General features: G+C 63.5%; 50 protein-coding genes, 1 tRNA gene and 2 pseudogenes (2 of these 53 only partly in view). 22 read left to right on the top strand and 31 right to left on the bottom strand.

All coding sequences use genetic code 11. The features are described 5' to 3' along the window. Positions 1-155: the 5' portion of a UTP--glucose-1-phosphate uridylyltransferase GalU gene (galU, locus tag RFM98_RS15545; protein ID WP_320309686.1), read on the bottom strand. Its footprint begins 751 nt before the window's first position; the window shows 155 of its 906 coding nt (coding positions 1-155); its start codon is at positions 153-155; its stop codon lies beyond the left edge, outside the window. Between the two features lie 241 nt (positions 156-396). On the opposite strand from galU, the gene RFM98_RS15540 reads away from it, so the two are divergent. Continuing rightward, entirely contained in the window at positions 397-1,617 is a 1,221-nt protein-coding gene (locus RFM98_RS15540) for a lytic murein transglycosylase (protein WP_320309685.1), read from the top strand. Positions 1,618-1,934: 317 nt separating this feature from the next. After that, positions 1,935-3,155, top strand: a complete 1,221-nt coding sequence (locus RFM98_RS15535; protein WP_320309684.1) for an SGNH/GDSL hydrolase family protein — start codon at positions 1,935-1,937, stop codon at positions 3,153-3,155. A 56-nt stretch (positions 3,156-3,211) separates the two neighbouring features. Here RFM98_RS15535 and RFM98_RS15530 read toward each other — a convergent pair whose 3' ends face one another. Both RFM98_RS15530 and gltB read right to left on the bottom strand, forming a co-directional pair. Continuing rightward, a complete protein-coding gene (locus RFM98_RS15530; RefSeq protein ID WP_320309683.1) occupies positions 3,212-4,666 on the bottom strand; it encodes a glutamate synthase subunit beta in 1,455 nt (484 codons plus the stop codon). 142 nt (positions 4,667-4,808) lie between these two features. Then, positions 4,809-9,533 carry a glutamate synthase large subunit gene (gene gltB / locus RFM98_RS15525; RefSeq protein WP_320309682.1) on the bottom strand — a complete coding sequence of 1,575 codons (4,725 nt, stop codon included), beginning with the start codon at positions 9,531-9,533 and terminating at the stop codon, positions 4,809-4,811. A 488-nt stretch (positions 9,534-10,021) separates the two neighbouring features. On the opposite strand from gltB, the gene RFM98_RS15520 reads away from it, so the two are divergent. Both RFM98_RS15520 and RFM98_RS15515 read left to right on the top strand, forming a co-directional pair. Continuing rightward, positions 10,022-11,071, top strand: coding sequence for a threonine aldolase family protein (locus RFM98_RS15520; RefSeq protein WP_320309681.1), 1,050 nt, complete (start codon positions 10,022-10,024; stop codon positions 11,069-11,071). Positions 11,072-11,096: 25 nt separating this feature from the next. Continuing rightward, a complete protein-coding gene (locus RFM98_RS15515) occupies positions 11,097-11,990 on the top strand; it encodes an MBL fold metallo-hydrolase (protein ID WP_320309680.1) in 894 nt (297 codons plus the stop codon). Between the two features lie 12 nt (positions 11,991-12,002). Here the strand turns inward: RFM98_RS15515 and RFM98_RS15510 are convergent, their stop codons facing one another. Both RFM98_RS15510 and RFM98_RS15505 read right to left on the bottom strand, forming a co-directional pair. Continuing rightward, the gene (locus RFM98_RS15510) at positions 12,003-12,755 is read right to left on the bottom strand and encodes a sulfite exporter TauE/SafE family protein (RefSeq protein WP_320309679.1); all 753 of its coding nucleotides are present in this window, start codon (positions 12,753-12,755) and stop codon (positions 12,003-12,005) included. A gap of 141 nt (positions 12,756-12,896) precedes the next feature. Beyond that, the gene (locus RFM98_RS15505) at positions 12,897-13,364 is read right to left on the bottom strand and encodes an Hsp20 family protein (RefSeq protein WP_140642283.1); all 468 of its coding nucleotides are present in this window, start codon (positions 13,362-13,364) and stop codon (positions 12,897-12,899) included. A 517-nt stretch (positions 13,365-13,881) separates the two neighbouring features. On the opposite strand from RFM98_RS15505, the gene RFM98_RS15500 reads away from it, so the two are divergent. Beyond that, complete coding sequence (locus tag RFM98_RS15500; RefSeq protein ID WP_320309678.1) at positions 13,882-14,835, top strand: alpha/beta fold hydrolase; 954 nt, start codon at positions 13,882-13,884, stop codon at positions 14,833-14,835. A 45-nt stretch (positions 14,836-14,880) separates the two neighbouring features. On the opposite strand, the gene hisN is transcribed toward RFM98_RS15500, so the two are convergent. Both hisN and RFM98_RS15490 read right to left on the bottom strand, forming a co-directional pair. Next, on the bottom strand, positions 14,881-15,654 hold the full coding sequence (gene hisN / locus RFM98_RS15495; protein ID WP_320309677.1) for a histidinol-phosphatase: 774 nt from the start codon (positions 15,652-15,654) through the stop codon (positions 14,881-14,883). Positions 15,655-16,009: 355 nt separating this feature from the next. After that, positions 16,010-16,966 carry an N-formylglutamate amidohydrolase gene (locus RFM98_RS15490; protein WP_320309676.1) on the bottom strand — a complete coding sequence of 319 codons (957 nt, stop codon included), beginning with the start codon at positions 16,964-16,966 and terminating at the stop codon, positions 16,010-16,012. Positions 16,967-17,116: 150 nt separating this feature from the next. Here RFM98_RS15490 and cpdR point away from each other — a divergent pair, with 150 nt between their 5' ends. Together cpdR and RFM98_RS15480 are read left to right on the top strand one after the other, a co-directional pair. Beyond that, positions 17,117-17,479 (top strand): cell cycle two-component system response regulator CpdR, encoded by a 363-nt coding sequence (cpdR, locus tag RFM98_RS15485; protein WP_006199474.1) that lies wholly within the window; start codon positions 17,117-17,119, stop codon positions 17,477-17,479. A gap of 116 nt (positions 17,480-17,595) precedes the next feature. Continuing rightward, a tRNA-Val gene (locus tag RFM98_RS15480) sits at positions 17,596-17,670 on the top strand. 62 nt (positions 17,671-17,732) lie between these two features. Here the strand turns inward: RFM98_RS15480 and RFM98_RS15475 are convergent. The 3 genes and pseudogenes from RFM98_RS15475 to RFM98_RS15465 form a co-directional block, all read right to left on the bottom strand. Further along, a complete protein-coding gene (locus tag RFM98_RS15475; RefSeq protein ID WP_320309675.1) occupies positions 17,733-18,185 on the bottom strand; it encodes a DUF1330 domain-containing protein in 453 nt (150 codons plus the stop codon). After that, a pseudogene (locus RFM98_RS15470) lies at positions 18,127-18,307 on the bottom strand (GDP-mannose 4,6-dehydratase); the annotation flags it as partial. The pseudogene RFM98_RS15470 and the gene RFM98_RS15475, both read right to left, overlap by 59 nt. Positions 18,308-18,314: 7 nt before the next feature. After that, positions 18,315-19,469: a dihydrodipicolinate synthase family protein gene (locus RFM98_RS15465; protein WP_320309674.1), complete on the bottom strand. Its 1,155-nt coding sequence runs from the start codon at positions 19,467-19,469 to the stop codon at positions 18,315-18,317. Between the two features lie 27 nt (positions 19,470-19,496). Between RFM98_RS15465 and RFM98_RS15460 the strand changes: the two genes are divergently transcribed. From RFM98_RS15460 to RFM98_RS15395, 14 genes are all read left to right on the top strand, one after another. Further along, positions 19,497-19,661 carry a hypothetical protein gene (locus RFM98_RS15460; protein WP_320309673.1) on the top strand — a complete coding sequence of 55 codons (165 nt, stop codon included), beginning with the start codon at positions 19,497-19,499 and terminating at the stop codon, positions 19,659-19,661. A gap of 50 nt (positions 19,662-19,711) precedes the next feature. After that, the gene (locus RFM98_RS15455) at positions 19,712-20,758 is read left to right on the top strand and encodes a LacI family DNA-binding transcriptional regulator (protein ID WP_320309672.1); all 1,047 of its coding nucleotides are present in this window, start codon (positions 19,712-19,714) and stop codon (positions 20,756-20,758) included. Continuing rightward, entirely contained in the window at positions 20,755-21,771 is a 1,017-nt protein-coding gene (locus RFM98_RS15450; RefSeq protein WP_320309671.1) for a Gfo/Idh/MocA family protein, read from the top strand. Before RFM98_RS15455 ends, RFM98_RS15450 begins: the two co-directional genes overlap by 4 nt. Then, positions 21,768-23,369, top strand: a complete 1,602-nt coding sequence (locus RFM98_RS15445) for an acyl CoA:acetate/3-ketoacid CoA transferase (protein WP_320309670.1) — start codon at positions 21,768-21,770, stop codon at positions 23,367-23,369. The genes RFM98_RS15450 and RFM98_RS15445 overlap by 4 nt, the downstream gene beginning before the upstream one ends. After that, positions 23,362-24,138, top strand: a complete 777-nt coding sequence (locus RFM98_RS15440) for an enoyl-CoA hydratase/isomerase family protein (RefSeq protein WP_320309669.1) — start codon at positions 23,362-23,364, stop codon at positions 24,136-24,138. Before RFM98_RS15445 ends, RFM98_RS15440 begins: the two co-directional genes overlap by 8 nt. Before the next feature lie 10 nt (positions 24,139-24,148). Then, positions 24,149-25,660 carry an aldehyde dehydrogenase family protein gene (locus tag RFM98_RS15435; protein ID WP_320309668.1) on the top strand — a complete coding sequence of 504 codons (1,512 nt, stop codon included), beginning with the start codon at positions 24,149-24,151 and terminating at the stop codon, positions 25,658-25,660. Positions 25,661-25,719: 59 nt separating this feature from the next. Continuing rightward, positions 25,720-26,973: an ABC transporter substrate-binding protein gene (locus tag RFM98_RS15430; RefSeq protein ID WP_320214706.1), complete on the top strand. Its 1,254-nt coding sequence runs from the start codon at positions 25,720-25,722 to the stop codon at positions 26,971-26,973. 128 nt (positions 26,974-27,101) lie between these two features. Beyond that, positions 27,102-28,061 (top strand): carbohydrate ABC transporter permease, encoded by a 960-nt coding sequence (locus RFM98_RS15425; protein WP_320309667.1) that lies wholly within the window; start codon positions 27,102-27,104, stop codon positions 28,059-28,061. Beyond that, the gene (locus RFM98_RS15420) at positions 28,058-29,002 is read left to right on the top strand and encodes a carbohydrate ABC transporter permease (RefSeq protein ID WP_320309666.1); all 945 of its coding nucleotides are present in this window, start codon (positions 28,058-28,060) and stop codon (positions 29,000-29,002) included. Before RFM98_RS15425 ends, RFM98_RS15420 begins: the two co-directional genes overlap by 4 nt. A 23-nt stretch (positions 29,003-29,025) precedes the next feature. Continuing rightward, on the top strand, positions 29,026-30,141 hold the full coding sequence (locus tag RFM98_RS15415; RefSeq protein WP_320309665.1) for an ABC transporter ATP-binding protein: 1,116 nt from the start codon (positions 29,026-29,028) through the stop codon (positions 30,139-30,141). A gap of 5 nt (positions 30,142-30,146) precedes the next feature. Then, entirely contained in the window at positions 30,147-31,664 is a 1,518-nt protein-coding gene (locus tag RFM98_RS15410; RefSeq protein ID WP_320309664.1) for a GMC oxidoreductase, read from the top strand. Further along, entirely contained in the window at positions 31,661-32,422 is a 762-nt protein-coding gene (locus RFM98_RS15405; protein ID WP_320309663.1) for a 3-ketoacyl-ACP reductase, read from the top strand. Before RFM98_RS15410 ends, RFM98_RS15405 begins: the two co-directional genes overlap by 4 nt. 6 nt (positions 32,423-32,428) lie before the next feature. After that, positions 32,429-34,057 carry a GMC family oxidoreductase gene (locus RFM98_RS15400; RefSeq protein ID WP_320309662.1) on the top strand — a complete coding sequence of 543 codons (1,629 nt, stop codon included), beginning with the start codon at positions 32,429-32,431 and terminating at the stop codon, positions 34,055-34,057. Positions 34,058-34,064: 7 nt separating this feature from the next. Further along, on the top strand, positions 34,065-34,376 hold the full coding sequence (locus RFM98_RS15395; protein WP_430682312.1) for a Dabb family protein: 312 nt from the start codon (positions 34,065-34,067) through the stop codon (positions 34,374-34,376). A 229-nt stretch (positions 34,377-34,605) separates the two neighbouring features. Here the strand turns inward: RFM98_RS15395 and RFM98_RS15390 are convergent, their stop codons facing one another. The 15 genes from RFM98_RS15390 to RFM98_RS15320 form a co-directional block, all read right to left on the bottom strand. Then, the gene (locus RFM98_RS15390; protein WP_320309661.1) at positions 34,606-35,451 is read right to left on the bottom strand and encodes an EamA family transporter; all 846 of its coding nucleotides are present in this window, start codon (positions 35,449-35,451) and stop codon (positions 34,606-34,608) included. Positions 35,452-35,458: 7 nt separating this feature from the next. Continuing rightward, entirely contained in the window at positions 35,459-36,364 is a 906-nt protein-coding gene (locus RFM98_RS15385) for an endonuclease/exonuclease/phosphatase family protein (protein ID WP_320309660.1), read from the bottom strand. 204 nt (positions 36,365-36,568) lie between these two features. Beyond that, positions 36,569-38,122, bottom strand: a complete 1,554-nt coding sequence (locus tag RFM98_RS15380) for a cation:proton antiporter (RefSeq protein WP_320309659.1) — start codon at positions 38,120-38,122, stop codon at positions 36,569-36,571. 239 nt (positions 38,123-38,361) lie between these two features. Continuing rightward, positions 38,362-39,426 (bottom strand): ABC transporter ATP-binding protein, encoded by a 1,065-nt coding sequence (locus RFM98_RS15375; RefSeq protein WP_320214716.1) that lies wholly within the window; start codon positions 39,424-39,426, stop codon positions 38,362-38,364. A 15-nt stretch (positions 39,427-39,441) separates the two neighbouring features. Continuing rightward, entirely contained in the window at positions 39,442-40,233 is a 792-nt protein-coding gene (locus tag RFM98_RS15370; protein ID WP_320309658.1) for an ABC transporter permease, read from the bottom strand. Further along, on the bottom strand, positions 40,230-41,150 hold the full coding sequence (locus tag RFM98_RS15365) for an ABC transporter permease (RefSeq protein WP_430682311.1): 921 nt from the start codon (positions 41,148-41,150) through the stop codon (positions 40,230-40,232). Before RFM98_RS15365 ends, RFM98_RS15370 begins: the two co-directional genes overlap by 4 nt. Positions 41,151-41,214: 64 nt before the next feature. Continuing rightward, a complete protein-coding gene (locus RFM98_RS15360) occupies positions 41,215-42,321 on the bottom strand; it encodes an ABC transporter substrate-binding protein (protein WP_320309657.1) in 1,107 nt (368 codons plus the stop codon). Between the two features lie 245 nt (positions 42,322-42,566). Next, a complete protein-coding gene (locus RFM98_RS15355; protein WP_320309656.1) occupies positions 42,567-43,739 on the bottom strand; it encodes an iron-containing alcohol dehydrogenase in 1,173 nt (390 codons plus the stop codon). Positions 43,740-43,757: 18 nt separating this feature from the next. Further along, entirely contained in the window at positions 43,758-45,155 is a 1,398-nt protein-coding gene (locus tag RFM98_RS15350; RefSeq protein WP_320309655.1) for an aldehyde dehydrogenase family protein, read from the bottom strand. Continuing rightward, positions 45,156-45,575: a type II toxin-antitoxin system VapC family toxin gene (locus RFM98_RS15345; protein WP_320309654.1), complete on the bottom strand. Its 420-nt coding sequence runs from the start codon at positions 45,573-45,575 to the stop codon at positions 45,156-45,158. Continuing rightward, positions 45,572-46,003, bottom strand: coding sequence for a DUF7662 domain-containing protein (locus tag RFM98_RS15340; protein WP_320214722.1), 432 nt, complete (start codon positions 46,001-46,003; stop codon positions 45,572-45,574). The genes RFM98_RS15345 and RFM98_RS15340 overlap by 4 nt, the downstream gene beginning before the upstream one ends. Positions 46,004-46,092: 89 nt before the next feature. Beyond that, positions 46,093-47,463: a glutamine synthetase family protein gene (locus tag RFM98_RS15335; protein ID WP_320309653.1), complete on the bottom strand. Its 1,371-nt coding sequence runs from the start codon at positions 47,461-47,463 to the stop codon at positions 46,093-46,095. Between the two features lie 87 nt (positions 47,464-47,550). After that, positions 47,551-49,107: an amino acid permease gene (locus tag RFM98_RS15330; protein ID WP_320309652.1), complete on the bottom strand. Its 1,557-nt coding sequence runs from the start codon at positions 49,105-49,107 to the stop codon at positions 47,551-47,553. 88 nt (positions 49,108-49,195) lie between these two features. Beyond that, a complete protein-coding gene (locus RFM98_RS15325) occupies positions 49,196-50,737 on the bottom strand; it encodes an amino acid permease (protein WP_320309651.1) in 1,542 nt (513 codons plus the stop codon). A gap of 20 nt (positions 50,738-50,757) precedes the next feature. After that, positions 50,758-51,579 (bottom strand): N-formylglutamate amidohydrolase, encoded by an 822-nt coding sequence (locus RFM98_RS15320; RefSeq protein WP_320309650.1) that lies wholly within the window; start codon positions 51,577-51,579, stop codon positions 50,758-50,760. 143 nt (positions 51,580-51,722) lie between these two features. On the opposite strand from RFM98_RS15320, the gene RFM98_RS15315 reads away from it, so the two are divergent. Then, on the top strand, positions 51,723-52,547 hold the full coding sequence (locus RFM98_RS15315; RefSeq protein WP_320309649.1) for a MurR/RpiR family transcriptional regulator: 825 nt from the start codon (positions 51,723-51,725) through the stop codon (positions 52,545-52,547). A 29-nt stretch (positions 52,548-52,576) separates the two neighbouring features. Here the strand turns inward: RFM98_RS15315 and RFM98_RS15310 are convergent, their stop codons facing one another. From RFM98_RS15310 to RFM98_RS15285, 6 genes and pseudogenes are all read right to left on the bottom strand, one after another. Next, complete coding sequence (locus tag RFM98_RS15310) at positions 52,577-52,987, bottom strand: GtrA family protein (RefSeq protein ID WP_320309648.1); 411 nt, start codon at positions 52,985-52,987, stop codon at positions 52,577-52,579. After that, positions 52,984-53,805 (bottom strand): ChbG/HpnK family deacetylase, encoded by an 822-nt coding sequence (locus tag RFM98_RS15305; RefSeq protein WP_320309647.1) that lies wholly within the window; start codon positions 53,803-53,805, stop codon positions 52,984-52,986. The genes RFM98_RS15310 and RFM98_RS15305 overlap by 4 nt, the downstream gene beginning before the upstream one ends. Next, the gene (locus tag RFM98_RS15300) at positions 53,802-54,770 is read right to left on the bottom strand and encodes a glycosyltransferase family 2 protein (RefSeq protein WP_320309646.1); all 969 of its coding nucleotides are present in this window, start codon (positions 54,768-54,770) and stop codon (positions 53,802-53,804) included. Before RFM98_RS15300 ends, RFM98_RS15305 begins: the two co-directional genes overlap by 4 nt. Beyond that, positions 54,763-55,929 carry a glycosyltransferase family 87 protein gene (locus RFM98_RS15295; protein ID WP_320309645.1) on the bottom strand — a complete coding sequence of 389 codons (1,167 nt, stop codon included), beginning with the start codon at positions 55,927-55,929 and terminating at the stop codon, positions 54,763-54,765. The genes RFM98_RS15300 and RFM98_RS15295 overlap by 8 nt, the downstream gene beginning before the upstream one ends. 124 nt (positions 55,930-56,053) lie before the next feature. Next, positions 56,054-57,090: pseudogene (locus RFM98_RS15290) on the bottom strand (zinc-binding dehydrogenase). 5 nt (positions 57,091-57,095) lie between these two features. Then, a protein-coding gene (locus RFM98_RS15285; protein WP_320309644.1) for an acyl-CoA dehydrogenase family protein crosses the window boundary here: on the bottom strand, positions 57,096-57,671 show its 3' end. The gene runs 666 nt beyond the window's last position; the window shows 576 of its 1,242 coding nt (coding positions 667-1,242); the start codon falls outside the window, past its right edge; the stop codon is at positions 57,096-57,098.

The following is a 57,671-nucleotide window of genomic DNA, read 5'->3' as shown; positions in this document are numbered from 1 at the left end:
TGCTCGATGCCGGCTTCGCGTGCCTCGTCGACCACATATTGGATGACCGGCCGGTCGACGACGGTGAGCATTTCCTTCGGGATGGCCTTCGTGGCCGGGAGGAACCTCGTGCCGAGGCCTGCGACCGGGAAAACTGCCTTGCGAACTCGCTTCATGCTGCGCCACCCTTGCGTTTTGGCCAATTATCCGCTCGCCGGCGCGCTCCGCAATCCCCCCGGAGATTTTCACGCGGAAATCATTTTCACGCCGGAATGTTGGACTACCGAACCGCCAAGTTGAACGTGAGAGCTAAAAGCCGCCACACCTCTTTTCGTTCCCGGCGGCGCCTATGGTAAACTAAATACTAACCCGGTTCGGCGTTGAATGATCCTTCCTGATTTGACGAAGGAGGAAATGATGTCCGTTCGCAACACCGCAAGGCGCCTGACGGCATTGGCGACGGCCGCCGGCCTCACGCTGGCCTTGCTGATGCCCGCCGGCCCCGCTTTCGCCGATGCCGGATTCCGCCAGTGGGTCGCGGGCTTCCGCGCCACCGCGGTTGCGGGTGGCGTTTCGGGCGCTGTTTACGATCAGTCCATGAGAGGCATCGAGCCGGATCCGGTCGTGCTGGAAAAGGCCCGCACCCAGCCGGAATTCACCGCGCCCGCCTGGGACTATTTCGACAACCGCGTGCATGATCAGTCGGTGGCCAACGGCCAGGCGATGGCGAGGAAATGGAAGCCGTGGCTCGATCGCATCGAGGCGCGGTTCGGCGTCGACCGCAACATCCTTCTGGCGATCTGGTCGATGGAATCGAACTATGGCGAGATCCTCAAGCGCGACGACATCATGCGCAACGTCATCCGCTCGCTGGCGACGCTTGCCTATGGCGATCCGAAGCGCTCGAAATACGCCCGCACCCAGCTGGTCGCGGCGTTGAAGATCCTGCAGACCGGCGACATCGACGAGAGCCATCTGATGGGTTCCTGGGCCGGCGCCATGGGCCAGACCCAGTTCATCCCGACCAGCTATCAGCGCTACGCGGTCGACATGGACGGCAACGGCAAGCGCGATATCTGGAATTCGATTCCCGACGCGCTTGCGACCTCCGCCAACCTGCTCAAGAAGAACGGCTGGCAGGCCGGTAAGACCTGGGGCTATGAGGTCACCATACCGGCCGGCAAGCTGCCTGGCGGAGCAAAGACGATCGCCCAATGGCAGACGCTCGGCGTCGTCAGGGCCAGCGGCAAGCCGTTCAGGAACCTGACCGACAAGGCAACGCTGAAGGTGCCCGACGGCACGGGCGGCCCCGCCTTCCTGATGATCAGGAATTTCTCTGTCATCAAGGCCTACAACAACGCCGACAAATACGCTTTGGCCGTCGGCCTCCTGGCCGACGAGATCGCCGGCGGCACCGGCCTGGTGCAGGATTGGCAGCGGCCTTTCACCAAGCTCAGCTTCGAAGAGCGGCAGGAGTTGCAGAAGCGGCTTTCCGACCACGGCTATTATGACGGCAAGTTCGACGGCAAGATCGGCGATGGCTCGAAAGCCGCCATCATGGCCTATCAGGCCAAGGTCGGCTTGACCCAGGATGGCTATCCGAGCATGGAAGTGCTCAAATGGCTTCGCAAGAAGTAGAGCCGTCTAATGCATGTCGCCCAGAAGTGTACGCGGTTCTGGGACAACGACATGCATAAAAACAAGGACTTAAAGCGCGCCGCCTGAATCCGTTTCAGCGCGACGCGGTTTAGAGCAATTCCAGGAAAAGTGCGTAGCGGTTTTCCGTTCGGAATTGCGTGAATGAATACTTAGAGCGGGCTGGCTTTCTGTGAAAAGCTGAAACCGCTCCAAGGCGCCAGGCATCCTTTCAAGCAGGGCGAGGATGCTGTAGCGCTTCGGCTTGCGCATGACTTTCCCGCGTCTGCCTGGTCATGCGCCAAGGGATGGAGAGGTGTTTGGTTCCGGTTGCGCGTATCAGGCAGGGCATTCGCCGGGCGCCGATCCTGATTCTCGCCCTTGCCGTGCTTGTCGTCACCGCCGCCGGCGCCTTCCACGCCCCTGCATTCGCCCAGGAGGAAAGCCGTGGCTGGTCGCTGCGCGACCTTCTGTTCCCGCGCCGCAGCGAACGCGTCGAGCCACCGGTCGAAATCGAGAAAGCAAGGCCGAAACCGAAGAAGAAAGCCAAGCCGCGTCCGCCGGCGGAACCGGAAACACCGATCGTCGAGAAGACAAACGACGCCCGTGTCGTGCTGGTGGTCGGCGATTTTATGGCCGGCGGGCTGGCCGAGGGCCTGGACACCGCCTTTGCCGACAATCCCGCTGTCAGGATCGTCGCCCGCAGCAACGGTTCGTCCGGCTTCGTTCGAGACGATTTCTACAATTGGCCGGCCGAGATAAAATCGGTGATCGAAACCGAGAAACCGTCGGCCGTGATCGTCATGCTCGGCTCCAACGACCGCCAGCAGATGAAGGTCGGTGACGTGCGCGAGCAGCCGCGTTCGGAGAACTGGACCAAGGAATACGAGCGCCGCACCGATGCATTCGGCAAGGCCATACAGGACGCCAAGGTGCCGTTCCTGTGGGTCGGCATGCCGGCTTTCCGCGTGTCGAAGATGAACTCGGACATGCTTGCCTTCAACGACATCTTTCGCTCGGCCGCCGAAAAGCATGGCGGCGAGTTCGTCGATGTCTGGGACGGCTTCGTCGACGAAAACGGCGCTTTCGTCATCTCCGGCCCGGACATCAACGGCCAGCCGGTTCGCCTGCGTTCCGACGACGGCATCAACGTCACCAAGGCCGGCAAGCGCAAGCTCGCCTTCTACACGGAAAAGCCGTTGGCCAAGATCCTCGGCCTGGCGGCGCCGGGGAGCATCACGACCGTGTCGGCGCCGGCGGGCGCTCCGGTCGAGGCGCCGAAGCCGGCCGCCGCGCCCGTCATCGTCGATCGCACCGCGCCGATGCTGCTCGGCGACCCGTCGCTCGACGGCGGCTCGGAACTGCTCGGCGCCGCGCAGCCGGCCAGGGCCGATCCGAATCTGCCTGGCGAAAAACTGATCATCGAAGGCAAGGCGCCGGCCGCCTCGCCCGGCCGCGCCGACGATTTTTCCTGGCCGCCGAAGACACAGCCGGCGAGTGCCGCAGCTCAGCCCGGTACCACGACCGGTATCAATCAATAGGTTGGTAGCAACGAGAACGCCTGCGGCCTGCCGCAGGCGTAGGATTTCCAAACGCTCTAACGGGGCAGCACCGTCGATCCCATCAGCGCCTCGTCGATCGAGCGCGCCGCCTGGCGGCCCTCGCGGATCGCCCACACCACCAGCGACTGGCCGCGGCGCACATCGCCCGCGGCATAGAGCTTGTCGACGCTGGTCCGGTAGTCGCGGTCATTGGCCTCGACATTGTTCGAGCGGCGGCTGTCGGTGACGACCTTGATCTCGCCTTCGAGCTCTTTCATCAGACTGTCGCCCGCCGGTCCGGCAAAGCCGATGGCGATGAAAGCGAGATCGGCGCGGATGACGAACTCGGTGCCGGCGATCGGCTTGCGCCTGTCGTCGACCTCGCAGCAGCGGACGCCGGTCAGCTGGCCTTCCTCGCCGATGAATTCGAGCGTCGCCACCTGGAATTCGCGCTCGGCGCCCTCGGCCTGCGAGGACGAGGTGCGCATCTTGGTCGCCCAATAGGGCCATACCGCGAGCTTGTCTTCCTTCTCCGGCGGCTGCGGACGGATGTCGAGCTGGGTCACGCGCACCGCGCCCTGGCGGAAGGCGGTGCCGATGCAGTCGGACGCGGTGTCGCCGCCGCCGACCACGACGACATGCTGGCCGCCGGCGATGATCGGGTGCGAGGGCCAGGCCACCGACTGGATCGGCTCGCCGCCGACGCGGCGGTTCTGCTGCACCAGATAAGGCATGGCATCGTAGACGCCGCTGAGGTCGCTGCCCGGAATGCCCGCCGGACGCGGCGTTTCCGAGCCGCCGCAATAAAGCACGGCGTCGAATTCCTCGAGCAGGTCGGCCACCTTCATGTCTATGCCGACATTGACGCCGCAATGGAAGGTCACGCCCTCGCCCTGCATCTGCTCGATGCGCCGGTCGATGTAATGCTTCTCGATCTTGAAGTCCGGAATGCCGTAGCGCATCAGCCCGCCGGGGCGGCTCTCTCGCTCATAGACATGCACGTCATGACCGGCGCGGCCGAGCTGCTGCGCCGCCGCCATTCCCGCCGGGCCGGAACCGATGACGGCGACCCGCTTGCCGGTTCTCTTCTCGGGCGGATAGGGCCGGATATGGCCGGTCTCGTAAGCCTTGTCGGCGATCGCCTGCTCAACCGTCTTGATAGCGACCGGAATGTCCTCGAGGTTCAGCGTGCAGGCTTCCTCGCAAGGCGCGGGGCAGATGCGGCCGGTGAACTCCGGGAAATTGTTGGTCGAATGCAGGTTGCGGATCGCGTTGTCCCAATCGCCATTGTAGACGAGGTCGTTCCAGTCCGGGATCTGGTTGTGGATCGGGCAGCCGGTCGGTCCGTGGCAGAACGGAATGCCGCAATCCATGCAGCGTGCGGCCTGTTTTTCGACCTCCTTGTCCGACATCGGCAGCGTGAATTCGCGGAAATGCCGGATGCGGTCGGAGGCAGGCTGGTACTTGTGCACCTGCCGGTCGATCTCGAGAAAGCCTGTTACCTTGCCCATAGTCCAGTCCCTGCTGTCCGAAGGCACGCTTTTGTCGGCGCACCCGTTAACCCCATAAAGCTGCCATGGCAACCGCAGTCCGGGGTCAGGATTGTTGGTGAGGATGGCGGCCGAAGACGTGTCTTTCCGGCCTCTCCAATGCTTATTCCGCCGCCACGCTCATGCGCATGCGTTCCATCTCGATCAGCGCGCGGCGATATTCCACCGGCATGATTTTGCGGAATTTCGGCCGGAAGTTCTGCCAGTCGTCGAGGATCTCGCGGCCGCGCACCGAACCGGTGAAATGAACGTGGTTCGAGATCAGCTGGTAGAGCCGTTCCTCATCATGGCTGGTCATGTCGCCCGACACGTCGACGCGGCCCTTGTGGTCGAGGTCGCCGCCGTGATGGAGCAGTTTCTCCATCAGGTCGTCCTCTTCCGGAACCGGCTCGAGCTCGACCATCGCCATGTTGCAGCGCTCGGCGAAATCGCCCTTCTCGTCCAGCACATAGGCGACGCCGCCCGACATGCCGGCCGCGAAATTGCGCCCTGTTTTTCCGAGCACGACGACGATGCCGCCGGTCATGTATTCGCAGCCATGGTCGCCGACGCCTTCGACGACGGCGGCCACGCCCGAATTGCGCACCGCGAAACGCTCGCCCGCGACGCCGGCGAAATAGGCTTCGCCTTCGGTCGCGCCATAAAGCACCGTGTTGCCGACGATGATCGAGTCCGCCGCGACGATTCTAGATTCTTCCGGCGGGCGGATGACGATGCGGCCGCCCGACAGGCCCTTGCCGACATAGTCGTTGCCGGCACCGACCAGCTCGAACGAGACGCCGCGCGCCAGGAAGGCGCCGAAGGACTGGCCGGCCGTGCCGGTGAGCTTCACCTGGATCGTGTCCTCGCGCAGGCCCTTGTGCTTGAAACGCTTGGCGACTTCACCCGACAGCATGGCGCCGGCGGAGCGATCGACATTGCGGATCGGCAGCTCGATGGTCACGGGCTGCTTGGCTTCGAGCGCCGGCTTTGCCGCCTCGATCAGCTTGCGGTCGAGCACGTCGTCGATCGGATGCTTCTGCCGCTCGGTCCAGTGCAGCGCCTCATGCGGAGCGTCCGGCTTGAAGAACATCTTCGAGAAGTCGAGCCCGCGCGCCTTCCAGTGCTGGATGACGTCGCGCTTCTCCAGGAGGTCGCTGTCGCCGATGATCTGGTCGAGATGCGTAAAGCCCATTTCGGCAAGCAGCGCGCGCACCTCTTCTGCCACGTAGAAGAAGAAGTTGATGACGTGCTCGGGCGAGCCCTTGAAGCGCTTGCGCAGCACCGGGTCCTGCGTCGCCACGCCGACCGGACAGGTGTTGAGATGGCACTTGCGCATCATGATGCAGCCGGCCGCGATCAGCGGCGCGGTCGAGAAGCCGAACTCGTCGGCGCCGAGCAGCGCGCCGATGATGACGTCGCGCCCGGTGCGCAAGCCGCCGTCGACCTGCAGCGCCACTCTGCTGCGCAAGCCGTTGAGCACCAGCGTCTGATGCGTCTCGGCGAGGCCCATTTCCCAGGGGCTGCCGGCATGCTTGAGCGATGTCAGCGGCGAAGCGCCGGTGCCGCCGTCATAGCCCGAGATGGTGATGTGATCGGCGCGCGCCTTGGCGACGCCCGCCGCGACCGTGCCGACGCCGACTTCCGACACCAGCTTGACCGAGACATCGGCCGCCGGATTGACGTTCTTCAGGTCGTAGATCAGCTGCGCCAGATCCTCGATCGAATAGATGTCGTGATGCGGCGGCGGCGAGATCAGCCCGACGCCGGGTGTCGAGTGCCTGACCTTGGCTATGGTCGCATCGACCTTGTGTCCAGGCAGCTGACCGCCCTCGCCGGGCTTGGCGCCCTGCGCGACCTTGATCTGCATGACATCGGAATTGACCAGATATTCCGCCGTGACGCCGAACCGGCCCGAGGCGACCTGCTTGATCGCCGAGCGTTCCGGGTTCTTGCCGCCACCGGGCAGCGGCAGGTAGCGGTCGGCTTCTTCGCCGCCCTCGCCGGTGTTCGACTTGCCGCCGATCTGGTTCATGGCGCGCGCCAGCGTCGTGTGCGCTTCGCGAGAGATCGAGCCGAACGACATCGCGCCGGTCGAGAAACGCTTGACGATCTCGGCCGCCGGCATGACGTCCTCGATCGCGACCTTCCTGCGGCCGGTCTCGTCCGCTGTTCTGATCTTGAACAGGCCGCGGATGGTCTGGGCGCGCGCGGTCGCGCTGTCGATCTGCGCCGAATAGTCCTTGAACGTGTCCCATGAGCCCTGCCGCACGGCGTGCTGCAGGCTGGCGACCGCATCGGGCGACCACATATGCGCCTCGCCGCGCATGCGGTACATGTATTCGCCGCCGACTTCGAGGTTGTTGCGCAGCACCGGATCGCTGCCGAAGGCATCGCTATGGCGGCTGAGCGTCTCGCTGGCGATCTCGTCCAGGGCGACGCCTTCGATCAGCGTCGCCGTGCCGGTGAAATACTTCTCGACGAAATCCGACTTGAGCCCGATGGCGTCGAAGATCTGCGCGCCGCAATAGGACTGGTAGGTCGAGATGCCCATCTTGGACATCACCTTGAGGATGCCCTTGCCGATCGACTTGATGTAGCGCGAGACCACCTCGTACTCGTCGACTTCTTCCGGCAGCTCGCAGCGCTTGTGCATGTCGAGCAGCGTGTCGAAGGCGAGATAGGGATTGATGGCCTCCGCGCCATAGCCGGCGAGGCAGCAGAAGTGATGCACTTCGCGCGGCTCGCCGGACTCCACCACGAGGCCGACCGAGGTGCGCAGGCCCTTGCGGATCAGATGATGATGCACGGCCGCCGTCGCCAGAAGCGAAGGAATGGCGATGCGGTCCGGCCCGACCTGGCGGTCGGACAGGATGATGATGTTGTAACCGCCGGCGACCGCCGCCTCCGCCCGCTCGCAGAGCCGGTCGATGGCGCCCTGCATGCCGGCTGCACCTTCGTTCGAGCCGTAGGTGATGTCGATCGTCTTGGTGTCGAAACGATCTTCGGTATGACCGATCGAGCGGATCTTCTCCAGATCGCCATTGGTCAGGATCGGCTGGCGCACTTCGAGCCGCTTGCGGCGCGAGGTGCCGACGAGATCGAAGATGTTCGGCCGCGGCCCGATGAACGACACCAGGCTCATCACCAGCTCCTCGCGGATCGGGTCGATCGGCGGGTTGGTGACCTGGGCGAAGTTCTGCTTGAAATAGGTGTAGAGCAGCTTCGACTTGTCCGACATTGCCGAGATCGGCGTGTCGGTGCCCATCGAACCGACCGCTTCCTGGCCAGTGGTCGCCATCGGCGCCATCAAAAGCTTGGTGTCCTCCTGCGTGTAGCCGAAGGACTGCTGGCGATCGAGCAGGCTGACGTCCTTGCGCAGAGCGCGCGGCTCGACCGGCTTCAGGTCTTCGAGGATGAGCTGCGTGTTGGCGAGCCAGGTCTTGTAGGGGTGCCTGGTCGCGATCTCCGACTTGATCTCCTCGTCGGAGACGATGCGGCCCTTGGCGAGATCGATGAGCAGCATGCGGCCGGGCTGCAGCCGCCACTTTTGCACGATCTTCTCTTCCGGCACCGGCAGCACGCCGGCTTCGGAAGCCATGATGACGCGGTCGTCATCGGTGACGATGTAGCGCGCCGGGCGCAGGCCGTTGCGGTCGAGCGTGGCGCCGATCTGGCGTCCGTCGGTGAACACCACCGCCGCCGGCCCGTCCCACGGCTCCATAAGGGCCGCATGGTATTCGTAGAAAGCCTTGCGGTCCGCGTCCATGAGCTTGTTGCCGGCCCAGGCCTCCGGGATCAGCATCATCATGGCGTGGCTGAGCGAATAGCCGCCCTGGAACAGGAACTCGAGCGCGTTGTCGAAACACGCGGTGTCCGACTGGCCATCATAGGAGATCGGCCAGAGCTTCGAGATGTTGTTGCCGAACAGTTCGGAATCGACCGAGGCCTGGCGCGCCGCCATCCAGTTGTTGTTGCCGCGCACCGTGTTGATCTCGCCATTATGCGCGACCATTCGATAGGGATGCGCCAGCTTCCACGACGGGAAAGTGTTGGTCGAGAAACGCTGATGGACGAGAATCAGAGCTGTTTCGAAGCGCTGATCGTTGAGATCCTTGTAGTAGGCGCCCACCTGGTAGGCCAGGAACATGCCCTTGTAGACGATGGTGCGCGCCGACAGCGACACGCAATAGGCGCCGATGTCCTTGTTGTCGTTCTCGGCATAGATGCGGCCCGAGATCACCTTGCGCAGCAGATAAAGCCTAGCCTCATATTCCTCGTCTTCGGTGATGTCCGGCGTGCGGCCGATGAACACCTGGCGATGAAACGGCTCCGACGCGACGATATCCGGAGCCTTCGACAGCGACGAATTGTCGACCGGCACGTCGCGGAAGCCGATGAGCGGCAGCCCTTCCGACTGCGCCGATTCGGCGATGATCTCTTCGATGTGGGCGCGAAGCGACGCGTCCTGCGGCATGAACCAGTGGCCGACGCCATATTGGCCGGCCGGCGGCAGTTCGACGCCCTTGGCGGCCATCTCCGCGCGGAAGAATCCGTCGGGGATCTGCACCAGCACGCCGGCACCGTCGCCGACCAGCGGGTCGGCGCCGACCGCGCCGCGATGAGTGAGGTTCTCCAGCATCGCCAGGCCGTCCTCGACGATCCGGTGCGACTTCACGCCCTTCATGTTGGCGATGAAGCCGACGCCGCAGGCGTCATGCTCGTTGCGCGGATCGTAGAGGCCCTGCGCGGTCATGCCGCTGGCCGTGGCACGGGTTGGACGTTTAACGGCTGCCGCTTTCGTCTGCGCGGCCTGGCCGTTGATCGCAGATGGCGTCAGTTCCGTCATCGTCCTATCCTCCGATCTCCACCTTGGCCCTGACTGTCTCAGGGCGCTGGTTTGCCTTGGGAAGCACAACGCCTCCCCTTGATCCTGCTGCACGTCTCGCGAAATCTACCGAACCATACGGCTATACGCCCGGTTCGCATCCGGTATCGTACAGGTCAGAGCCGGGCCGTCTACCCGCCGCTCGCGACAATGGCCGGAATGGCAGCGATGATACGCCAGTCCAGCCTGTTTTGTGCGACAAAATAAGACAGCACTACTGTCCTAAATTTTTTATGACAGAAATCGTAGAGGCACACAAGACCGATTCACAAAAATCTTGGCGGCGCCGCGACACAAAATTTCGTGACAAGCGCTGGAAACGCAAGGTTTGGTTCAGGCCCTTTTGAAGGTGGCTGGCTTTACCGCATTGCCAGTGATTGGCCCTTGCGCTTCGCCTGACGAAGCGATCAAGTCGCGCCGCTTTTGCCAACCACGATATGGACCTCTCGATGTTTTTTGCATCCGACAACTGGGCGGGCGTGCACCCCGATATTTCGGCCAACCTGTCGCGCCATGCCGCCGGCACCGCTATCGCCTATGGCGATGGCGACCTGGACCGCGCCGTCTATCGTCGCTTCAACGAGATTTTCGAGCGCGAGGTGCAGGTCTTCTTCGTCGCGACCGGCACCGCGGCCAACGCGCTTTCGATGGCTGCCTTGAACCGTATCGGCGGCATCGCGCTTTGCCATTCCGAAGCGCATATGAATGTCGACGAGTTTGGCGCGATGGGCTTCTACACCGGCGGCGCGCGCATGGCGCCGGTTCCTGGACCGCTGGGGCGCATGAACCCGGAGGCCCTCGACCGGGCCATAAAGCGGTATTCGCAGGATCTGGCCCCTGCGGGTCAGCCGATGGCGGTCAGCATCACCCAGGCGACCGAGGTCGGCACGGTCTATAGCGTCGACGACGTCAAGGCGATCGCCGAGGTCAGCCGCCGCCACAAGCTGCCGCTGCATATGGACGGCGCGCGCTTCGCCAATGCGATTGCGGCGACTGGCGTCAGCCCGGCCGAAATGACCTGGAAGAGCGGCGTCGACCTCATCTCTTTCGGCGCCACCAAGAACGGCTGCTGGATGGCCGACGCGGTCGTGGTCCTCAATCCGGACGTCGGTAAGGATTTGCGCCTGCTGCGCCAACGCGCCGGGCAGACGTTTTCCAAGGCCCGCTTCATCTCGGCCCAGTTCGAAGCCTATCTCACCGACGATCTGTGGCTGAAGATGGCCGGGCACGCCAATGCGATGGCCGCGCATCTGGCCGAGACGATCGAGGATGCGCCGGCCGGCAAGCTCGCCTGGCTGCCGCAGGCCAACGAGGTGTTCGCCATCCTCGGCCGCGCGACGGCGGAGAAGCTGCAGGCGGCCGGCGCCAAGTTCTACGAATGGGGCGTGCCGCAGGGCTTCGACGGGCACCTCGGCGACAATGAAGCTATCTACCGTTTCGTCGCCAGCTTCGCGACCACGACGGAAGAAATCGACCGTCTCGGTCACTTGCTTGGCTGAATGTCCGGCAACCGGGAGCAGCCTGATGACCAAACCGCCTCTCGGCTCGACAATGCGGCTGGTTCGTCCGGCGCCGAACGTCCTGGGCTTCTACGATGGCCGCATCGATGGCGTTCGCATCTGGTCGGACGAGCCGAATTGGCTCGACGACGGCGCTTATACCCTCGGCATTTGCACCTATGCCATCGTCGATGGCTCGCAGGCGCTCGTCTATGACACGCATATTTCGCTCACCCACGCCCGCTTCATCAGGCGGACGCTTGAAGACATGGGTGTGACTTCGATACGCGTCGTGCTCAGCCACTGGCATGACGATCATATTGCCGGCAACGAGGTGTTCGAGGATTGCGAGATCATCGCCAACCGCCTCACGGCCTCGGCGCTTGAACGCGGCCGGGCCGAGATCGAAGGCGGCAGCCCGCCCATCAAGCCGCTCGTGTTGCCCAACAGGCTATTCGAGAACAGCCTCAGCCTAACGGTCGGAGCGATCCACGTCGAACTGCGCCAGGTCGAGATCCACAGCCATGACGGCACGGTGCTGCTGATGCCCGACGCCGGCCTGCTGCTGGCGGGCGACACGCTCGAAGACTCCATCACCTATGTCTCGGAACCGGAACGCCTGAGCGAACATTTGACCGACCTGGAGCGCATGGCCGGTTGGCAGTTCGATCGGATCCTGCCCAACCACGGTTCCTTGCAGGCAATCGAAGCCGGCGGCTACGACAGAAGCTTCATCACCGCGACTGAGGCCTATGTTCGAAAGCTGCTTTCCTGCCGGCAAGACCCAGACCTGGCGAAACAAGATCTGAAGACCTTCGGTGCCGACATATTTGCCACGACCGCCGTTGAGTATTTCGCGCCATACGAAGCCGTTCACCGACAGAATGTCGGGGCAGTCGTCGCGGCAAAAGGCCAATAAGCTCCGTTCCAGCTAGGCGAGCAAAGGCCGCAGCAGCAGCTCGACGCCGAGCAGGATAAGGAAGATCAGAAACCAGCGGCGGAAAGCCGCCGGGCTGATTCTCTGGCGCAGGATTTGCCCCAGCCACATGCCAAGCAAGGCCGGCAGCACGGCAAGGGCGGACATCGCCAGATGTCCGGCATCGAAGGCGCCATGCGAGGCGAGCCCCAGCGCTAACGCGATCGTCGACACGGTGAAGGAAAGACCTAGCGCCTGGATGAGATCGTCCCGGCTCAAGCCGAGCGCCTGGATATAGGGGACGGCAGGCACCACGAAGACGCCGGTGCCGCCGGTGACCAGTCCGGTGAGGAAGCCCACGACCGGCGAGGACCAGCGCTCGTCACGTGCCGGCACCGTCGGCTGCCGCGCCAGGAGGCTGTAGGCGGCATAGACGATCAATGCCGCGCCGAGGCTGGCGGTCGTCCATTTGACGTTGTCACTGGCGAGCAGCCGCGAACCGGCGACGGTGCCGATCAGGATGCCCGCCATCATCAGCCACAGCCGGCGCAGGATCGCGGAGAAACTCGGGCCGGCGAAAAGCTGCCACACATTGGTGACGAAGGACGGCACGATGAGCAGCGACGCCGCGGTCACCGGCGGCATCATGGTACCGAGCAATCCCATCGCCAACGTCGGTAGCCCCATGCCGGTCACGCCCTTGACGATACCGGCGAGCAGGAAGGTGATTGCGACGGTGAGTGTCAGCAGCAGGGAAATATCGGACATGGTTCCTTCATGGTCCGTCGCTGCATGCTTCAAAAGAGCCAGAAAGGCTCGTTGCCGATGGCACAATGAAAAGCGGCGCCTCTCGGCGCCGCTCGCTTTCGTCTCGGGAGGGAGACTTGGGTCTTGGATGGAGCCCGCGGATTACGCGGCGGCCTTGGCTTCGATCTGCTTGGCCTTGTCCGAGGACTGGGTAATGGCGATCTTGCGCGGCTTCAGCTCCTCGGGAATATTGCGCTTGAGGTCGACGAAGAGCAGGCCGTTCTTCAGCGTGGCGCCTTCCACTTCGACGTGGTCGGCCAGCTGGAAGCGGCGCTCGAAGGACCTCGAGGCGATGCCGCGATAAAGCAGCTCCGAACCCTCGCCATTGTTCTCTTCCTTGCGCTCGCCCTTGACGGTCAGCACGTTGCGGTGGGCTTCGATCGAAATCTCGTCTTCCGAGAAGCCGGCAACGGCCATCGAGATGCGGTAGGCGTTCTCGCCGGTGCGCTCGATATTGTAGGGCGGGTAGGTCTGCGCGGTCTCGGGCTGGCCGAGCGAGTCGAGCATGGTGAACAGCCGGTCGAAGCCGACGGTCGAACGATAAAGCGGGGAAAAATCAACGTGACGCATGATGTGTTCTCCTGTTGAGCAACATGGTTTGCGTATGACCCGGTGCGAAACCCTCGAAAGGCGTTGCGGATCGGCCAGCGGCCCCGACATCGGCGGCCGCACCCTTCATTTGGGAAGCGGAAAAAGCCATTTCAAGGTTTTTGACCGGCGCAAAAACGCCATGTTGATGAACGGCAGATGAACTGGGGCTTCGGCATCCGTTCAGCCTGGCATCGCTAAGCTCAGCCAAGGTCGAGCAATTCTAGGAAAAGCGTGAAGCGGTTTTCCTCCGGAACTGCGTCAAGACAGAGAGACAAGCGGCGCCTTGATCGCGACGCCGTGACGAGGCCGAACCGGGTGCATCGTCCCTTCCTCCCGGATCGACGGAGGCCGGAAGAGCGCCGCAGGCACTTCCGGCCTTACCCGTTTCACGGCAGCCGCGTAAATCCGCGCAGCGCCTTTGCTTTTGCCGCCTGGCCGTCTATCACCATGCCGACGCCTCGCCCGTCCGGGCAAGCAGTAACCAACGACGCGCCGAATGACGGATCTTTTCCACCACACCGAGGACAATCCCGCGCCGCAGAATGCCGCGGGCGGCTTCTTCACCACATCCGACGGCAAGAAGATCCGCTACGGCGTCTTTGCCGCTGTCGCCCGTCCGCTGCAGGGCACGGTGGTCCTGCTGACCGGGCGCAACGAATGCATCGAGAAATATTTCGAGACCATCCGCGACCTCGCCGATCGCGGCTTCGGCGTCGCCGTCCTCGACTGGCGCGGCCAGGGCGGTTCCAGCCGCCTGCTGCGTGACCGCCAGCGCGGCTATGTCCGCAGCTTCCGCGACTATACGCGCGACCTCGAACAATTCTTCGAGGAGATCGTGCTGCCCGACTGCCGCGGCCCCTATTATATCCTCGCCCACTCGACCGGGGCTGTGATTGCGCTGCTTGCCTCGCCGTCGATGGTCAACCGCGTGCGGCGCATGGTGCTGCTGGCACCTTTCCTCGCCGTGCCCGACCTGCCGGTTTCGACAAGCACGGTCCGGCGCATCTGCGCGGTCTTCTGCGCGCTGGGTCTGGGCAGGCTTTATGCCGCGCTCGGTCCCCGGCCGAAAGTGCCGCCGCCTTTCGAGGTGAACAAGGTGACCACGGATCCCGGGCGCTACCGGCGCAATGTCGGGATCTACGAGGCCTGGCCGCAGCTCGCCCTCGGCGGCCCGACCATCCGCTGGCTGAAAGCCGCCGCCGCGGCAGCGGAAACCGTCAGCGATCCGAATTTCATGGCAAGGGTCCAGGTACCGATGCTGATCGTCGCCGCCGGCGCCGATCGCGTGGTCTCGACCAGGGCGGTGGAAGCCTATGCCAGGAAACTGCGTGTCGGCTCGCTGTTGATGATCGACGGCGCGCAGCATGAGCTGCTGCAGGAGAAGGACATCTATCGCGAGCAGCTCCTGGCCGCCTTCGACGCCTTCATTCCCGGCACCGGCGACGCCTGATCGCGATCGACGGCCGGCCGCGGCCGGCCGTCGCGGCGCCGTGGATCAACCGCGCAGCGCGGCCATTGCCGCGGCATGCAGTTCCGGCGTCGCCGCCGCCAATATGTCGCCGCCCTTCTCCGCCGGCCCGCCCTCGAAAGTGGTGATGACGCCGCCGGCCTTCTCGATGATCGGGATCAGCGCGACGATGTCGTAGGGCTTCAGGCCCGGATCGGCGACGATATCCACGCTGCCCGCCGCCAGCATGGCGAAGGCGTAGCAGTCGGTGCCGTAGCGGGCGAGCTGGACCTTTGTCTCGAACTGGTCGTAGCGCTTGCGCGCATCGCCTTTGAACAAGGCGGGTGTGGTCGTGAACAGCGTCGCTTGCGCGAGCTCGGTCGTCTTGCGCGTCGCGAGCCTGCGCGGGCCGCCCGGTCCTTCGAAATGCGAGCCCGACGCATTTGCGTAGAACAGCTCGCCGGTGAAAGGTTGCGACATCATGCCGGCGACCGCGTCGCCATCGACTGTCAGCCCGACCAGCGTTCCCCAGACCGGGATGCCGGAGATGAAAGCGCGCGTGCCGTCGATCGGGTCGATCACCCAGACATGCCGGCTGGTGGTGTTTTCACTGCCATGCTCCTCACCGAGAATGCCGTGATCGGGATATTCGGCCGAAATCAGCGCCCGGATCACGCGCTCGGCCTCGCGATCGGCCTCCGTTACCGGATCGAAGCTTCCCGCCAGCTTGTTGGTGACCGTCCCCTGGCTGCGGAAGCGCGGCAAGGTTTCCGCGGCGGCGGCATGCGCGATGCGCCGCATGAAATCGAGGCTGATATCCAAGTCGTTCTCCCCATCGCGGCCTTTGCCAGCCGCTCTTTCTCGCAGAACAGGCGCGCTGAAGACCAGTCAAGCGCCCGCATTCTGTTGCCCGAATGCCACATTTGAGCCGCCGAAGCGGAATTTCCACATCATATTGAATTAAAAAAGCCTGATGTCGATTGACATTTGTGCGCCGCACAATAATTTTGTTATCGGACAGGTTTTCCTGTCCATGCCCTCCTTGGGCGTTTCCTCCCTAGACTTCGACCGTGTCGTGAAAACGATGCGGTCTTTTTTTCGAGCAATTCCAGGAAAAGTGTGAAGCGATTTTCCGTCCGGAATTGCGCATAAACAACGCGGCGCGCCGACCGCGCCGTCATTCCGCCGCCAGCGGCAGATCGACGAAATGATGATCGGGCATCGACATCAGGTCGGCCGAGAAGCGGGTCAGGTCGTCGGCTAGCGCGTCGAAGCCGGCCGATTTCCGGAACGTCCGCTCATCCATGTAAAGCCCGCGATTGACCTCGACCTGCAGCGCGTGCAGATGCCGCGCCGGCCTGCCATAATGCTCGGTGATGAACCCGCCGGCATAGGGCTTGTTGTGCGCGACCGTATAGCCCATGCCGACAAGCAGGCTGATCGCCATTTCGGTGAGCGCCGGCGAGGCCGAAATGCCGAAGCGGTCGCCGATGATGAAGTCGGGCCGCACGCCATTGTCGCCGACGCGGATGCCGGCCGGCATCGAGTGGCAGTCGATCAGCACGGCATAGCCGAACCTGGCATGCGTCCTGGCAAGCAGCCGCTTCAGCGTCTCGTGATAAGGCTTGTACACCGCTTCGATGCGCGCCACGGCCTCGGCCAGCGGCAGCCGGCCGGGATAGATATCGAGCCCCTCGCCGACCAGCTTCGGCACCGTGCCCAGCCCGCCGGCGACGCGCGCCGAGCGGATGTTGCAGAAGGACGGCACCGGCTCGGCGAACATGCGCGGATCGAGTTCCCAGGGCTCGCGGTTGACGTCGAGATAGGCGCGCGGAAAATTGGCCGCCAGCAGCGGCGCGCCAAGCGGCACGGCGCCGCCGAAAAGCTCCTCGACATAGCAGTCCTCCGACCGGCGGATGGCGTTGCGGTCGAGCCGCGCCATGGCCAGGAAGCGCTCCGGATAGTGGCGACCGCTATGCGGTGAGTTGAAGAGGAAAGGGACGCGCTGTTCGGCGCCCGATCGGATTTCGAAGGGTGGGACGACCGAAAAATCCTCGGCTGCCGTTTTCAATTTGCACGAACCAGGAAACAGCACTGCATCATGACGTAAAACTTGCCACCTTGCGTGCGGCATGTCCAGCATTTCAGGTGGCGAAACCGCATGTCGAACCGTATGTGGGACGCCCTTCATTCACTTGATGTTTACCGACGCATCCTCATATACAGGATGGTTAACGGCCTTGCCCGGCGGCAGGCTTGGGGCGGGTGATTCGGACGGGACATGATGGCACGCATTCTGCTGGCGGAAGACGATGATGATATGCGCCGCTTCCTCGTCAAGGCGCTGGAACGCGCCGGCTACCAGGTAAGCGATTTCGACAATGGCGCCAGCGCCTATGAGCGGCTGCGCGAGGAGCCTTTCTCGCTGCTCCTGACCGACATTGTCATGCCGGAGATGGACGGCATAGAGCTTGCCCGCCGCGCCACCGAGATCGATCCGGACCTCAAGGTGATGTTCATCACCGGCTTTGCCGCGGTCGCGCTCAATCCCGATTCCAAGGCGCCCAAGGACGCCAAGGTGCTGTCCAAGCCCTTCCATCTGCGCGATCTCGTCAACGAGGTCGAGAAGATGCTGCAGGCGGCCTGAGCCACCTTCGGCAGGCATCGGCGATGCGCTTCACCGATGCGACAAACGGAAGCCGTCTTTCCACATTCCTGCTATTGACGCGCCGGATCAAAAGTGGTGTATGCGCGGCTTCGGATGGGCGTGTAGCTCAGCGGGAGAGCACTGCATTGACATTGCAGGGGTCACAAGTTCAATCCTTGTCACGCCCACCATCCTTCCAATAATTTAGCCACCCCGACTGGCACGGAATCCCCGGCGGCACCGCTGATAGCTGCTACCCGAGATCTCCTTCGAACATCACGAGCACGCGATTCGACGCTTTCAGCGCGAAGCCCTTGGCTTCCTCATAGGCCGGGTCGGCGTAGCAGGCCTTGGCGATCTCCAGGGACGGAAACTCCACGAGGATCATACGGCCGGCGTCGCGCGCCTCAATCAGCAGAGGCGGCTGTTTTGTCGTGTTGGTCCGTGCCTGGTATTTTTCGCCGATCGGCTTCCAGAGCCGGCCGTACTCAGCCTGGGCTTCCTGGTCCGAAATCTCGGTTCCGACGATGAGCCAGTATCCCTTCACGCTGAAGTGCTCCCCTGATGATTGCAGGCCTACACCATGAACTCGCCGCCGTGGATGTGCAACTAATGCCCCGGTGGCGAACTTGCCATGATCGCATGAAACCAAAGCCGAGAATGCGGATCGCTTCCAAAAGCCTCGATGTCCCAAGCGCGTCGGCATCGGCCGTGTATTCCGGCGTCTCGAGGCTCACCTGAACATGTCTGCGCGCCGAGATTGTAGATTTCGCCGGGCTTCGTCTTTTGCACGAGGCGGATCAGGTTGGTCGCGTCGGTCAGATCGCCATTCGGCTCATATGCCCGCCATCGCCAGCAGGGCCTTCATCCTGGCGGCGGCAAGATCAGGGTCGGCCAACAGACCGGCCTGGTCGGAGAGGCGGAAGACATCCGCGTAATGGCATATGCCGCGCGCCGACTGCATGCCGCCGACCATGGAAAAATGGTCCTGATGCCCGTTCAGCCAGGCCATGAAGACGATGCCGGCCTTGTAGTACTCGGTCGGCGCCTCGAAGATCTTGCGCGACAGCGGTACGGTCGGCGCCATCAGCGCGTCGTAGCCGGCACGATCGCCCTCGGCCAGCTTCGCCAGCGCCGCGTTTGCCACCGGGGCGATGGCGTCAAAGATGCCGAGCAGCGCGTGCGAATGCCTCCTGCCGTCGCCGGCGATCAGCTCCGGGTAGTTGAAATCGTCGCCGGTGAACATCACCACCCCGTCGGGCAGCCGGTCGCGCAACCGCACTTCCTTGCCGGCATCGAGCAGCGATATCTTGATGCCCTCGACCTTGCTTGCGTGCCGCTCGATGATGGCCACGACCGTGTCGAGCGCGGCGTCGAAATCATTGCTGCCCCAATAGCCTTTGAGCGCCGGATCGAACATGTCGCCCAGCCAGTGCAGGATGACCTTGCCCGACGCCTGGGAGAGCATGCGGTCATAGACGCGGGCATAATCGTCCGGCCCTTTTGACACGGCCGCCAGCGCGCGGCTCGCCATCATGATCGCTTTGCCGCCCTCGCCTTCGATGAAGGCGAATTGTTCTTCGTAGGCGCGGATAACGTCGTTGAGCGTTTTGGCCGCCGCTAGCGACAGGTGATCGGTCCCTGCCCCCGAAGCGAGGTCGGCGCCCGGCACCGTTTTAGCCTCCGCGATCGAGCGGCGGATCAATTCCTTCGCGCTCGCCCAGTCGAAACCCATGCCGCGTTGAGACGTGTCCATTGCCTCGGCGATGCGGAAGCCGAGCCGCCACAGATGATGGCGGAACGCCATGGTCCTGTCCCAGTCGACCGCTGGCCGCGACCAGGGATTGGTCATCGCGATGGGGTCGGCAACGACGTGGGCGGCGGCGTAGGCGATGCGTGAAAAATGCGCGCCTTTGCTCGGCACGACCGGTTTGCCGACGAGCCGGTAGCTGACCCGGTCGCCGTTTTCCGCAGGCAAGGTGATGTTCATTCAACTCTCCCGATGCGGCTCCTATAAATGGAACGTTCCAATAAATCAAGAACCTTTATGTTCAAGGAACCCGAGCCGGAAGGGCACGGCACCCTCAGCGGGAAAACCCTTGCGTTGGTTGCAATCTTAAACCATTCCAATCAATTTTCGAATCTGACGGGAATCGCGATTGACTCTGATTTCGAACAGTGATTAGAACGTTCCAATAAATTCGCTCAAAAAACGCGGAGGACGGGACGAGGATGGCCAGCCGGGCCAAGGCGACGATCCTGGACATTGCCCGCGAGGCCGGCGTGTCCAAATCGACAGTGTCGCTCGTGCTGCAAGGCAGCGGGCTGATCCGGCCTGAGACCGCGGTCAAGGTGCGCAAGGCGATCGAGGATGTCGGCTATGTCTACAACCGCGGCGCCGCCAATCTGCGCAAGGCGCATTCCAACGTCATCGGCATGGTGATCAACGACCTCACCAACCCGTTTTTCGCCGAGCTTGCCGTCGGCATGGAGCGCGTCTTCCAGGCGGCGGGCGTGGTCCCCTTCATCGCCAACACGGCGGAGAACCCGGTGCGCCAGGAAGAGGTGCTGAAATCGCTGATGGAGCAAGGCGTCGCCGGGCTGATCGTCTCGCCGGCGCGCGGCACCACGCCGGGCGCTTTCCGCCGCATCGAAACGGCCGGTGTGCCGATCGTCTTTGCCATGCGCCGGCTGCCCGACAGCCGCATCCCGGTGATCACGCCGGACAATCATCGCGGCGCCGTCCTCGCCACCGAGCATCTGATCCGCAAGGGCCATCGCCGCCTGGCGTTCTTCGGCGGCTCATCCGACCTCGTTGTCTATCATGAGCGCCTGGGCGGCTTCCTCGAAGCCTGCCAAACGCTCGGCATCGCGGCGGCTGACCGGCTGATCGTCGAAGGCGAGACCAGCCGCAAGGGCGGCATGGCCTGCCTGGAGACGGCGCTTGCCGCGGCCGAGCCGCCGACGGCGGCACTTTGCTTCAACGACGCGGTCGCCTTCGGCGCCATGCTGGCGCTGCGCCGGCGCAATCTGGAAGCCGGAGCGGACTTTGCCGTCGTCGGCTTCGACGATGTCGCCGAGGCCGAGCACTACAGCCCGGCGCTGACCAGCGTTGCTGTCGACACTGGCGGGCTCGGCGAGCGCGCCGCCCACGTCATGCTGAAAATGATCCAGTCTCGCACCACGCGCGCCGAGGACCATATCGGCGCCGTCAGCCTCGTCGTGCGGGAAAGCAGCGGCCCGGATCGCAGCAAGCAAGGAATGGGGGACGCGGCATGAGCGTGAGATGGGGCCTGATCGGCGCGAGCACGATCGCCAAGCAGTTCATGATCAACGCCATTCGCGCGCAGGCCGATGGCGAGGTCGCTGCCGTGATGAGCTCGAATCCCGAGCGTGCAAAGGCCTATGCCAGCGAGAACGGCATACCTGCCGCCGTCTCGACCGTCGATGCGCTGCTCGGCGCGGACATCGACGCCGTCTATATCTCGACCACCAACGAGTTGCATCTCGAACAGGGCCTTGCCGCGATCAAAGCCGGCAAGCATGTGCTGTGCGAGAAGCCGCTGGCGCTGACCAGCGCCGATGCCAAGCAGATGGTCGCCGCCGCCAAGGCCGCCGGCATCGTCTTCGGCACCAATCACCATCTGCGCAACGCCGGCGCCCACCGCGCCATGCGCGAGGCGATTGCCGCCGGCCGCATCGGCAAGCCGATCGCCGCGCGCGTCTTCCATTCCGTCTTCCTGCCGGAAAACCTGCAGGGCTGGCGCATCACCAGGCCTGAGGCCGGCGGCGGCGTGGTGCTCGACATCACCGTCCACGACGCCGATACGCTGCGCTTCGTACTCGGCGACGATCCGGTCGAGATTTCGGCGTTCACGCAATCGGCCGGCATGGCCGGCAGCGGACTGGAGGATGGCGCCATGTGCATCTGGCGCTTCAAGTCCGGCGTCATCGCGCAGTCGCATGAGGGCTTCACGACGAAATTCGCCGGCACCGGCTTCGAGGTGCATGGATCGGAAGGCTCGCTGATTGCCACCAATGTCATGACGCAGAAGCCGGTCGGCTCGGTGCTGCTGCGTACCGCGAGCGGCGAGCAAGAGCTGAGCTTCGACCGCGAGGACCTGTACACCCGCTCGCTGCGCCAGTTTCATGCCGCGATCCGTGGCGAAGGCCAGCCTTCCGCCACCGGCGAGGATGGCATCTGGTCGCTGGCCTCCTCCGAGGCAGCACTGCAATCGTCGAAGACCGGAAAATCCGTGATGATCGACCCGCAACTCGGGAGCCTGGCGTGAGCAAGCTCGTCTCGGCGGCCCACGCCGCCAGCCTGATCAAGGACGGCATGGTCGTCTCGGTGTCGTCGTCGAGCGGCCTTGGCTGTCCCGACGCCGTGCTAGCCGCGATCGGCGAGCGCTTCGACGCCGAGGGCCAACCGAAGAATATCACCACGCTGCACCCGATCGCCGCCGGCGACATGTACGGCATCAAGGGCATCGACCATCTCGCCAAGCCGGGCCTGTTGAAGCGCACGCTTTGCGGCTCCTATCCGTCCGGCCCCTCCTCCGCCGAGCCGCCGCAGATCTGGAAGATGATCGGCGACAATTCGGTCGCCGCCTACAACGTGCCCTCGGGCATCCTGTTCGACATGCATCGCGAAGCCGCCGCCAAGCGGCCGGGCGTGCTGACCAAGGTCGGCCTCGACACTTTCGCCGATCCGCGCCACCAGGGCTGCGCCATGAACGCCGCGGCCAGCGAGCCGATCGTTTCGGTGCAGCAGTTCGACGGTGAGGAATGGCTCTATTTCCGCGCCATCGTTCCTAACATCTCGATCATCCGCGCCACTTCGGCCGATGAGCGCGGCAACCTCACCTATGAGCACGAGGGCGCCTATCTCGGCGGCCTGGAGCAGGCGCTCGCGGCCCGCAACAATGGCGGCATCGTCATCGCGCAGGTCAAGCGCGTCGTCGAGAACGGCACGCTGAAGCCGCATGATGTGCGTGTGCCGGGCGTGCTGGTCGACCATATCGTGGTGGCGCCAGACCAGTTGCAGACGACCCTCACGCCTTACGACCCGGCGATCTCGGGCGAGATCTTCCGACCGCTGTCGACCTTCCGCACGCCGGAGATGAGCGTCCAGAAGGTGATCGCGCGCCGCGTCGCCATGGAATTGCGCGACGGCATGGCCGTCAACATCGGCTTCGGCATATCGGCCAACGTGCCGCGCATCCTCTTGGAGGAAGGCCAGCACGGCAAGGTCACCTGGGTGATCGAGCAGGGCGCGGTCGGCGGCGTGCCGTTGCTCGACTTCAAGTTCGGCTGCGCCTCGAACGCCGAGGCGATCATGCCCTCGCCGCACCAGTTCATCTATTTCCAGGCCGGCGGCTTCGACGCCTCCCTGCTCTCCTTCCTGCAGATCGACCGCCACGGCTCGGTCAACGTGTCGAAGCTTTCGGCTCGGCCGCATGTGACGGCCGGCGCCGGCGGCTTCGTCGACATCACGTCGCGGGCGAAGAAGATCGTCTTTTCCGGCTTCTTCAATGCCGGCGCCAGGCTCTCGCTGGCGAACAGCGCCATCCGCATCGACCAGGAGGGCAAGGTGAAAAAGATCGTCGAGGAGGTTGAGCACATTTCCTTCTCCGGCAAGCGCGCGGTCGCGCAGGGACAAGACATCACGTATGTCACCGAGCGCTGCGTGATGAAGCTGACGCCAGGCGGCTTGATGGTGACCGAGCTCGCGCCCGGCATCGATCTCGATCGCGATGTGCTGGCGCAGGCCGACATTCCGCTCGCCGTCGCAAACGACCTGAAGGTAACACCTGCCTCGCTCTACCAGGACCGGCCGATCGGCTTGTCGCTCAATGGCGGCGCCTCGCTCGGAGGCGTGCATGGCTGAGCGTCTCGTCACCTTCGAGCAGGACGGCGCTGTCGGCGTCGTCACGCTGCGCCGACCTGAAAAGTTCAACGCGCTGGATATTCCTATGCTGCGGGCACTGGAAACGGCGCTCGACGAGGCGGAACTGGCCGAGGACGTCCGCGTCGTGCTCGTCCGCGGCGAAGGCAAAGGTTTTTGTGCTGGCGGCGACGTCGAGGCCTGGGGCGCGATGAGCGCCGCCGATTTCCAGGTGCAATGGGTCCGTTACGGCCACCGTGTCTTCGACCGGCTGGCGCGCTTGCGGCAGCCGACCATCGCAGTTCTTTCGGGCCATGCGCTGGGCGGCGGGCTGGAACTGGCGGCCGCCTGCGATTTCCGCGTCGCCGAATCCCGGATTAAGCTCGGCTTTCCCGAAACCTCGATCGGCGTTGTGCCCGGCTGGTCCGGCACGCAGCGCGCCGTGCGCCGCTTCGGTGTGCAAATCGTGCGGCGCATGGCGCTTGGCGGCGAGATTTTTCTGGCCGCCGATGCGCTGGCGCTTGGCGTTGTCGACCGCGTCGTCGAAACCGGCAAGGCTTTCGACGACGCCAGGGCCTGGGCGGAAAGAATCGCCGAGCGCGGCCCGCTGGCGACCGAGGCCGCCAAGCTGATGATCGGCGTTGCCGAGGGCGAGGAGAATGCCGCGGCGACCGAGGCGCTGGCCAGCGCTTTCATTGCGCTCACCGCCGACCTGAAAACCGGCGTCGGCGCCTTCAAGGCCAAGCAGAAGCCGGCCTTTTCGAGATCCTAGAGAAAAAACGATGAACGCACCGCTCAACATCTCCATGCCGGCCGAGGCGTCCCAGGCGCCGAAGGCCTACAAGCTGCTGATCGACGGCAAGCATATCGATGCCAGCGACGGCCGCAGCATCGAGCGCTCCAGCCCCGGCCACGGTTTTGTCGTCTCGCGCTATGCCCAGGCGGGCACTGTGGACGTCGAGGCCGCGGTTCAGGCCGCGCACAGAGCCTTCGAGACCGGCCCATGGCCGCGCATGAAAGCTTCCGAGCGCGCCGCCGTGCTGCTCAAGGCGGCAGACCTGATCGAAAGCCGGCTGGAGGAGATCGCCCGGCTCGACGCGCTCGAATCCGGCAAGCCGATCGCCCAGGCGCGCGGCGAGATCGGCGGCGCCGTCGACATCTGGCGCTATGCCGCCTCGCTTGCCCGTACGCTGCATGGCGAGAGCTACGCCAATCTCGGCGACGCCATGCTGGGTGTGGTGTTGCGCGAGCCGATCGGTGTCGTCTCGCTGATCACGCCGTGGAATTTCCCCTTTCTGATCATCAGCCAGAAACTGCCTTTCGCGCTCGCCGCCGGCTGCACGGCGGTGGTGAAGCCGAGCGAGATGACGTCTGCTTCCACCTTCGTGCTCGGCGACATACTGCTCGAGGCCGGACTACCGGCCGGCGTCGTCAACATCCTCGCCGGCTTCGGCGCCGATGTCGGCGCGCCGATGGTCAGCCATCCGCTGGTCGAGATGGTCTCCTTCACCGGTTCGACCCGCGTCGGCAAGATGACCATGGCCACGGCGTCCAATTCGCTGAAGAAGGTCTCGATGGAGCTCGGCGGCAAGAACGGCCAGATCGTCTTCCCCGATGCCGACCTCGAAGCGGCGGCGGATGCGGCGGTGTTCGGCGGCTTCTTCAACGCCGGCGAATGCTGCAATGCCGGCAGCCGGCTGATCGTGCATGAGGCGATCGCCGACGATTTTCTTGCCGCCGTCAAGGCGCTGGCTGAGAAGGTCCGCGTCGGCGATCCGCTCGACGACCGTACCAAGGTCGGGGCGATGATCTCGCTCGACCATATGGAAAAGGTAGCCGGCTATGTAGCGGCGGCGAAAACGGAGGGCGGCAACGTTTTCACCGGTGGCGCCCAGCTTGCGTCCAATGCCGGCCAATACCTTGATCCGACCATCATCCATAACGTTACAGAGGACATGGCGATCGCCCGCGAGGAAGTGTTCGGTCCGGTGCTGTCCGTGCTCACTTTTGAAACGATTGACGAGGCATTGCACATTGCCAACAACACGCCCTATGGTCTGTCTGCAGGGGTGTGGAGCGCCGGCATCGACACTTGCATGTCGGTGGCCCGCGGTGTGCGTTCGGGGACGGTTTGGGTGAATACGTTCATGGAAGGTTATCCCGAACTGCCTTTCGGCGGCTACAAGCAGTCCGGTATCGGACGCGAACTCGGCAAGCGCGCCGTCGAGGACTATACCGAGGAAAAGACTATCCAGTTTCATCGCGGCCAGCGCACCGGTTGGTGGGTCGGCTGAGTTGGGAGGACCCCGGCGGACACCCGCCGGTCATGTGTATGCAACAAGGGAGGTAGTACATGTTGCGCAAACTGCTTATCGGAACGGCTCTCGCGACGAGCTTTGCGTTCTCGGCGCATGCCGCGGACGTCAAGGAAGTGCAGATGCTGCATTGGTGGACGTCGGGCGGCGAAGCGGCCGCTCTGAACGTCCTGAAGCAGGATCTGGCCAAGGAAGGCTATGCCTGGAAGGACGTGCCGGTGGCCGGCGGTGGCGGCGACGCCGCCATGACCGCGCTGAAGGCCATGGTCGCGGCCGGCAACTACCCGACCGCCTCGCAGATGCTCGGCTACACCGTGCTCGACTATGCCGCCGCCGGCGTCATGGGCGACCTGACCGAGACCGCCAAGAAGGAAGGCTGGGACAAGTCGGTTCCGGCTGCGCTGCAGAAGTTCTCCGTCTATGACGGCAAGTGGGTGGCCGCTCCGGTCAACGTCCACTCCGTCAACTGGCTGTGGATCAACAAGGCGGTGATGGACAAGATCGGCGGCACCGAGCCGAAGACCTTCGACGACTTCGTGGCATTGCTCGACAAGGCCAAGGCGGCCGGTGTCACCCCGCTGGCACTTGGCGGCCAGAACTGGCAGGAAGCCACCATGTTCGACTCCGTCGTGCTGTCGACCGGCGGTCCGGAGTTTTACAAGAAGGCGATGAATGACCTCGATGAGGAGTCGCTCAAGTCCGACACGATGAAGAAGTCGTTCGACAACCTCGCCAAGCTGGTCACCTATGTCGACCCGAACTTCTCGGGCCGCGACTGGAACCTCGCCACCGCCATGGTCATCAAGGGCGACGCGCTGGTTCAGGTCATGGGCGACTGGGCCAAGGGTGAGTTCCACGCCGCCAACAAGACCCCGGGCACCGACTTCCTCTGCTACCGTTTCCCGGGCACCGACGGCTCGGTGATCTACAACTCCGACATGTTCGGCATGTTCAACGTTCCGGAAGACCGCAAGGCTGCCCAGGTCGCACTGGCCACCGCCACCCTGTCGAAGAGCTTCCAGTCGGCCTTCAACGTGGTGAAGGGTTCAGTTCCGGCCCGTACCGACGTGCCGGATACCGACTTCGACGCTTGCGGCAAGAAGGGCATTGCCGACCTGAAGAAGGCCAATGAAGGCGGCACGCTGTTCGGCTCGCTGGCCCAGGGCTATGGCGCCCCGCCGGCCGTCGCCAACGCCTACAAGGACGTCGTGTCGAAGTTCGTCCATGGTCAGATCAAGACTTCGGACGAGGCGGTGACCGAACTGGTCAAGGCAATCGACGACGCCAAGTAAGGCCTTTGGCATAGATTGACTCTCCCCCGCTTCGGCGGGGGAGATCTCCCGTCGAGACAATATCCGGGATTGCTTCCTGGCGCCCGCAGCGCGCCGGCCGATCCCACCAACCGGTACTGGACGAGCCGATGAGCACAGTTGCCGAAATCCAGATCAAGCTGACACCGGAGCATGACGCCCGCCCTGGCGCGTCGGTCCGGTCGCGGCTGCAGGACCTGTTGCCGAAGATCGTGCTGGCGCCGAGCTTCGCGGCGACGATCGTCTTCGTCTATGGCTTCATCCTGTGGACGATCTATCTGTCCTTCACCAATTCCAAGACCTTCCCGTCCTATGCCATCACCGGCGGCCGTGCCTATCAGCGGCTGTGGCGCTGGACGTTCGAGAGCGACCCGCCGTCGAGCTGGTACACCTCGATTACCAATATGGGCATTTTCGGTTTCCTCTACATCTTCATCTGCCTGGCGCTCGGCCTGTTCCTGGCCATCCTGCTCGACCAGAAGATCCGCGGCGAAGGTGTCTTGAGGCCAATCTATCTCTATCCGATGGCGCTTTCCTTCATCGTCACCGGCGTCGCCTGGAAATGGTTTCTCGACCCCGGCCTCGGTCTCGAGCAGACGCTGCACCAATGGGGCTGGACGAGCTTCCACTTCGACTGGATCAAGAACAAGGACTTCGTCATCTACACGGTGGTGATCGCCGGCGTCTGGCAGGCTTCCGGCTTCATCATGGCGATGTTTCTGGCGGGCCTTCGCGGCATCGACGGCGAGATCATGAAGGCGGCGCAGATCGACGGCGCTTCCACCTTCCAGCTCTACCGCCGCATCGTCATCCCGCTGCTGCGGCCCGTGTTCCTGTCGGCCTTCATCGTGCTCGCGCACCTCGCCATCAAGTCCTATGACTTAGTCGTGGCGCTGACCAGCGGCGGGCCTGGCGGCTCGGCCTGGCTGCCGTCGAACTTCATGTATGAGTTCACCTTCAAGCGCAACGAGATGGCCGTCGGGTCGGCGAGCGCGGTGATCATGCTGATGACCATCACGGCCATCATCGTTCCGTATCTCTATTCCGAGCTCAGGGAGAAGTCGCGATGAGCGCCGTCGCTTCACCCGCCCGCCAGGCTTCAAGCGGCGTCCGCGCCAGGACGCTCAACCGCATCGTGATCTACGGCCTGCTCGCGCTGTTCGCGATCTTCTATTTGATGCCGCTCTTCGTCATGCTGGTGACCTCGTTCAAGACCATGGAGGAGATCCAGAACGGCAACATGCTGGCGCTGCCGCAATCGCCGACTTTCGCACCATGGATAAAGGCGTGGAGCGAAGTTTGCTCGGGCCTGACCTGCGTCGGCATGAAGGGCTATTTCTGGAACTCCATCAAGATGGTCGTGCCGGCGGTGCTGATCTCGACGCTGCTCGGCGCGCTTAACGGCTATGTGCTGACCAAATGGCGCTTCCGCGGCCACACGCTGGTCTTCGCGATGATGCTGTTTGCTTGTTTCATCCCGTTCCAGTCGGTGCTGTTGCCGATGGCGACCATCCTCGGCAGCCTCGGACGCTTCGGCGTCACCCTGCAGAACGCGACCGGCTTCAATTTCGGCCTTGGCAATTCGACCGTCAATCTCGTCTTCGTCCACGTGGTCTACGGCCTTGGCTTCACCACGCTTTTCTTCCGCAACTATTACGAAGCTTTCCCGACCGAGTTGATCAAGGCGGCACAGGTCGATGGCGCCTCCTTCTTCCAGATATTTCGGCGCATCATGCTGCCCAATTCGCTGCCGATCATCGTTGTGACGGTGATCTACCAGTTCACCAACATCTGGAACGACTTCCTGTTCGCCTCCGCCTATGCCGGCTCCGGCGACGTGATGCCGATGACGGTAGCGCTGAACAATGTCGTCAATACCTCGACCGGCGTGGTCGAATACAACGTCAACATGGCTGCGGCGATGATCGCCGCCCTCCCCACCCTGATCGTCTATGTCGTTGCCGGCCGCTATTTCGTGCGCGGGCTGATGGCTGGCGCGGTCAAGGGCTGACCCTCTTTCTTGAAGGAACGACCATGGCTTTTCTGGAAATTGATGGGCTGAAGAAGCGCTTCGGGAATGTCGAGATCCTGAAGGGTATCGATGTCGAGCTCGAAAAGGGCGGCTTCCTGGTGCTGGTCGGTCCTTCCGGCTGCGGCAAGTCCACGCTGCTCAACACCATTGCCGGTCTCGAAAGCATCACCGAGGGCGAAATCCGCGTCGAGGGCCGCGCGATCAACGATCTGCATCCTTCCAAGCGCGACATCGCCATGGTCTTCCAGAGCTATGCGCTCTACCCGAACATGACGGTAGCGGGAAACATCGCCTTCGGCATGGAGATGCGCGGCGTGCCGGCGGCGGAACGCCAGGCGGCCATCGACAAGGTGGCCAAGATCCTGCAGATCGGCCACCTCCTGCAGCGCAAGCCCAGCCAGCTTTCCGGCGGCCAGCGCCAGCGCGTCGCCATGGGCCGGGCGCTGGTGCGCGACCCGAAACTCTTCCTGTTCGACGAGCCGCTCTCCAACCTCGACGCCAAGCTGCGCGTCGACATGCGCATCGAGATCAAGCGCCTGCATGCCACCACCGGCACGACGATCGTCTACGTCACGCACGACCAGATCGAGGCGATGACGCTGGCGACCAAGATCGCCGTCATGCGCGACGGCGAGGTGCAGCAGTTCGGCACGCCGGCCGAGATCTACAACAACCCGACCAACATTTTCGTCGCCGACTTCATGGGCTCGCCGGCGATGAACCTGATCCCGGCCAAGATCGACGGCAATGGCAGCGGGCTTTCCGTGGTGCTGGATCGCGAAGCCCGCCAGCCGATCGTGCTGCCGATGCCCGGCGCGCCCGCCGGCCTTGCTGCATTCAAGGACAAGCCGGTGATCTTCGGCGTCCGCCCCGAAGCGCTGACCGACCCGGAAGGTGCCGAACGCAACGGCTCCAACATTGCCACTGCCGACTGCCACATCGAGGTAGTCGAGCCGGCCGGCTCCGACACCTTCGCCGTCACCAATCTCGGCGGCAAGGGCGTGGTGGCGCGACTAAGGGCCGATGCCAAGATTCAGCCCGGCACCAGCACGCCGCTCGCCTTCAACCTGAGCAAGGCGGTATTCTTCGATCCGGCCACCGAGAAGCGCATCCTCTAACGGCTATGGCAAACCCGGATATCGTCATCATCGGCTCCGGCATTGGCGGCGCCACGATCGCCTCCGGCTTGGCCGGCAGCGGTGCCTCGATCCTGATCCTGGAGCGCGGCGAGCCGCTGCCCGCGACGCCGCACGCGCGCTCGACGCGTTCGATCTTCGTCGACGAGTATTACCGGCCAAAGGAGATGTGGCGCGAGGCTGGAGGTGCTGCCTTCAACCCCGGCAACTATTACTATGTCGGCGGCAATTCGAAGTTCTTCGGCGCCGTCCTGATCCGCTACCGTAAGGAGGATTTTTCCGAGCTCGAGCATTTCGGCGGCGTCTCGCCGGCCTGGCCGTTTTCCTACGACGAATTCGAGCCATGGTATTCGAAGGCCGAGCAGCTCTTTCGCGTGCGCGGCACCCTGGGCGAGGATCCGACCGAACCCTTCCATTCGATCCCTTACGCCTTCAAGCCGGTGCCGGACGAACCGCCGATCGCACGCGCCCGCGCCGAGTTGAAGAGCCTTGGCCTGCACCCGGCTTCGCTGCCGCTCGGCGTCGACATCGAGGCTTGGCTGAAGGACGGCAGGACGGGTTGGGACGCGTTCCCGAACACCGGCCAGGGCAAGATCGACGCTCAGACCGGACCGCTGACCGCAGCGCTGAAGGATCAGAACATCCGGCTCGAAACCAGCGCCTATGTCGACTGGCTCGAAACCGCGCCGGACGGCAGGTCGATCGCCGCCATTCACTACACCCAGAACGGCGTGCAAAAGACGCTGTCGCCGAAGCTGGTCATCCTGTCGGCCGGCGCGATCAACTCGGCCGCCATCCTGCTGCGTTCACCCTCGCCGACTAAGGGCAAGAACGGGGGCAAGGGCCTGGCCAACAGCTCCGACCAGGTCGGCCGCAATTTCATGAACCACAATTCGAGCGCGATGCTGGCGATCGATCCGCGCCGCCGCAACGACAGCGTCTACCAGAAGACGCTGATGCTCAACGACTACTATCTGTCGGACGGCAAGGGCGGCAAGCCGCTGGGCAATGTGCAACTGCTCGGCAAGATCGACGGCAACATGCTCAAGGCCAATGTGAAGCGGTTGCCGAAATTCGCGCTCGATTTCATGGCCGTCCACGCCGTCGACTGGTACCTGATGTGCGAGGACCTGCCCGATCCCGAAAGCCGCATCATGGTCGACGGCAAGGAGATCGTCATGCAGTGGCGGCGCTCCAACATGCAGTCGCTGGAAGGCCTGACCAGGGTGATGCGCGAGAACCTTCGCGCTTGCGGCTATCCGATCGTGCTGTCGCGCCCCTTCGACAAGCGCACGCCCTCGCACCAGTGCGGCACGGTGAAGATGGGCAACGATCCGGCAACGTCACCGCTCGACGCTTTCTGCCGCGCCTTCGACCACCGGAACCTGTTCGTCGTCGACGGCGGCTTCCTGCCGACATCGGCCGCGGTCAATCCGGCGCTGTCGATCGCGGCCCAGGCGCTGCGGGTGGCCGACCACATCCGTAGGACGGAGCTTGCCGCATGAGCCGCCCGGCAGCCTTGGTCACCGGTGGCGCTCGCGGCATCGGGCTCGCCTGCGCGGAGGCGTTGGCGGACGCCGGCTTCGACATCCTTGTCGCCGACCTTGCTGGGAAGCCTGCTGACGAACTGGCCGAAAACATTGTCTCGCGGGGCGCGAAGTTCGCTTACGCCCAATGCGACATTGCCGATCTCGCCGGCCATTCGAAACTGGTCGAGGCAGCCAAGCGCGCCTTCGGCCACATCGATTGCCTGGTCAACAATGCCGGCGTCGGCGCGGTGGCGCGCGGCGACCTGTTGGAGCTGACGCCGGAGAATTTCGACCGCGCGTTGAACGTCAACCTGCGCGGCACGGTGTTCCTCAGCCAGGCCGTCGCCAAGGCGATGCTTGGCGCGCCTGCCGGTTCGGCCAGGTCGATCATCACCATCACTTCGGTCAGCGCCACCATGGCTTCGCCGGAACGCCCCGACTACTGCGTCTCCAAGGCAGGTCTTTCGATGTGGGTGAAGAACCTGGCGCTGCGGCTGGCGGCCGAAAACATCGGCGTGTTCGAGGTGCGGCCGGGCATCATCCGCACCGACATGACGGCCGGCGTCTCCGCCAAATATGACGCGCTGATCGAGGGTGGGCTGGTGCCGGCCAGACGCTGGGGCGAGGCCGCCGATATCGGCGGAGTCGTGGCCGCGCTTGCCTCCGGCAAATTCGGCTTTTCGACCGGATCGGTCATCGATGTCGACGGCGCGCTTTCCGTGCCGCGCTTGTGAGGAACAATGGCTGACTACATCATTGTTGGCGCCGGTCCGGCCGGCTGTGTTCTGGCCAACCGGCTGAGCGAGGATCCGGGTAATTCCGTCCTGCTGCTGGAAGCCGGCGGCAAGGACTGGCACCCCTACATCCACATGCCGGCGGGCTTTGCCAAGATGACCAAGGGCATCGCCTCCTGGGGCTGGTCGACCGTGCCGCAGAAGAACATGAAGGACCGCGTCTTCTGGTACACGCAGGCCAAGGTGGTCGGCGGCGGCTCGTCGATCAACGCGCAGATCTACACGCGCGGCAACGCTCGCGACTACGACGCCTGGGAGAAGGAAGAGGGCCTGACCGGCTGGGGCTATCGCGACGTGCTGCCCTATTTCAAGCGCGCCGAGAACAACCAGCGCTTCGCCAACGACTATCATGGTGACCAAGGGCCGCTCGGTGTCTCCAACCCGATCTCGCCGCTGCCGATCTGCGAGGCTTATTTCCGCGCCGGTCAGGAAATGGGCATCCCGTTCAATCCGGATTTCAACGGCGCCAGCCAGGAAGGCGTCGGCTACTACCAGCTGACCCAGAAGGATGCTCGGCGCTCGTCCGCCTCCGTCGCCTATCTGAAGCCGATCAGCGCCCGCAAGAACCTGACGGTCAGGACCGATGTGCTGGTCACCCGCGTCGTCGTCGAAAGGGGTCGCGCCGTCGGCGTCGAGATTGTCGACAAGCCGGGCGGTGAGAAGACCATCTTGCGCGCCGAACGCGAAGTGATCGTCTCCTCCGGCGCCATCGGCTCGCCGAAGCTCCTGCTGCAATCGGGCATCGGCCCGGCCGACCATCTGAAGTCGGTTGGCGTGACGCCGGTCCACGATCTGCCCGGCGTCGGCTCCAACATGCAGGACCATCTCGACCTGTTCGTCATTGCCGAATGCACCGGCGACCACACTTACGACAACTACGCCAAGCTGCACCGCACGCTGTGGGCCGGCCTGCAATATCTGCTGCTCAAGAAGGGCCCCGTCGCCTCCAGCCTGTTCGAGACCGGCGGCTTCTGGTACGCCGACCCGACCGCCGCCTCGCCCGACATCCAGTTCCATCTCGGCCTGGGCTCCGGCATCGAGGCCGGCGTCGAGAAACTGAAGAACCCGGGCGTGACGTTGAATTCCGCCTTCCTGCGCCCGCGCTCGCGCGGCACGGTGCGGCTGAAGAGCGCTGACCCGGCAGATCATCCGCTGATCGATCCGAATTACTGGTCCGACCCATATGATCGCGACATGTCGATCAAGGGCCTCAGGCTGGCGCGGGAGATCATGCGGCAGAAGGCGCTTGCCCCCTACGTGCTGCGCGAAGTGCTGCCCGGTCCAAACCTGCACAGCGACGCCGACCTGTTTGACTATGCCTGCCGGACCTCCAAGACCGATCATCACCCGGTCGGCACTTGCCGCATGGGCCATGACGCGATGGCGGTGGTGACGCCCGACCTCAGGCTGCGCGGCATCGAGGGTCTGCGGGTCTGCGACGCCTCGGTGATGCCGCGCGTCCCCTCTTCTAACACCAATGCGCCGACGATCATGGTCGGTGAAAAGGGCGCCGACCTCATCCTCGGCCGCGAGCCGCTGCCGCCGGCCGTGTTCAAGGGCAATCAGGCGGCTTGAGACACAAATGATGATCCGGCACTGCGTTTTTGTCCGATTTCGCGACGACGTTCCCGCAACCGAGCGTGCGGCGATCCATGCCGATCTCGAGGCGCTGCGCGCCGTCACTGACGGCATGGGCAAGGTGCAGTTCGGCGCCAATGTCAGCCTCGAGCCGTTCGCGCGCGGCTTCACGCACGGCTTCACCATCGACTTTCGCGATGCCGCCGCCCGTGACGCCTATCTCGTGCATGAGGCCCATCAGCGCGCGGGCGCGCGCCTTGTCGCCGCGCTCAAGGGCGGCACCGAAGGGCTGATGGTCTTCGATCTCGAACCCTAATTAATGCATGCCGCCCAGAAGTGTGCAGCGGTTCTGGGACAACGACATGCATAAAAACAAGGACATAAAGCGCGTCGCCTGAATCCGTTTCAGCGCGACGCGCTTTAGGTCAGCGAGCGCAAAAAGTGAGAACCACGGGCGCCCGCGGCATGGTCTCAGGCATCCTGCAATGCGGTTGTCCGGTCGGCTATAGAGAGCGGTCCGCCGTTGAGTGAAACAGTGACCCGCTCTATCCGAGTCTGAGCGCGACGACGCCGGCGACGATGCTGAGCGCGGCAGCACCGCGCCAGCCCGTCATTTTCTCGCCCAGCGCAAAGACCGAGATCATCATGGCGAACAGAATCGAGGTCTCGCGCAGCGACGCCACCGAGGCGATCGGCGCCTTGGTCATCGCCCACATCACGATCCAGTAGGCGGCGCCGCTGAGCACGCCGGTGAACAGCCCCGCCTTCCAGTCACGCGCCAGCACAGGCAGCGATTGCGGTCCGCGAAAGACGATACACAGCACGAGCGCCCCCGCCGCATCGCAGATGAACAGCCAGGCCGCATAGCTTTGGGCGGTTGCCGCCAGCCGCGCGCCGCTGCCGTCGGACAGCGTATAGCTGGCGATGAAGATCGACGTGCCGAGCGCGAAGCCGACCGCGCGAAGATTGAAACGTTCGAGATGAACACCGCCGCGAAACGACATCACCAGCGTTCCCGCCGACAGAAGCGCGATGCCGAGGATGGCGAGCGGCGCCGGAACCTCTCCGACGACGACCATGCCGCCAAGTGCCGCCAACAGAGGTGCGGTGCCGCGCGCCAGCGGATAGGTCTGAGCGAAATCACCGGCCTTGTAGGCGCCGATCAGGAAGGTCCGGTAACCTATGTGGAAGATCACCGAGGCGACGATGTAGGGCCAGACCTCCGCCTTGGGCACCTCGACGAAAGGCAGCGCGAAAAGTGCCGCAAATCCCATGCCGAGCGTCATCAGCGTGATCGACAGGAAACGGTCGAGATGCACCTTGACCAGCGCGTTCCAGATCGCATGCATGGCGGCTGCGGCAAGCACGGCGAAGAAAACGAAAAGCGTCATGCCCGCTTCATCTGCCAGCGAGACCCGGCGCTTCCAGGTCGATGTCGACCCTGAGCGGAAAATGGTCGGAAGTGACCTCGCCGATATCGGCTCTGATCGACCGCACACGATCGGCCAGCATGCCGCCGACGAAACAATGGTCGAGCCGGCGCTTGGCGAGCCTGCCGTCGATGATCTTCTCATGCGTGTGGAAGTCGGATGTCGGTTCTTTTGCGACGGCGGCCGCGTCGACGAAGCCATCGATATAGGCTGCGCCGCGATGATAGGGCGTCGAGCCGAGGATGCGCTGGTACTCGGCGCTGCCCGGCTCCATGTTGAAATCGCCCAGCCAGATCGCCGCCAACGGGTTTTCCGGTTCCGGCTGGCCGTTCGCCCAATTGCGCTGCGGTTCGTCGTCAACGCCGCTCCAGGGGCCACCGTCCGAGGGCGCGCGTCGATGCTCGGCAAGCAGATAGTCGATCTGCTCCAGCCGCTCCTCGGCCGCGATATGCGCCAGGTGCAACGAAAGCACTCGCACCGGTCCAGCCGGCGTACGGAACATGCATTCCAGCGCCGCGTTGCGGGTGTTGAGTGGCCTGACCGTGCGCCGCAACGGCAGTGCGTGCAGGCGCGACCAGACGATCGGCATCTTCGATAACACCATCGTGCCGAACTGTCGCCGGCGGTTGACGATGCGCCCGTCGCGCGTTTCGCTGGCGTCCATGTCGAAGGCGGGCCCGTAGGCCCAGTAATAGCCGGGCAGCAAGCTGGACAGGATATCGGGCTGGTCGTCTTCATTGCTGCGCTGCCAATGTCGCTCGACCTCCTGCAGCGCGATGATGTCGGCGCCCTCCACCAATCTGGCGGAGCGCGCGAGATCGTAGCGCCCGTCGCTGCCATAGCCATACTGGATGTTGTAGCTGATCAGCTTCATTGATTAACCGGCTCACTTCTGATGATCGCAGTAGAGCAATTCCAGGAAAAGTGTGAGCGGTTTTCCGTCCGGAATTGCGTCAAACAAAAGAGCTAGAGCGGTTCGCTGTTTCGGTGAACCGCTCTAGCGCCCCGCCTCCAGCGTTGCAATGTGCCGCGCGGGTAGGCGCAATAGTCCAGTCGACGGCCGGCGAACCGGCGCTCTCTAATAGGTGGTGAGCGGCTGATAGCTTCCGGCCGGCGACGCCGCCAATTCCGACCAGTCGATCTCCTCTTCCAGCCGATGATAGGCCTCGTCGCCGATCGTGCCATTGGCGCGCAACTCCTCCAGCGTGTCGCGCTGGCGGTTGATGGCATAGAGGCGCAACCGGTCGTATTCCGTCGCCGCCTGCGCATCATCTGGGTTTTCCGCGACTTTGCGCTGCGCCTCATACTGCTCGCGCACGACGGCCGCCGCGGCCGAATTCTTGCGGCTCAGCACGTCGAGCGCGGCCTGCATGATGGCGACGCGCGCTTGTGCCACCTCGCGGTCGACCGTCGTGTCGCGTTCGAAGTTGAGCATCCGCAGCAGCGGTTTCAGGCTTATGCCCTGCAGCACCAGCGTGCCAAGCACGACCGCGAAGGCGGCAAGCACGATCGGATCGCGGCCAGGGAAATTGGCAGGCAATGCAATCGCCACCACCAGCGTCACCAGCCCGCGCATGCCACACCAGCCGACGAGCACGGCGCCGCGAAATGTCGGCGCATCTCGCCTTTGCTCTTCGCTGTCGAAGCGGGCAAACCATCGTATGACCGCGACATAGCTTCCCACCCAGATGAGGCGTGCCACGATGACGACGGCGAGCACCGTTCCGGCGAAGAGAAAAGCTTCGCCCTGACCGTCGCCGGAGAGACGGCCGATGATCGACCGCGCCTGCAGGCCCATCAGCACGAAGGCCAGCACGTTGAGCACGAACACCGCCGATTCCCAGACCGAATAGGTGCTGACGCGGCGTCTGGCCGACATGCGGCGCGGTGCCCTGCGCGCGATGGTGATGGCATAGACGACGATTGTGATGATGGCCGAGAGGCCGAGCTTGTCGGCGATGATCCAGACGGCGAAGGTTCCGGCGAACTGCACCACGGTACTGCTTGCCGCATCCTCGATACGCGTCAGCGTGAGCAGCGAGAAACGGCCGAACAGATAGCCGGCAACAACGCTGCCGATCGTCGCCAGCAGGATCACCGGCACGGCGTCTTTCAGCATCAGCGAGCCGATGGCGGCCGAAACCGATATCCGGTAGATCAACAGGGCCGTGGCGTCGTTGAGCAGGCTCTCGCCCTGCAGGATGGCGGTGAGCCGGTGCGGCACCTTGAACTGATTGAGCACCGCGCTTGCCGCCACCGCGTCCGGCGGCGCGACGATGGCGCCAAGCGCGATCGCCGCCGCGATCGGCAGGCCGGCCATCTTCCAGCCGACCAAAGCGATCACCACGGTGGTGAAGACGACGGCGCCAAGCGCCAGCAGCACCAGCGACAGCCGGTAGCGTTTCAGGTCGCGCAGCGAGGTGTCATAGGCGGCATCCAGCAGCACCGGCGCGATGAACAGTGCAAGCGCCAGTTCCGGATCGATCTCGATCACCGGTGCGCCCGGCACGAAGGCAATCCCGACCCCGGCAAGCGCCAGCAGCGACGGATAGGGAATCTCGAGCTGCCGCGATACCGCCGTCAGGGCAACAGCGATCAGCAGCAGGACCAGGGTGAGTTCGAACAGCGCCATGGCTCATCGTAGCGGCGAAGCACGAGGCTTGGCAGTCCCCTGAGACAGGATACTGATGATTTATCGGGCAGGGTGGCGGTGTAGATCGGATCGTCCCAGGCTGTCCACGATGCGAGATTGGCCAACACGCCAATCGCATCGTCATCCCATGGCGAAGCAAGGAGCAAAGCGACGCCCGCAGACCCTGGGATGACGACGCCGAGGCGCCGGCTCGAAGCCACCACGCTCCTGCCGCTTTGCTAGTGCAGAACCAGCATGTCGCCCGACGAAAACGAGATGTCCGCCTTGTCGCCGACGACCGGCGGCGGCGTCGTCGAATTGTTGAAGGTGTCGAGCGACACCGTGTTGCCGCCGATGCCGACGCGCACGCGGATGACCGAACCGAGGAAATGCACTTCGGCGATCTCGCCTGACAGGCTGGTGTCGTGACCGGGCTGGCGCGCCAGCGAAATCGCCTCCGGCCGCAACGCCAGCGACAGCGTATCGCCGGACTTCGATCCGTTGAGCTTGCCCTTGAGCGAGACTTCCTGGGTGTTGACCTGCACCTTGCCGGTGGACGCGTCGGTGACCTTGCCCTCCAGCACATTGAGCGTGCCGACGAAGTTGGCGACGAACTTGGTTGCCGGCCGGTTGTAGATCTCGAATGGCGTGCCGACCTGTTCGGCCCTGCCGCCATACATCACGGCGATGCGGTCGGAGATCGACAGCGCTTCTTCCTGGTCGTGCGTGACGAAGATGGTGGTGATGCCGAGCTTCTTCTGGATAGAGCGGATTTCCTCGCGCAGCGACACGCGCACCTTGGCGTCGAGCGCCGACAGAGGCTCGTCGAGCAAGAGGAGCTTCGGCTTCGGCGCAATGGCGCGCGCCAGCGCGATACGCTGCTGCTGGCCGCCGGAAAGCTGGTAGGGGTAGCGGTCGGCCATCTGCGGCAGCTTGATCATATCGAGCATCTCGGCGACGCGCCTGTCCGCGTCAGGCTTCGACATGCCAGCTACCTTGAGGCCGAAGGCGATGTTCTGCGCCACTGTCAGGTTCGGGAACAACGCATAGGCCTGGAACACCATGCCGACATTGCGCTGGTTTGGCTTCAGCCTGGTGATGTCCTTGCCGCCGACCACGATCTTGCCGGCTGACGGCTCCTCGAAGCCGGCGACCATGCGCAGCACCGTCGTCTTGCCGCAGCCGGACGGGCCAAGGAAGGAGACGAACTCGCCGGGTTCGACGTCAAGGCTGAAATCCTGCACCACGGTGTTGGCGCCGTAGGACTTTCGCACATGCTGGATAGACAGGAATGGCTCGGCCATGGCTTTTCTCTCAGGTCAATTCGGGCGGTTCGCCGATTTCGGCGCGAAACGGGACAGGATCTGGATCAGCGACATGCAGCCCCAGGTAATGGCGAAGGCGATGATGGCAAGCGCCGCCGGCTCATAGGCGCGGTTGGCGCCGATATTCTGCAGATACGGCCCGAACGCCGGACGGTTGAGAAGGCTCGCCATCGTGAATTCGCCGATGACGATCGCGAAGGTCAGGAACGCACCCGACAGCACCGCGATCAGCACATTGGGCAGGATAACGCGGGTTATGATCGTGGTCCAGCCGGCGCCGAGGATCTGCGCAGCTTCCGTCAATGTGCGCACGTCGATGGTGCGAAGGCCCGTGTCGACCGCGCGGTACATATAGGGCAGCGCCAGCGTCGCGTAGCCGATCACTAGCAGGGCGCTGGCGCCGAGATCGCTGGCCAGGAACGGCAGCGGCGAATTCGACCCGTACATGCGGATATAGCCAAACACGATGACGATCGCCGGAATGACCAGCGGCAGCAGCGTGATGAACTCGACGATCGGCCTGATTTGAGGCAAACGCAGCCGGATCCAGTAGGCCGCGGGCACCACGATCAGCACGCCGAGGATGATGGTGAAAATGGCGGCGACCACCGAATACAGGAACGTTGCCTGGAAGCGCGGGTCGCCGAGCACGACCTGATAGGCGTCGAAGGAATGGACGCCGCGCCGCATGCGCATCGAAAACTCGAATGTCGCCAGCAGCGGGATGAAGAAATAGGCCGTGCCGATGCCGAAGACGACCCAGGCCCAGAATTTGCCCGACTTCATTTCAGCCACCTCTCGGAACGGGTCCGGAACCAGATGTAGAAGACATTCGCCAGCCCGGTGATGACGATCATGCCGAAGGCGATCGCGTAGCCGAGCTGCGGGTTATGCAGCACGTCGCCATTGATCTGCGAGTAGAGCTTGATGGGAACGATGTTGAGCTGCGGGCCGGCGAACGCATAGGCCGTTGCGATGGCGCCGAAGGCGTTGGCGAACAGAAGGATGACGGTGCCGAGGAAGCTCGGAAACAACACCGGTATCACCACCATGCGCCAGTACTGCCACTGGGTGGCGCCAAGCGTGGCGGCCGCCTCGTTCCATTCCTTCTTCAAGCCGTCGATGGCCGGCACGATGATCACCACCATCAGCGGGATCTGGAAGAAGAGATAGACCACGATCAGGCCCCACGTGGTCAGGAAATTGAACCCCAACGCGTAGATGTTGAGGTTGAATATGTCACGCAGCAGCACCGTCACGATGCCGACGCGGCCGAGCGTTGCGATGAACGCGAAGGCGAGCGGCAAGCCGGCAAAATTCGAGGCGACGCCCGAGAAGGTCAGCGTCGCGGACCGCACCCAGCTGGGCAGGCCGCCGCGCACGATGGCGATGGCGAGCGCCAATCCGGCAAATGCGCCGACGATGGCCGACCAGAAGCTGATCTTGATCGAAACCCAATAGGAATTGCTGATTGAAGGATCGCTCACCAACTGCAGGATGTTGTCGAGCGTGAACCCGCCTTCCCCGGTCTGAAACGCGCCGATGACGAGATAAAGCGTCGGCATGATCAGGAACATCAGGGCAAAAACGAAGAATGGCGCCACACCGATCCATTGCGTCGGCAGGCGGAAAGCGGTCGCCTCGTTCGGCGGCGCGGACTTGGTGGCGGCAGCAGACTGATTTGAAAGCGATAGATCGGTCATGCGCCCGGCACCGTTTTCGAGGGAAAGCCGGGCGGCCAAGTGGCCGCCCGGTGGATTTCAAGTCTTACTTGACGTTGGCGCCGACAGTGGCGTCCCAGTTCTTGCTGATGGTTTCCTTGGCCTTGCCCTGCTCTTCGAGCGTCGGGAAGACCGCCGAGGCATAGGACTCAGCCGGCGGCAGCTTGGCCAGCACGTCCGCCGGGATCTTGCCGTTCTTGGCGAGATCGTTGAAGCGGATCGGGTGGCAATAGCCCTTCAGCCAGCCGAGCTGGCCTTCGTCGGAATAGAGGTATTCCATCCACAGCTTCGCGGCATTCGGATGCGGCGCGAAAGCGCTGATCGCCTGCACATAGACGCCGGCGACAACGCCGGTCTTCGGCACGATCACGTCGACGGGCGGGTTGCCCTTCAGCGTGTCGCGGCCGGCAAGCGCGTTGTAGTCCCAGTTGATCAGGATCGGCGTCTGGCCCTGGGCCAGCGTCGCCGGCTTGCCAACGACCGGAACGAAGTTGCCGGCGGCGTTGAGCTTCTTGAAGAAGTCGAGGCCAGCGGTGCCGGCGGCTTCACCGGCGGCGGCGCCCGACGACAGGCCTGAGGCATAGACCGCCTGGATGGCCTGGTTCGACGCGCGCGGGTCACCGGCGAGCGCGACCGCGTTGGCGAATTCCGGCTTCAGGAGGTCGGCCCAGTCAGCCGGCGATTCCTTGACTAGGTCCTTGTTCACCATGAACGACAGCACGCCGTAATAGTCGCCGTACCAGGCGCCATCGGCATCCTTGGCGCTGTCCGGGATCGAATCCCAGGTCGATACCTTGTAGGGCATCAGCAGGCCGTCGGCCTTGGCGGTCGGACCGAAGGACAGGCCGACGTCGATAACGTCGGGCGCCTGCGGGCCTTTATTGTCCTTGTTGGCCTTGATCGCCTCGACCTCGTCGCCCGAGCCGGCGTCCGGGTTGAGTTCGTTGATCTTGATTTCCGGATACTTAGCCTTGAAAGCGTCGATCACTGCCCCGTAGCCACACCAGTCATGCGGAAGCGCGATGGTGGTGAGCTGGCCTTCAGCCTTCGCGGCCTTGACGAGATCGTCCATCGAATCCGCGGACGAAATCACCGTCGACGCAAAGAGCGCCGCGGCCGAGAGGGAAAGCACTTTCCCCGTGAACTTGAACATGTGTTCTCTCCGTTGAACTGGCGCGCTGGGCGCCTGCGATGCGGGTATCGTTTTCGTGTGACAGCCAGATGAAGGCTTTTTGAAACCGGAGCCCCGCGGCGAAAAAAGTTAACTCTTTTTAACGGACCGTAGCAATTAGCCCGCGCTTAATTTTCCGGCTAATGGTTAGTCACTTTGCCTTTTGCCCCCTCCCTGCCCCTCTGGAACGCCTCGTCATTCAACTTTCCGGCATTGCAAGCCGGCTCTCAGACAGAGCCGGCGATTGCGTTTTCGAGCAGCGTCAGCGCCGCTTTCTTGGTGAGCTTCACGGGGTTGCCGCCGGCCGTCGGATCGACAACCGCCATGTCGGCGATCAGCGTCTTGCGCTTCTTGTCCATGTCGAGCCCCTTGATCAGGCCCGGCAGCGCGTGCGGCACCTTGAGCTCCTTGCGCAGCTTGATGATCGCCTTGGCGAAGCCGTCGAAGCCGCCCTTGATGCCGCAATAGGCGGCAAGCCTGGCGATACGGTCCTCGATCGCCTCGCGGTTGAAGGCCAGCACATAGGGCATGAACACCGCATTGGTCATGCCGTGATGGGTGTCGTAGAGCGCGCCGATCGGATGCGACAGCGAATGGATGGCGCCCAGTCCCTTCTGGAACGCGGTGGCACCCATGGCGGCAGCGCTCATCATATGGGCGCGTGCGACGAGGTCCTTGCCGTTGGCAAAAGCCTTCGGCAGGTTTTCGAACACCAGCCTTACGCCTTCCACCGCGATACCGTCCGCCATCGGGTGGTAGCCCGGGGCGCAATAGGCTTCGAGGCAGTGCGCAAGCGCGTCCATGCCGGTGCCGGCGGTGATGAAGCCAGGCATGCCGACCGACAGCTCCGGATCGGCAATGACGATTGCCGGCAAAAGTTTCGGATGGAAGATGACCTTCTTGGTGTGGGTCGCCTCGTTGGTGATGACGCCGGCGCGGCCGACCTCCGAACCGGTGCCGGCTGTGGTCGGCACCGCGATGATCGGCGCGATGGCGTCGGAATTGGCTCTGGTCCACCAGTCGCCAACATCCTCGAAATCCCACACCGGTCGCGTCTGCCCGGCCTGAAAGGCGATCAGCTTGCCAAGATCGAGCGCCGAGCCGCCGCCGAAGGCGATGACGCCGTCATGCTTGCCCTTGTTGAACACGGCGATGCCGGCGGTGAGATTCGACTCGACCGGGTTCGGCCTCACCTCGGAAAACACGCCATAGGGCACCTTGGCGTCATCGAGGATCTTCAGCGTCGAGGCAACAACCGGCAGTTTTGCCAGACCGGGATCGGTGACGAATAGCGGCCGCTTGATGCCCGTGGCATTGAGCACGTCCGGCAGTTCCTTGATACGCCCGGCGCCAAAGCGGACGGTGGTGGGGTAGTTCCATTTGGAGATGAGCTTGGACATGTCTTGTCTTTCGAAAAATCAGATTGCTTCACGCAGGTGATAGGATTTCGGCCGGGTCAGATTGTCGTAGCCGATGGCCGAAAGGGCTGCGCCCTTGCCGGTGTCCTTGACGCCGGTCCAGACCAGCGCGGGATCGAGATAGTCGCAGCGGTTCATGAACACCGTGCCGGTTTCGACACGGTCGCCGATAGCCACCGCGCGCTCGCTATCGCGGGTCCAGATCGAGGCCGTCAGCCCATAGGGGCTGTCGTTCATCAGCGCGATCGCCTCCTCGTCGTTGCGCACCTTCATGATACCGACGATCGGCCCGAAACTTTCCTCGCGCATGACGCTCATCTGGTGGTCGACGTCGGTCAGCACCTCCGGCGCCAGATAGGGCGAGCCCGCTCTGTCGTTCTCGACCTTCATGGCGATATGCGCCTTGGCGCCCTTGCGCAGCGCCTCGGCCTTCTGCTCGCGGATAAGGTCGGCAAAGCGTGCCTGCGCCATCGGTCCCATGGTCGTGGCCTGCTCCAGCGGATTGCCGACGACATAGTTCTTGGTCTCGGCGATGAAACCCTCGACGAACTCGTCATAGACCTTCTCATGCACATAGACGCGCTCAATGCCGCAGCAGCACTGGCCGGAGTTGAAGAAGGCTCCGTCGACCAGATTGGCGACCGCATGCTCCATCTTGGCGTCGGGCAGCACATAGGCCGGATCCTTGCCGCCGAGCTCCAGCCCGAGCGTCATGAAGGTGCCGGCAGCGGCCTTCTCGATGGCGCGGCCGCCGCCGACCGAGCCGGTGAAATTGACATGGTCGATCTTGCCGGAACCGAGCAGCTTTTCGGTCTGACCGTGGTTCATTACGAGGTTCTGGAACAGCCCCTTGGGCAGCCCGGCCTTGTCGAAAGCCTGTTGGAACCGCTCGCCCACAAGCAGCGTCTGCGCTGCATGCTTGAGGATGACGGCGCTACCCGCCATCAACGCCGGCACGATGGTGTTGACCGCGGTGAGGTAGGGATAGTTCCACGGCGCGATCACCAGGACGACGCCAAGCGGCACCTTCTTCACATAGCGGCGGAAGCCGTCCTTCGGGTTGGAGGCCAGCACCGGCTTCAGCGCGGCTTCAGCGATCTCGACCATATAGTTGGTGCGTTCCTTGACGCCGCCGAACTCGCCGCCATAGCGCACCGGCCGGCCCATCTGCCAGGCGATTTCGGGCACGATCTCGTCGGTCATCGCGACTAGCGCTTCCAGCATCGCCAGCATGTATTTGCCGCGCTCGACGACCGGCGTCTGCGCCCATTTCTCCTGCGCAGCCTTGGCGCGCTCGACAGCGGCGTTGATTGCCTGGTCCGTCGCGACCGGTCGCTCGGCGTAGATCGAGCCGTCGATGGGGGATTTGAGTTTTACGGTTTCCAAAAGGTGCTCCATTTAGCAGGCTAGCGTACGCAGATGGCCGTTGCGGCTGTAGCCAAGGATGGGCTCGTCTCGCGTTACGAGAACCATGTCCAAGGCCCTTGCAGTGGCAATCAGTATTCGATCCATGGGATCGCCATGAGGCGAACCGGGCAAGTTGGAAGACGCAATCAGAATGGCCGGCGAAATCGCGCTGAGCTTTGCCGACATGCGCTCGAGGAATCGTTCTACGAAATCGAGCGGCGCTATTGGCAAGCTGAGCCGGCCTTTGGCCACACCGATGCCGATCTCCCATGCTGACATTGGCGAAAGGTAGAGACGGCCATCATAAGCCGCCTCCGAAATGTCCTGACTTGCCTGAGGATCGATTTTGCTGTCGTTGGCAATAAAGATCATCGCGCACGTGTCTAGAAGCAGGCTCGGCGCGTCGCTCATTTGCGCACCGCGTGTTTGTCAGGGCGCGCCTGAGTTCCACCGCCCAGATAACCCCGGTCCCAGGGCTCGTCATCGAAAGGTTTGGTGACGTCAAATCCGGCCTCGATTGTTATCAAGCCCTTCATGAAACCAAAACCCGGGTGACGGTGCGCACGCGCCGCAGGTGCGCCGTCACCGGGCGGCAGCTTGCGAACGCGACGAAAGACAAGCTTGCCACTGCCTACGTTGACGGATTCGGTTTCGAACCCGGCCTCCAGCCACTCCCTGGTCATGGGATTGTTGCTCGGATTGTTGCTCCACCACGCGGGGTACTGCTTCGATGCGGGCAACGGCAAGCTAAGCACACTCTCGATCTCATCGAATGACATAGGCACACGGTCGGCATTCTGGGCGACCAGAAATTCCCTCAGCGGCGCATATTTGGACATCGCGAATTCCTCAATGTAACAAATTGTAGTTTGCAGCCTTTATTTTGGCCGCATTAACCACATTGTCAACATTAAAGTTGTATAAAGCTTTAGTATCGCTCGAACCCCCGGTGCAGTTCCCAATCCGTGATGCGGCGGTCGTATTCGAACTGCTCCCAGCGGGCGGTGTGCACATAATGCTCGATCACATCGTCGCCGAAGGCCTGCTTCAGCATCTTCGACCTGGCCAGCGTCTCGGTGGCGTCGCGCAAAGTCTTTGGGATCTCGGGCAGGCGGGAAGCCTGGTAGGCGTCGCCGACGAACGGCTTCTGCAACTCCAGCTTCTCGTCGATGCCGGCAAGGCCCGACGCGATCAGCGCCGCGAAGGCGAGATAAGGATTGAGGTCGGCACCGCCGATGCGGCACTCCATGCGGATGCCCTTGGTGCCCTCGCCGCAGAGCCGGAAGCCGGCGGTGCGGTTGTCCTCGCTCCACATGATCTTGGTCGGCGCGAAAGTGCCCGCCTGGAAGCGCTTGTAGGAGTTGATATAGGGCGCCAGGAACCAGGTGAATTCCTTGGCGTATTTGAGCTGGCCGGCCGCCCATTGCTGGCCGAGACTCGACAGCGTCCAGTCGGCTTGTCTGTCGAAGAAAAGCGGCGTCTTGCCGTCGGCGCTCCACAGCGAATTGTGGATGTGGCTGGAATTGCCGGCGAGCCCGTAATTGTATTTGGCCATGAAGGAGATGGCCTTGCCTTCGGAATCGGCGATCTCCTTGGCGCCATTCTTCAGGATGACATGGCGGTCGGCCATGTCGAGCGCCTCGGCATAGCGCACATTGATTTCTTCCTGGCCGGGACCCCACTCGCCCTTGGAATTCTCAATCGGGATGCCGGCCGCTTCCATCTCGTTGCGGAGCCGGCGCATGACGCCCTCTTCCTTCGAGGTGATGCCGATCTGGTAGTCGCCGATATAGGGCGAAGCCGAGTCGAGACCCTGCCAGTGCTTCTTGCGCGCGGAATCGTAGGTTTCGCTGAACAGGTAGAATTCGAGCTCGGAAGCGAAATAGCCGATATAGCCCCGCTCCTGCAGGCGCTTGACCTGCTTCTTCAGGATGGCGCGCGGCGAGTGCGCGAGGTCGTCATGCGTGTGATGGTCGAGCACGTCGCAGATGACCAGCGCCGTCTTCTCCAGCCACGGGATGCGACGCAGCGTCGACAGGTCCGGCTTCATGACGAAGTCGCCATAGCCCTTCGACCAGCTCGCCGCCTTGTAGCCCGGCACCGGCTCCATATCGATGTCGCAGGCGAGCAGATAGTTGCAGCCATGCGTCTCGCCATGCGCGGAATCGACGAAATACTGGGCCAGGAAGCGTTTTCCCGAGAGCCGGCCCTGCATGTCGACGATGCAGGCCAGCACCGTGTCGATCTCGCCATTGGAGACCGCCTTCTTCAACTGATCGAACGAGAAATTCCCGGCCATTCCTTTGGCACTCCAGCGCTTGTCGATTGAAAGGGGAGAAACGAAACCCTGGCCGGCGTGACGCCGGCCAGGGCGATGATGGTCGAGTCAGTGGCCGGTTTCGCCCACTGCCTGTTCGGCCGCCTGGATCGCCGCCTGGCGCGCCGCGATGATGTCGCCGAGCGGCGGGCCCTGGAAGCGGTTGCGCTCGAAAGCGAACCAGACGATCGCCGTCAGGATGAAGAACCCGACGGTGATGTAGAGCGCCCAGTCGTTCGGCGGCTGGATGCCGATGACGAAGATCAGGATCATCGACACGATCGAGAGGAAGCCGAACAGCATGAAGATGCCGCGTCCCATGTTCCACGGCCCCATCTTGTCCCACTTCGGCGTTCCCCAGGCCAGCATGCCGAGCACGATCGGCACGATGAAGGAGAGGAACAGGAAGATGACCGTGCAGGACACCACGATCGTGTAGGCCGAGGTACCGGCGACCGAAACCACCGACGAACCCCATACGAACAACACCGACAGGACCGAGGCCGTCCAGATCGCCGCCACCGGCGTGCGGTGGGTGGGGCTGACCTTGGCGAGCGCTGCCGAGCCCGGCAGGCCGCCGTCGCGCGAGAAGGCAAAGATCATGCGCGAGGCCGAAGTGACGGTGGCAAGACCGCACAGGAGCTGCGCGATGAACACGACGAGATAGACGAACTCCTTGAGCCCGGGGCTGACGCGCTGGTCGAAGGCCCAGAAGAACACATTCCAGCCCTGCTTGGCGGCATCATCCATGTTCGGGATCATCAGGACGAACGAAGCCAGGAACAGATAACCGAACAACGTCGACCATACGACCGACATAACCATCGCGCGCGGCACCGAAGAAGCCGCCTTGATGGTCTCCTCCGACGTGTGCGCCGAAGCATCGTAGCCGGTGATGGTATAGATCGGCAGCAGGAGCCCGAGCGCGAAGACCCATGCGTTCGACACCTGCGGCCACACGCCGCCACCAGCGTCGCCGGAGTAGTTGTGGAAGGTAAAGAGACGGCTGAAATCCCAGGTCTGAGCCGAGAATAGGCAGACCACGGCGATCAGGATCGAGCCGAAGAAGATGAGATAGCCTGAGAAGTCGGTGAGCTTCGCCGTCAGCTTGATGCCGAGATGGTTGATCAGCGCCTGGGCGCCGGTGATGATGACCAGGAAGATCATCTGGTTGGTCAGCGTGCCCTCGATGCCGAGCGCCGGTCCGAAGGCGCCGACGAAGAAGGTCCAGGTGCCGACATTGATGGCGCCGAGCACTGTGATCAGGCCGAGCAGGTTAAGCCATGCCGTCACCCAGCCGGTGCCACGATTGCCGAGGATCGAGCCCCAGTGATAGAGACCGCCGGCCGTCGGATAGGCCGAGCTGATCTGCGACATTGCGACCGCGAAGGTCAGCGAGACGAAGCAGCCGACCAGCCAGCCGATTCCGACGCCGATGCCGCCGGCGCCGGAGGTCGCCTGGGCCAACGAATTAATGCCGCCCGACAGAATGCAAATGATGGAGAAGGAGACCGCGAAGTTCGAAAAGCGGCTAAGGCGCCGCTCCAGTTCCTGGGCGTAGCCCATGCTGTGGAGGACCTTTATGTCCTCCTGCTTATCAACGTCCGTATAGTCCGGTGTTGTCATGTTGGAATTCCCCTATGGTTCTTGGCTGCCGGTCCTGCATATCGATGCCCGATCGACCTGAGCCGATCGGGCGATATTGCGTTTGCCGTTAGCTCGCCGTCTGCCCGACGGCTTTCTCCGCGGCGGCGATCTCTGCTGCGCGACGAGCGATGTCGGCACCGATCGGCGGGCCCTTGAAGCGGCGGGATTCGATACCGAACCACAGCACTACGAGAAGGATGATCAAACCGATGGCATAGTTGATCAGGATGTCGAAGGGTGGCTGGATGCCGGCATACATCAGCACCAGAACACCGAGCACGGTGATGATGGCGAAAGGCTTTGACCAGACGCCAAGGCGGAACGGACCGAACTCGGTCCAGGTTTTGCCTTCCGCAAGCAGGCCTGCCGCCACCGGCATGGCATAGGAGACATAGAGGAAGAGAGCACAGCCTGCTGCCAGTGCCGCGAAAGCCGGCGAATAGAGGGTGGCGGCGATCGCCAGCACGACCCCGAGCCAAATGGCCGGGACAGGCGTGCGCCAGGTCGGCGAAACCTGCTTCCACACAGATGACCCCGGCAGACCGCCGTCACGGGAGAAAGCGAAGATCATGCGCGAGGTCGAAGTGAGCCCGGCCAGCGCGCACAGATAGTTCGACACCACAATGCTGATGCCGAGCAGGTCCTTCAGCCAGGTCGGCGCCGGCAGGTTGTTGAACAGGTTGAACCAGGCATTGCCGCCGTCCTTAGCGGTTGCCACCAGATCGGGGCTCGCCAGCACGAAGGACACCGCCATGACGAAGCCGAAAACCAGCGACCACAGCACCGCGTGGATCATGCCTCTGGGCACCGCAACACGGGCGTTGTGCGTTTCCTCTGCGGTGTGCGCCGAGGCATCAAAGCCGGTGATCGTATAAAGCGGGTAGAGAAGGCCGATCAGGAACGCCACGAGCGCCGTGCGGGCGGTCGGAACATAGCCGCCGCCAGGCTCGCCGGTCGTGTTGACGAAGGTCGTCAACCGCGAAAGATCGAAGCCATGCGCGCCCCAGATCAGGAAGGTCAGCGTCAGCACGACCGCGACAACGAGGATGAGATAACCGGAAAAGTCGGTCAACATCGTCGTCGTCTTGATGCCGAGGTGATTGAACAGACCTTGGGTGACGGTGATGAGAACGACGGCCAGCGTCTGCTGCCAGAAGCCCCAGGTTGAGGTGTCCCAGCCGAAGATCGGCCCCGCGACGAGACCCTGAAAGAGCAGATAGACGCCGACATTCACCGACGCGACGACGAAGATCAGGCCGAGCAAATTGATCCAGGCCGTCGCCCAACCCCAGCCGCGGCCGCCGAGAATCGAGGACCAGTGATAGAGACCGCCGGCGGTAGGATAGGCCGAGCCGATCTGGCCAAGCGAGGCGGCGACCACAAGGGCGAAGACACCGCCGATGAGCCAGCCGATGGTTGCCTCGAAGCCGCTGCCGGTCGCCATAGCCAGCGGGAATGACGTGATGCCGCCGGCCAGAATGCAGATGATCGAAAAGGAAATGGCAAAGTTGGAGAAGCCGCTCATGCGGCGTGCCAATTCCTGGGCGTAACCCATGCTGTGAAGGATCTTTACATCCTCTGATTTGTCGGTGTGATCCGGTGTAGCCATCTGGAAGTCCCCTTATTTTCTTAGCTGGCCGATTGTACTGACTTTCCCATTGCTGCGCTTTGTCGGGAGCCCCTGGCCTCCTCGGGCTCCAGATTGGAAAAAATGCCGGTGAGCAGATCCGCCCATTTCCGCTGCCCGGTCTCGCCGGAGATTTCGTCGTTGCGGATTTCGATCATCGCGCAGGCAAGGCCGCGCGAGCGCGCGTGCCGTTCCAGCGTGAAATAGACGCGGTCGGCCGGCGAATAGGGTTCGTTGACGCCGACGGTGACGCCGGCAAGCCGCCGCAGCGCCACCACCAAGGGCGTCGCCAGGCGGCGGTCGTCATCATGGATGATGCCAATATGCCAGGGCCGGCTCTTGCCCATGTAGACCGGCGTGAAGGAGTGCACCGACACCAGACGCGTCTCCTGGCCGCGCGCCAGCCGCCCGTCGATGATCTGGGCGATCGTGTCGTGGAACGGGCGCCAGGCAAGGTCGACCCGTGCGGCGCGCTGCCTGTCGGACAGGCCCGAATTTCCGGGAATGGCCGTCGTCTCGCTGACCGGCGGAACGAGATCGGGCGCGTCGAGCGGCCGGTTGCAGTCGATAACGAGCCGCGACACGCGGGTCTCGATCAAGGTGGCGTCCAGCGCCTCGGCCATGCGGCAAGCGACGGGAAGCGCGCCGGGGTCCCAGGCGATGTGGCGGGAAAGCTCCCCGGCCGGCAGGCCGAGCGTTCCGAATTCGGCGGGGACGACGTTGGAAGCGTGGTCGCAAGTGAAGACGAAGGGGCTGAATCCGCCGGGGTTGGTCACCCTCACGGTTTCAGACGGTGCAAGGCTAGCGGGCCGAGCTTTCTCCATATCGTCCCCTGCGGGATGCTGTATCTTATGTTACGTATTTTGTCTCATTGCGTCCCTGTGAATGATTTCATACAGTTTGGCAGGCTTTGTCAAACGCGAATTCGGGAAAACGGCGGCGGCGGGTCAACGGGTGGGGGAAAACCATGATTTCCAGCATTGCCGAACTGATCTCCGACCGCATCGGCACGATGCCGGCCGGCGAGCGCCGCGCCGCCCAGACGCTGATTGCCAACTACCCTTTGACCGGGCTGAAGACCGTCGCCGAATTCTCCACCGCTGCTGGCGTGTCCTCGCCGACGATCCTGCGTTTCGTCGCCAGGCTCGGCTTCCAGAACTATCCTGAATTCCAGTCGGCGCTGCAGGATGAACTGGCGGCGCAATTGCAGTCGCCCGCTTCGCGCACGCTCAATCCGAGTTCGACCGGCGGCGCCGTCTCGCCGATGCTGGAGGCGACGCTCGACAATATGCGCGAGACGTTCCGGCACCTCACCGACAAGCAGCTCGCCGACATAGCCGCACGGCTTGCCGAGCGGCGCGGCAAGACCTTCCTGATCGGCGGCCGCTTCACCGATCCTCTGGCGCGCTATATGGCCGCCCACCTCGCCATCATCCAGCCGGATGTCTATCACCTCGCTGGCCAGGAGAGCATCTGGCGCGACCGTCTGATCGACATGGGCAAGCGCGACGTTCTGGTGATCTTCGACATCCGCCGCTACCAGGAAAGTCTCTTCCGCTTTGCCGAGAAGGCTCATCATCGCGGCGTCCAGATCATTCTCTTCACCGACCAGTGGCTTTCGCCGATCGCCCGCTTGGCCCGCCATGTGATCGCCGGACGCACCGCCGTGCCCTCGGCCTGGGATTCGTCAGCCGCTCTCTTCGTCGTCGCCGAAACGCTGATCGGTGCTGTGACGCGACAATTGGAAGCCGCCGGCGCCAAGCGCATCCGCGACCTGGAGAGCTTGCGCTAGCTGGACTAACCTTGAGCCTGCCGAGTAGGCTATTTGAATAGCCGGCCTTCGATCGACCAGCGTGCCGCCAGGAAGTTCAGCACGGCCGCCACCGCGACGCCGATGATCTTGGCCGGCCACACGCCGACGGCCCCTGCCAGGACGGCGATCGAAAGACTGGAAACGCCAAGCGAAATCAGCGCTCCCAGCGAGACGAAGCGCAGGAAGGAGTGGTGCAGCCGGATGCCCGGGTCCCGCTCGAACGACCAGAAGCCATTCGCCACGAAGGAGAAGAGGACCGCAACGAACCAGGCGCCGACATTGGCGGCCAAAGCCGGAGCCGCAAGCTTGAGCAGCAGGAAAAATGCTGTGAGGTCGAGGCCGGTGTTGACCAGCCCGACCAACACGAAGCGGACGATCTTGTTGCCGGTCGAACGCTGCGGCTGGCCGGCATTTCTCATACGCCTGCATCCGTCACGCGGACTCCGGCCCGGTCGAGGCTGGCGCTGAAATTCTCCGAGGAGAGAACGGCAAATTCGACCTCACGCACGCCCTGCATCGGGTCGCGCGCGCGCAACGTCCCATCGACATGGCCCGGATGGCACATGAACACCCCCTGTTCGGGCAAGGTCTCGATCGCGGCGCGCAGCGTTGAAGCGAATTTCTCCGGCTGCCGCCAGTCATAGATGCCGCAGAGCGGTGTCATCACGCTAAAGCCGGCCCGCTGCATCGATCTGTTGAAGCCCGCGGCCAGCGTGGCGATCGCCGCAATCTTGGCCGCCGCCGCGTCCAGGCCGGAAAGCCCCGGCGCACCTCGCAGCGCAGGTTTATGAGCGGCCGCCGCAAAACGCGCGAGCAACCAATTTCGCACCACGGGAAGAAAATGCACATGCTGGTGCCCGTCGATATAGTCGGGCGGGCCGGCCAGCGCTTCGGTGAAGCGGTCGTACTGGGCGTCGAGCTCGGCATGAACGTCCTGCTCGTCGATACGTCCGCGCAGCAGCGGCAGCGCAAGGGAAGCGAGCCTTGGCAACTTGCCATCCGGCGCCAGGCTGGATGAACCGGTCGCGGCGATCTGATCGGTGAGGGTCAGATGCAAGCCGACGGCCGCCCTTTTGCGAAGCGGCCTTATGCGCGCCGCCGCCTCTTGCCATTCGGGAAAGCCGGTCATGCAGCCGGTTCCGGTCAGGCGGCCGCGCTCGATCAAGTCGAGAATCGCGCCCGATACGCCCGGCGCCAGCCCGTAATCGTCGGCAATCAGGCGGATCGACCGGATCATTTGCCGGGAGCGACCCGCTCGGCAACATTGCCGTGGAGGACATCGCGCACGATGTAGACGGGCCGATCCTTGCTTTCGCTGAGCGTGACCCAGACATATTCGCCGATCAGGCCGAGCAGCGCCAGGTTGAGGCCGCCAAGCAACACGACGGCGACCATGATGCTGGGATAGCCGGGCACGGCGACGCCATAGAACAGCACCTCGAAGAGCACCTTCACGCCATAGGCAAGACCGGCAAACGCCGCCAGCAATCCGACAAGGCTTATGACGCGCAGCGGAATCACCGAAAACGAGGTGAACCCTTCCAGGGAGAACGCGATCAGGTTGAACCTGCTCCATTTCGACGTGCCGCTGGCGCGGTTTTCCGGCGAATAGAGCACTGCCTTCTGGCGGAAGCCGGCCCAGGCGAACAGGCCCTTGTTGAAACGACGCTTGTCGCGCACGCTGGTCAAGGCACGCGCCACCGCGCCGCGCATGACGCGGAAGTCTCCGGCATTCTCGGGAATATCGAAGCGCTGGCTGCTGTTGATCAGCGTGTAGAAGAGCCGCGCCAGCTGGCTGCGCCGCCAGCTCCCCTCGCGCCGATCGTTCTGCGCGTAGACGACATCGATCTGCGGGTTCTCGACCAGTTCGCCGATCATCTTCAGGCTGATATCCATGGAATGCTGGAGGTCGGAGTCCATGATCAGGACCATGTCGCCACGCGAATGGTCCAAGCCCGCGAGCACCGCCGCTTCCTTGCCGAAATTGCGGCTGAGCCGCACGATTTCCCAGGAACCCGACAATGTCGCCGCGAATGTCTCGGCGCTGCCGTCGCGGCTGCCGTCGTCGACGAGTATCTTGCGGACCGTCATGCCGAAGCGCTCCGCCACGGCCGCCTCGAGCTTGTCGAGCAACCCGACGAACGCAACAGCGGATTCGGCCTCGTCGAAGAACGGCGCGATGATGTCGAGCATCTCAGCCATGTGCGACGGACCCGGCGGCCGGCATCTTCTCGCTGCCGCGCGTCAAGAACCAACCGATGAGCACGCAAGCGATTATACTGATGCTGATTGGCCGGAACCACGGGTGGAAAAGATCGTGCAGCCGGCCATCGACACTGGTCAGACCGGTAGCGAAGAGAAGCGCCGCCAGCAACCAGCGCATGGTTCCGGCCCGCTTCTCCCGCCACAGCAGGGCCATGGAGAGGCCGGCTGGCACCGCCACCATGGCATAGGTGTTCTGCTCGACCCGCGGATTGAAGACGCACATGTAGAATGCCGCAACCAGGAAGATGGCGAGCCCGCTGACGCTCGCGTCCAGCCTGCGGTCGAACTGGAGCACCACCCACAGCGTAAGCAGGCCCGCGGCGAAGCGCACGATCGTCGCGTCAAACTCCGGAAGCGTCATCCCAAGCCTTGTGAAAGGCGCAGTGAAGTCGGCCGGGACGAAGGGGCCGGTTGGGTCGACCGCCATCGAGGTCAGCATCCGGAAGAAATCGTGGTACTGGGCGTTGATATAACCCGTGGACGCAAAGCCATAGGGGATGGCGAGCACGACAAGGATCGCCAGTGCCAGCACCGGTATCAGCCTGGGACGCAGCGCCCCCGCCAGGAGCAGCATGATGATCGCCGTGGGCTTGGCAATGATCGCAAGCGAGGCCCAGAAGAAGCTCTCGGCCCGGCGACCCTCGAGTGCCGACAGCGTGAGAAACCAGCACGCGCCGGTGAGCAGGATCGTCGCCTGGCCGTTGCGAAGCGCTGCCAGCGAAACCGGCAAGGCAAGGAAGAGACCGAAGGACAGCAGCCATGTCTGCTCCTGGCCGCCGACCTTGCGCACCTGGCGCATCGCGGCAAAGGTAAGCACCCCGAAGCCCAGCGCGTGCCATAAAAAATTGCCCAGATACGGCCCGAGCTTCAGCAGGGGAACGTAGAGGACGGCGAAGGCGGGGGCGTATAGATATCCCATGGCGACTTCGACTTGATACAGCGGTTGGCTGCTCAGAAAAGCTTCACTGCCATGTCTATAGATATGGACAACCGAACGCGTATCGGGCGACCATAGCACCAGGCCGAGCACAACAAGAAACGACCCAACCCACAGCCAAAACCCCAAACGGTCGAAAACCGGCTTGGAAATCGTCATCGAATGCCCCACGCAATGCTCGAAGCGGGATCGGTTGAGCACCGTCCCGGCGTTTTGATGGCGGCCGGCATATCATGGCGAAAACAGCGCGGCATAGCGGCCGCAAGCCCGTCGCCTGCCGACATCATGGCCTTATGAACACCTTTCCGTTGGGTTTGGCCAGTTCAGCCGGCAGTCGCGCCATCGCCTCGTCCAGCGGCACGACCGCGGTGACGTCGGTCGACCAGCGTCCGTCGGAAAAGCGCTTCTGCGCTTCCAGCACCGCCGGGCCGAGCCTGTCGCGGAACTGGCGCATCCATTCGGCCAGCCAGAAACCTTCGACGCGCTTGTGCTGGAAGATCAGTTGGCCAGGCTCGCGGATCACCGTCGGCTCGGCGTCGAGCCGGCCATAGACGATCCAGCGCGCGCGCTTCGGCATGGCATTGAAGATGGTCGAAGCCAGCGGGCCGGTGACCGCGTCGAGGAAGATGCGCGGCTGCTCGGCCTTCATCGCTTCGCGCAGTGCCACCTCGAAATCCGCCGCCTTCTCGTTGAGCACATGGGCGGCGCCGAGATCCTTCAGCAGCGGCATCTGCTCATCGCGGCGCACGGTGACGATCGGCCTGAAGCCCTCCTCCTTCGCCAGCCCGATGATCAGCTTGCAGAGCTGGCTGGCGCCCGCGGTCATGATGAAGGCTTTTTCGCCCTCCTCTCTGACGATGTCGAACATGGCTAAAGCGGTCAGCGGATTGACGATCATCGCGGCGGCATCCTCGTCGCGCACGGTGTCGATGAGCGGGATGCAGGACGCGGCCTCGGCAACCGCATAATCCGCCCATGCCCCCAATTCGACACGCCGGTGGCAAAGGCGACGCGTTTTCCAGCAAGGCTCCTGGCATAGGCATCGTCGCCGGTGGCGACGACGACGCCGACGCCTTCGAAACCCGCCGGGCGGCCCTTTACCCGCGGCTGGCCGTACTGGCCCTTGATGAAGGCAATGTCGGACGGATTGATCGAGGCGAGGCCGACCTTGATCAGCGCCTGCGACGGACCGGGTGCCGGCACCGCGATGCTGCCGTGTTGGAGATAGGGTTGCATCGCCTCCAGCGCGGCCGCTGACGGTGTCCTCGTATAGCCGTCGCCGACAAGCAGCAGACCCTGCATTTGCGATGGAAGCGTCATGGCCGTCAGACCTTTTCCTGCGTGTATTTCTTCAGTTCCGTGCGCGCCACCTGGCGCCGGTGCACGGCGTCCGGCCCGTCGGCCAGCCGCAGCGTCCTCAAATGCGTCCAGGATCGGGCGAGCGGCGTGTCCTGGCTGATGCCTTGCGCGCCGAACATCTGCACCGCCTCGTCGGTGACCTTCAGCGCGACGCGCGGTGCCACCACCTTGATCTGGCTGATCCAGGGCGCGGCGGCGCGCGCATCGCCCTGGTCGATCATCCAGGCCGCCTTCAGGCAGAGCAGCCTCGCCATCTCGATCTCCATTCGGCATTCGGCGATGATATCGAAATTGGCGCCAAGCTTTGCCAGCGACTGGCCGAAGGCCTCGCGCCGCACCGAGCGCTGGCACAGCATCTCCAGCGCCATCTCGGCCTGGCCGACGGCGCGCATGCAGTGATGGATGCGGCCGGGCCCCAGCCGCCCCTGCGCGATCTCGAACCCCCTGCCCTCGCCAAGGATCAGGTTCGCCGCCGGTACCCGTACATTGTCGAATCTGAGATGCATGTGGCCGTGCGGGGCGTCGTCGTCGCCATAGACCTG

The organism is Mesorhizobium australafricanum (assembly GCF_033977265.1).
In the GTDB taxonomy this organism is placed as follows: Bacteria; Pseudomonadota; Alphaproteobacteria; order Rhizobiales; family Rhizobiaceae; genus Mesorhizobium; species Mesorhizobium australafricanum.
Note: the sequence above shows the minus strand (reverse complement) of the source record. Positions and strands in the feature narration are given on the sequence as shown.

Coding starts and splice junctions, on each gene's coding strand:
- RFM98_RS15405 (WP_320309663.1), top strand. CDS start 31,661: ATGAGCCGCCCGGCAGCCTTGGTCACCGGTGGCGCTCGCGGCATCGGG.
- RFM98_RS15425 (WP_320309667.1), top strand. CDS start 27,102: ATGAGCACAGTTGCCGAAATCCAGATCAAGCTGACACCGGAGCATGAC.
- cpdR (WP_006199474.1), top strand. CDS start 17,117: ATGGCACGCATTCTGCTGGCGGAAGACGATGATGATATGCGCCGCTTC.
- RFM98_RS15305 (WP_320309647.1), bottom strand. CDS start 53,805: ATGATCCGGTCGATCCGCCTGATTGCCGACGATTACGGGCTGGCGCCG.
- RFM98_RS15370 (WP_320309658.1), bottom strand. CDS start 40,233: ATGAAGTCGGGCAAATTCTGGGCCTGGGTCGTCTTCGGCATCGGCACG.
- RFM98_RS15385 (WP_320309660.1), bottom strand. CDS start 36,364: ATGAAGCTGATCAGCTACAACATCCAGTATGGCTATGGCAGCGACGGG.
- RFM98_RS15420 (WP_320309666.1), top strand. CDS start 28,058: ATGAGCGCCGTCGCTTCACCCGCCCGCCAGGCTTCAAGCGGCGTCCGC.
- RFM98_RS15500 (WP_320309678.1), top strand. CDS start 13,882: ATGACGGATCTTTTCCACCACACCGAGGACAATCCCGCGCCGCAGAAT.
- RFM98_RS15460 (WP_320309673.1), top strand. CDS start 19,497: ATGGAACGTTCCAATAAATCAAGAACCTTTATGTTCAAGGAACCCGAG.
- RFM98_RS15490 (WP_320309676.1), bottom strand. CDS start 16,966: ATGCCGCACGCAAGGTGGCAAGTTTTACGTCATGATGCAGTGCTGTTT.
- RFM98_RS15395 (WP_430682312.1), top strand. CDS start 34,065: ATGATGATCCGGCACTGCGTTTTTGTCCGATTTCGCGACGACGTTCCC.
- RFM98_RS15300 (WP_320309646.1), bottom strand. CDS start 54,770: ATGGCTGAGATGCTCGACATCATCGCGCCGTTCTTCGACGAGGCCGAA.
- RFM98_RS15315 (WP_320309649.1), top strand. CDS start 51,723: ATGATTTCCAGCATTGCCGAACTGATCTCCGACCGCATCGGCACGATG.
- RFM98_RS15530 (WP_320309683.1), bottom strand. CDS start 4,666: ATGGGCAAGGTAACAGGCTTTCTCGAGATCGACCGGCAGGTGCACAAG.
- RFM98_RS15295 (WP_320309645.1), bottom strand. CDS start 55,929: ATGACGATTTCCAAGCCGGTTTTCGACCGTTTGGGGTTTTGGCTGTGG.
- RFM98_RS15455 (WP_320309672.1), top strand. CDS start 19,712: ATGGCCAGCCGGGCCAAGGCGACGATCCTGGACATTGCCCGCGAGGCC.
- RFM98_RS15415 (WP_320309665.1), top strand. CDS start 29,026: ATGGCTTTTCTGGAAATTGATGGGCTGAAGAAGCGCTTCGGGAATGTC.
- RFM98_RS15345 (WP_320309654.1), bottom strand. CDS start 45,575: ATGAGCGACGCGCCGAGCCTGCTTCTAGACACGTGCGCGATGATCTTT.
- RFM98_RS15350 (WP_320309655.1), bottom strand. CDS start 45,155: ATGGAGCACCTTTTGGAAACCGTAAAACTCAAATCCCCCATCGACGGC.
- RFM98_RS15325 (WP_320309651.1), bottom strand. CDS start 50,737: ATGGCTACACCGGATCACACCGACAAATCAGAGGATGTAAAGATCCTT.
- RFM98_RS15310 (WP_320309648.1), bottom strand. CDS start 52,987: ATGAGAAATGCCGGCCAGCCGCAGCGTTCGACCGGCAACAAGATCGTC.
- RFM98_RS15365 (WP_430682311.1), bottom strand. CDS start 41,150: ATGACCGATCTATCGCTTTCAAATCAGTCTGCTGCCGCCACCAAGTCC.
- RFM98_RS15505 (WP_140642283.1), bottom strand. CDS start 13,364: ATGCGTCACGTTGATTTTTCCCCGCTTTATCGTTCGACCGTCGGCTTC.
- RFM98_RS15515 (WP_320309680.1), top strand. CDS start 11,097: ATGACCAAACCGCCTCTCGGCTCGACAATGCGGCTGGTTCGTCCGGCG.
- RFM98_RS15400 (WP_320309662.1), top strand. CDS start 32,429: ATGGCTGACTACATCATTGTTGGCGCCGGTCCGGCCGGCTGTGTTCTG.
- RFM98_RS15410 (WP_320309664.1), top strand. CDS start 30,147: ATGGCAAACCCGGATATCGTCATCATCGGCTCCGGCATTGGCGGCGCC.
- RFM98_RS15380 (WP_320309659.1), bottom strand. CDS start 38,122: ATGGCGCTGTTCGAACTCACCCTGGTCCTGCTGCTGATCGCTGTTGCC.
- RFM98_RS15340 (WP_320214722.1), bottom strand. CDS start 46,003: ATGTCCAAATATGCGCCGCTGAGGGAATTTCTGGTCGCCCAGAATGCC.
- RFM98_RS15360 (WP_320309657.1), bottom strand. CDS start 42,321: ATGTTCAAGTTCACGGGGAAAGTGCTTTCCCTCTCGGCCGCGGCGCTC.
- RFM98_RS15450 (WP_320309671.1), top strand. CDS start 20,755: ATGAGCGTGAGATGGGGCCTGATCGGCGCGAGCACGATCGCCAAGCAG.
- gltB (WP_320309682.1), bottom strand. CDS start 9,533: ATGACGGAACTGACGCCATCTGCGATCAACGGCCAGGCCGCGCAGACG.
- RFM98_RS15390 (WP_320309661.1), bottom strand. CDS start 35,451: ATGACGCTTTTCGTTTTCTTCGCCGTGCTTGCCGCAGCCGCCATGCAT.
- RFM98_RS15375 (WP_320214716.1), bottom strand. CDS start 39,426: ATGGCCGAGCCATTCCTGTCTATCCAGCATGTGCGAAAGTCCTACGGC.
- RFM98_RS15510 (WP_320309679.1), bottom strand. CDS start 12,755: ATGTCCGATATTTCCCTGCTGCTGACACTCACCGTCGCAATCACCTTC.
- RFM98_RS15475 (WP_320309675.1), bottom strand. CDS start 18,185: ATGCCGACGCGCTTGGGACATCGAGGCTTTTGGAAGCGATCCGCATTC.
- RFM98_RS15355 (WP_320309656.1), bottom strand. CDS start 43,739: ATGTCCAAGCTCATCTCCAAATGGAACTACCCCACCACCGTCCGCTTT.
- RFM98_RS15330 (WP_320309652.1), bottom strand. CDS start 49,107: ATGACAACACCGGACTATACGGACGTTGATAAGCAGGAGGACATAAAG.
- RFM98_RS15520 (WP_320309681.1), top strand. CDS start 10,022: ATGTTTTTTGCATCCGACAACTGGGCGGGCGTGCACCCCGATATTTCG.
- RFM98_RS15440 (WP_320309669.1), top strand. CDS start 23,362: ATGGCTGAGCGTCTCGTCACCTTCGAGCAGGACGGCGCTGTCGGCGTC.
- RFM98_RS15435 (WP_320309668.1), top strand. CDS start 24,149: ATGAACGCACCGCTCAACATCTCCATGCCGGCCGAGGCGTCCCAGGCG.
- RFM98_RS15540 (WP_320309685.1), top strand. CDS start 397: ATGTCCGTTCGCAACACCGCAAGGCGCCTGACGGCATTGGCGACGGCC.
- RFM98_RS15465 (WP_320309674.1), bottom strand. CDS start 19,469: ATGAACATCACCTTGCCTGCGGAAAACGGCGACCGGGTCAGCTACCGG.
- RFM98_RS15335 (WP_320309653.1), bottom strand. CDS start 47,463: ATGGCCGGGAATTTCTCGTTCGATCAGTTGAAGAAGGCGGTCTCCAAT.
- RFM98_RS15320 (WP_320309650.1), bottom strand. CDS start 51,579: ATGGAGAAAGCTCGGCCCGCTAGCCTTGCACCGTCTGAAACCGTGAGG.
- RFM98_RS15430 (WP_320214706.1), top strand. CDS start 25,720: ATGTTGCGCAAACTGCTTATCGGAACGGCTCTCGCGACGAGCTTTGCG.